The sequence below is a fragment of the Mesorhizobium sp. C089B genome (genome assembly GCF_030323125.1).
Lineage (GTDB): Bacteria > Pseudomonadota > Alphaproteobacteria > Rhizobiales > Rhizobiaceae > Mesorhizobium.
This window is the reverse complement of the sequence record NZ_CP100469.1, coordinates 3,660,954-3,718,624: the sequence shown is the minus strand read 5'-3', so window position 1 is coordinate 3,718,624 and position 57,671 is coordinate 3,660,954. Positions and strand designations below refer to the sequence as shown.

The 57,671-nt window shown below is 63.3% G+C and carries 44 protein-coding genes, 1 tRNA gene, 2 rRNA genes and 3 pseudogenes (2 of these 50 cut by a window edge); 20 read left to right on the top strand and 30 right to left on the bottom strand.

All coding sequences use genetic code 11. From position 1 onward, the window contains the following. From NLY44_RS18380 to NLY44_RS18370, 3 genes are all read left to right on the top strand, one after another. Positions 1–1,403, top strand: a 23S ribosomal RNA gene (locus NLY44_RS18380) (it extends 1,398 nt beyond the left edge of the window). Between the two features lie 200 nt (positions 1,404–1,603). Further along, positions 1,604–1,718, top strand: a 5S ribosomal RNA gene (rrf, locus tag NLY44_RS18375). 257 nt (positions 1,719–1,975) lie between these two features. Then, a tRNA-Met gene (locus NLY44_RS18370) sits at positions 1,976–2,052 on the top strand. A 319-nt stretch (positions 2,053–2,371) separates the two neighbouring features. Here the strand turns inward: NLY44_RS18370 and NLY44_RS18365 are convergent. Next, the gene (locus NLY44_RS18365; RefSeq protein WP_023685704.1) at positions 2,372–3,166 is read right to left on the bottom strand and encodes a SapC family protein; all 795 of its coding nucleotides are present in this window, start codon (positions 3,164–3,166) and stop codon (positions 2,372–2,374) included. A 238-nt stretch (positions 3,167–3,404) separates the two neighbouring features. Between NLY44_RS18365 and NLY44_RS18360 the strand changes: the two genes are divergently transcribed. Next, a complete protein-coding gene (locus NLY44_RS18360; protein WP_023672960.1) occupies positions 3,405–3,674 on the top strand; it encodes a DUF6916 family protein in 270 nt (89 codons plus the stop codon). A 71-nt stretch (positions 3,675–3,745) separates the two neighbouring features. Further along, entirely contained in the window at positions 3,746–4,324 is a 579-nt protein-coding gene (locus tag NLY44_RS18355) for a 2OG-Fe(II) oxygenase (protein ID WP_023686663.1), read from the top strand. A gap of 15 nt (positions 4,325–4,339) precedes the next feature. Here the strand turns inward: NLY44_RS18355 and NLY44_RS18350 are convergent, their stop codons facing one another. The 5 genes from NLY44_RS18350 to NLY44_RS18330 all read right to left on the bottom strand — a co-directional run bounded on the left by NLY44_RS18350 (position 4,340) and on the right by NLY44_RS18330 (position 19,525). Beyond that, positions 4,340–4,867, bottom strand: a complete 528-nt coding sequence (locus NLY44_RS18350) for a GNAT family N-acetyltransferase (RefSeq protein ID WP_023833000.1) — start codon at positions 4,865–4,867, stop codon at positions 4,340–4,342. A 10-nt stretch (positions 4,868–4,877) separates the two neighbouring features. Continuing rightward, complete coding sequence (locus NLY44_RS18345) at positions 4,878–5,405, bottom strand: phage tail protein (protein ID WP_023686661.1); 528 nt, start codon at positions 5,403–5,405, stop codon at positions 4,878–4,880. 9 nt (positions 5,406–5,414) lie between these two features. After that, a complete protein-coding gene (locus tag NLY44_RS18340) occupies positions 5,415–5,936 on the bottom strand; it encodes a phage tail protein (protein WP_023672956.1) in 522 nt (173 codons plus the stop codon). Between the two features lie 12 nt (positions 5,937–5,948). Next, the gene (locus tag NLY44_RS18335; RefSeq protein WP_023672955.1) at positions 5,949–6,455 is read right to left on the bottom strand and encodes a phage tail protein; all 507 of its coding nucleotides are present in this window, start codon (positions 6,453–6,455) and stop codon (positions 5,949–5,951) included. Positions 6,456–6,571: 116 nt separating this feature from the next. Beyond that, a complete protein-coding gene (locus NLY44_RS18330) occupies positions 6,572–19,525 on the bottom strand; it encodes a beta strand repeat-containing protein (protein WP_156940968.1) in 12,954 nt (4,317 codons plus the stop codon). 271 nt (positions 19,526–19,796) lie between these two features. Here NLY44_RS18330 and NLY44_RS18325 point away from each other — a divergent pair, with 271 nt between their 5' ends. Further along, on the top strand, positions 19,797–20,336 hold the full coding sequence (locus NLY44_RS18325; RefSeq protein ID WP_023804572.1) for an invasion associated locus B family protein: 540 nt from the start codon (positions 19,797–19,799) through the stop codon (positions 20,334–20,336). Between the two features lie 55 nt (positions 20,337–20,391). On the opposite strand, the gene NLY44_RS18320 is transcribed toward NLY44_RS18325, so the two are convergent. The 9 genes from NLY44_RS18320 to NLY44_RS18280 all read right to left on the bottom strand — a co-directional run bounded on the left by NLY44_RS18320 (position 20,392) and on the right by NLY44_RS18280 (position 28,332). After that, positions 20,392–21,900 (bottom strand): aldehyde dehydrogenase family protein, encoded by a 1,509-nt coding sequence (locus NLY44_RS18320; protein ID WP_023804573.1) that lies wholly within the window; start codon positions 21,898–21,900, stop codon positions 20,392–20,394. A 20-nt stretch (positions 21,901–21,920) separates the two neighbouring features. Beyond that, complete coding sequence (locus tag NLY44_RS18315) at positions 21,921–22,265, bottom strand: cupin domain-containing protein (protein WP_023672951.1); 345 nt, start codon at positions 22,263–22,265, stop codon at positions 21,921–21,923. Between the two features lie 23 nt (positions 22,266–22,288). After that, positions 22,289–22,630 (bottom strand): cupin domain-containing protein, encoded by a 342-nt coding sequence (locus NLY44_RS18310; protein WP_023672950.1) that lies wholly within the window; start codon positions 22,628–22,630, stop codon positions 22,289–22,291. 21 nt (positions 22,631–22,651) lie between these two features. Further along, on the bottom strand, positions 22,652–23,002 hold the full coding sequence (locus tag NLY44_RS18305) for a cupin domain-containing protein (protein WP_023672949.1): 351 nt from the start codon (positions 23,000–23,002) through the stop codon (positions 22,652–22,654). Beyond that, positions 22,999–24,273 carry a glycosyltransferase gene (locus NLY44_RS18300; RefSeq protein WP_023804574.1) on the bottom strand — a complete coding sequence of 425 codons (1,275 nt, stop codon included), beginning with the start codon at positions 24,271–24,273 and terminating at the stop codon, positions 22,999–23,001. The genes NLY44_RS18305 and NLY44_RS18300 overlap by 4 nt, the downstream gene beginning before the upstream one ends. A 9-nt stretch (positions 24,274–24,282) precedes the next feature. Further along, positions 24,283–25,356: an ABC transporter ATP-binding protein gene (locus NLY44_RS18295; RefSeq protein ID WP_023712266.1), complete on the bottom strand. Its 1,074-nt coding sequence runs from the start codon at positions 25,354–25,356 to the stop codon at positions 24,283–24,285. After that, positions 25,353–26,144 carry an ABC transporter permease gene (locus NLY44_RS18290; RefSeq protein ID WP_023672946.1) on the bottom strand — a complete coding sequence of 264 codons (792 nt, stop codon included), beginning with the start codon at positions 26,142–26,144 and terminating at the stop codon, positions 25,353–25,355. Before NLY44_RS18290 ends, NLY44_RS18295 begins: the two co-directional genes overlap by 4 nt. A 186-nt stretch (positions 26,145–26,330) precedes the next feature. Then, the gene (locus tag NLY44_RS18285) at positions 26,331–27,173 is read right to left on the bottom strand and encodes an ABC transporter permease (protein WP_023712268.1); all 843 of its coding nucleotides are present in this window, start codon (positions 27,171–27,173) and stop codon (positions 26,331–26,333) included. A gap of 94 nt (positions 27,174–27,267) precedes the next feature. Further along, complete coding sequence (locus tag NLY44_RS18280) at positions 27,268–28,332, bottom strand: polyamine ABC transporter substrate-binding protein (protein WP_023804575.1); 1,065 nt, start codon at positions 28,330–28,332, stop codon at positions 27,268–27,270. Between the two features lie 235 nt (positions 28,333–28,567). Here NLY44_RS18280 and NLY44_RS18275 point away from each other — a divergent pair, with 235 nt between their 5' ends. The 5 genes and pseudogenes from NLY44_RS18275 (at position 28,568) to ggt (ending at position 35,120) form a co-directional block, all read left to right on the top strand. After that, positions 28,568–29,506 (top strand): GntR family transcriptional regulator, encoded by a 939-nt coding sequence (locus NLY44_RS18275; RefSeq protein ID WP_023804576.1) that lies wholly within the window; start codon positions 28,568–28,570, stop codon positions 29,504–29,506. A gap of 10 nt (positions 29,507–29,516) precedes the next feature. Then, positions 29,517–30,800, top strand: coding sequence for a glycosyltransferase (locus tag NLY44_RS18270; protein WP_023698837.1), 1,284 nt, complete (start codon positions 29,517–29,519; stop codon positions 30,798–30,800). Between the two features lie 6 nt (positions 30,801–30,806). Then, a pseudogene (locus tag NLY44_RS18265) lies at positions 30,807–32,188 on the top strand (glutamine synthetase family protein). Between the two features lie 2 nt (positions 32,189–32,190). Then, positions 32,191–33,492 (top strand): NAD(P)/FAD-dependent oxidoreductase, encoded by a 1,302-nt coding sequence (locus NLY44_RS18260; protein ID WP_031201307.1) that lies wholly within the window; start codon positions 32,191–32,193, stop codon positions 33,490–33,492. A 41-nt stretch (positions 33,493–33,533) separates the two neighbouring features. Further along, positions 33,534–35,120, top strand: coding sequence for a gamma-glutamyltransferase (ggt, locus tag NLY44_RS18255; RefSeq protein WP_023704262.1), 1,587 nt, complete (start codon positions 33,534–33,536; stop codon positions 35,118–35,120). 22 nt (positions 35,121–35,142) lie between these two features. Here the strand turns inward: ggt and NLY44_RS18250 are convergent, their stop codons facing one another. The 5 genes from NLY44_RS18250 to NLY44_RS18230 all read right to left on the bottom strand — a co-directional run bounded on the left by NLY44_RS18250 (position 35,143) and on the right by NLY44_RS18230 (position 39,525). After that, positions 35,143–35,307 carry a hypothetical protein gene (locus NLY44_RS18250; RefSeq protein ID WP_023701459.1) on the bottom strand — a complete coding sequence of 55 codons (165 nt, stop codon included), beginning with the start codon at positions 35,305–35,307 and terminating at the stop codon, positions 35,143–35,145. Beyond that, positions 35,304–36,359 carry an ABC transporter ATP-binding protein gene (locus NLY44_RS18245; protein WP_023685718.1) on the bottom strand — a complete coding sequence of 352 codons (1,056 nt, stop codon included), beginning with the start codon at positions 36,357–36,359 and terminating at the stop codon, positions 35,304–35,306. The genes NLY44_RS18250 and NLY44_RS18245 overlap by 4 nt, the downstream gene beginning before the upstream one ends. Before the next feature lie 11 nt (positions 36,360–36,370). Then, a complete protein-coding gene (locus NLY44_RS18240; protein ID WP_023804577.1) occupies positions 36,371–37,204 on the bottom strand; it encodes a carbohydrate ABC transporter permease in 834 nt (277 codons plus the stop codon). Positions 37,205–37,214: 10 nt separating this feature from the next. Then, positions 37,215–38,144: a carbohydrate ABC transporter permease gene (locus tag NLY44_RS18235; protein WP_156932370.1), complete on the bottom strand. Its 930-nt coding sequence runs from the start codon at positions 38,142–38,144 to the stop codon at positions 37,215–37,217. Positions 38,145–38,211: 67 nt separating this feature from the next. Beyond that, on the bottom strand, positions 38,212–39,525 hold the full coding sequence (locus NLY44_RS18230) for an ABC transporter substrate-binding protein (protein WP_023672935.1): 1,314 nt from the start codon (positions 39,523–39,525) through the stop codon (positions 38,212–38,214). Between the two features lie 237 nt (positions 39,526–39,762). Between NLY44_RS18230 and NLY44_RS18225 the strand changes: the two genes are divergently transcribed. The 5 genes from NLY44_RS18225 to NLY44_RS18205 are packed head-to-tail and all read left to right on the top strand — an operon-like array spanning position 39,763 to position 44,800. Then, complete coding sequence (locus NLY44_RS18225) at positions 39,763–40,440, top strand: beta/alpha barrel domain-containing protein (RefSeq protein ID WP_023672934.1); 678 nt, start codon at positions 39,763–39,765, stop codon at positions 40,438–40,440. Continuing rightward, a complete protein-coding gene (locus NLY44_RS18220; protein WP_023714147.1) occupies positions 40,440–41,897 on the top strand; it encodes a xylulokinase in 1,458 nt (485 codons plus the stop codon). The genes NLY44_RS18225 and NLY44_RS18220 overlap by 1 nt, the downstream gene beginning before the upstream one ends. Before the next feature lie 14 nt (positions 41,898–41,911). Further along, on the top strand, positions 41,912–43,204 hold the full coding sequence (locus NLY44_RS18215) for an iron-containing alcohol dehydrogenase (RefSeq protein ID WP_084012945.1): 1,293 nt from the start codon (positions 41,912–41,914) through the stop codon (positions 43,202–43,204). Between the two features lie 7 nt (positions 43,205–43,211). Next, entirely contained in the window at positions 43,212–44,015 is an 804-nt protein-coding gene (locus tag NLY44_RS18210) for an HAD-IIB family hydrolase (protein WP_023692036.1), read from the top strand. 2 nt (positions 44,016–44,017) lie between these two features. Then, positions 44,018–44,800 carry a DeoR/GlpR family DNA-binding transcription regulator gene (locus NLY44_RS18205; RefSeq protein ID WP_023744050.1) on the top strand — a complete coding sequence of 261 codons (783 nt, stop codon included), beginning with the start codon at positions 44,018–44,020 and terminating at the stop codon, positions 44,798–44,800. Positions 44,801–44,810: 10 nt separating this feature from the next. On the opposite strand, the gene NLY44_RS18200 is transcribed toward NLY44_RS18205, so the two are convergent. The 7 genes and pseudogenes from NLY44_RS18200 to NLY44_RS18170 all read right to left on the bottom strand — a co-directional run bounded on the left by NLY44_RS18200 (position 44,811) and on the right by NLY44_RS18170 (position 50,781). Next, positions 44,811–45,320, bottom strand: coding sequence for an L-2-amino-thiazoline-4-carboxylic acid hydrolase (locus NLY44_RS18200; protein WP_023804579.1), 510 nt, complete (start codon positions 45,318–45,320; stop codon positions 44,811–44,813). Further along, a complete protein-coding gene (locus NLY44_RS18195; RefSeq protein WP_023686643.1) occupies positions 45,317–46,102 on the bottom strand; it encodes an ATP-binding cassette domain-containing protein in 786 nt (261 codons plus the stop codon). Before NLY44_RS18195 ends, NLY44_RS18200 begins: the two co-directional genes overlap by 4 nt. After that, positions 46,099–46,731 (bottom strand): ATP-binding cassette domain-containing protein, encoded by a 633-nt coding sequence (locus NLY44_RS18190; RefSeq protein WP_286454811.1) that lies wholly within the window; start codon positions 46,729–46,731, stop codon positions 46,099–46,101. The genes NLY44_RS18195 and NLY44_RS18190 overlap by 4 nt, the downstream gene beginning before the upstream one ends. 27 nt (positions 46,732–46,758) lie before the next feature. Then, entirely contained in the window at positions 46,759–47,097 is a 339-nt protein-coding gene (locus NLY44_RS33230; RefSeq protein WP_502882045.1) for an ATP-binding cassette domain-containing protein, read from the bottom strand. Further along, the gene (locus NLY44_RS18180; protein WP_023735154.1) at positions 47,094–47,924 is read right to left on the bottom strand and encodes an ABC transporter permease; all 831 of its coding nucleotides are present in this window, start codon (positions 47,922–47,924) and stop codon (positions 47,094–47,096) included. Before NLY44_RS18180 ends, NLY44_RS33230 begins: the two co-directional genes overlap by 4 nt. Then, positions 47,921–48,907: an ABC transporter permease gene (locus NLY44_RS18175; RefSeq protein ID WP_023804581.1), complete on the bottom strand. Its 987-nt coding sequence runs from the start codon at positions 48,905–48,907 to the stop codon at positions 47,921–47,923. Before NLY44_RS18175 ends, NLY44_RS18180 begins: the two co-directional genes overlap by 4 nt. Positions 48,908–49,177: 270 nt before the next feature. Beyond that, a pseudogene (locus NLY44_RS18170) lies at positions 49,178–50,781 on the bottom strand (ABC transporter substrate-binding protein). Positions 50,782–51,142: 361 nt separating this feature from the next. Between NLY44_RS18170 and NLY44_RS18165 the strand changes: the two are divergent. Continuing rightward, positions 51,143–52,333, top strand: a complete 1,191-nt coding sequence (locus NLY44_RS18165; protein WP_023804583.1) for a M24 family metallopeptidase — start codon at positions 51,143–51,145, stop codon at positions 52,331–52,333. Between the two features lie 170 nt (positions 52,334–52,503). Here the strand turns inward: NLY44_RS18165 and NLY44_RS18160 are convergent, their stop codons facing one another. From NLY44_RS18160 to NLY44_RS18150, 3 genes and pseudogenes are all read right to left on the bottom strand, one after another. After that, positions 52,504–52,920, bottom strand: a complete 417-nt coding sequence (locus NLY44_RS18160; protein ID WP_023737504.1) for a cupin domain-containing protein — start codon at positions 52,918–52,920, stop codon at positions 52,504–52,506. Further along, a pseudogene (locus NLY44_RS18155) lies at positions 52,917–53,779 on the bottom strand (phosphoenolpyruvate hydrolase family protein). The gene NLY44_RS18160 and the pseudogene NLY44_RS18155 overlap by 4 nt, the downstream one beginning before the upstream one ends. Before the next feature lie 10 nt (positions 53,780–53,789). Next, on the bottom strand, positions 53,790–54,986 hold the full coding sequence (locus NLY44_RS18150; protein WP_023754223.1) for a Tm-1-like ATP-binding domain-containing protein: 1,197 nt from the start codon (positions 54,984–54,986) through the stop codon (positions 53,790–53,792). 111 nt (positions 54,987–55,097) lie between these two features. Between NLY44_RS18150 and NLY44_RS18145 the strand changes: the two genes are divergently transcribed. The 3 genes from NLY44_RS18145 to NLY44_RS18135 all read left to right on the top strand — a co-directional run. Next, on the top strand, positions 55,098–55,781 hold the full coding sequence (locus tag NLY44_RS18145; RefSeq protein ID WP_023704248.1) for a TetR/AcrR family transcriptional regulator: 684 nt from the start codon (positions 55,098–55,100) through the stop codon (positions 55,779–55,781). A 358-nt stretch (positions 55,782–56,139) separates the two neighbouring features. Next, positions 56,140–57,456: an ABC transporter substrate-binding protein gene (locus NLY44_RS18140; RefSeq protein ID WP_023669849.1), complete on the top strand. Its 1,317-nt coding sequence runs from the start codon at positions 56,140–56,142 to the stop codon at positions 57,454–57,456. Between the two features lie 67 nt (positions 57,457–57,523). Continuing rightward, positions 57,524–57,671 carry the 5' portion of a carbohydrate ABC transporter permease gene (locus NLY44_RS18135; RefSeq protein ID WP_023686633.1) on the top strand. It continues 758 nt past the right edge of the window, so 148 of the gene's 906 nt are visible here — the first part of the coding sequence; it begins with the start codon at positions 57,524–57,526; its stop codon lies off the right edge, out of view.

The window sequence follows — 57,671 nt, the reverse complement described above, 5'->3', positions numbered from 1 at the left end:
AGACGAGGCGGAAACGCGTAGTCGATGGGAACCACGTTAATATTCGTGGGCTTGGAGGTAGTGACGGATCGCACAAGTTGTCCAATCTTATCGGATTGAACGGGCAGCGGAGCGGTTCCAGGAAATAGCTCCTCCTTATAAACCGTACCCGAAACCGACACTGGTGGTCAGGTAGAGTATACCAAGGCGCTTGAGAGAACTATGCTGAAGGAACTCGGCAAATTGCACGCGTAACTTCGGAAGAAGCGTGACCCTTTTCTACGCAAGTAGAGGAGGGTGGCACAGACCAGGGGGTAGCGACTGTTTATCAAAAACACAGGGCTCTGCGAAGTCGCAAGACGACGTATAGGGTCTGACGCCTGCCCGGTGCTGGAAGGTTAAGAGGAGGGGTGCAAGCTCTGAATCGAAGCCCCAGTAAACGGCGGCCGTAACTATAACGGTCCTAAGGTAGCGAAATTCCTTGTCGGGTAAGTTCCGACCTGCACGAATGGCGTAACGACTTCCCCGCTGTCTCCAGCATAGACTCAGTGAAATTGAATTCCCCGTGAAGATGCGGGGTTCCTGCGGTTAGACGGAAAGACCCCGTGCACCTTTACTATAGCTTTACATTGGCATTCGTAGTGGCATGTGTAGGATAGGTGGTAGGCTTTGAAACCTGGGCGCCAGCTCAGGTGGAGCCACCCTTGAAATACCACCCTTATTACTATGGATGTCTAACCGCGGCCCGTTATCCGGGTCCGGGACAATGTATGGTGGGTAGTTTGACTGGGGCGGTCGCCTCCTAAAGAGTAACGGAGGCGCGCGATGGTGGGCTCAGAACGGTCGGAAATCGTTCGCTGAGTGCAATGGCATAAGCCTGCCTGACTGCGAGACTGACAAGTCGAGCAGAGACGAAAGTCGGTCATAGTGATCCGGTGGTCCCGCGTGGAAGGGCCATCGCTCAACGGATAAAAGGTACGCCGGGGATAACAGGCTGATGACCCCAAGAGTCCATATCGACGGGGTTGTTTGGCACCTCGATGTCGACTCATCGCATCCTGGGGCTGGAGCAGGTCCCAAGGGTATGGCTGTTCGCCATTTAAAGCGGTACGTGAGTTGGGTTCAGAACGTCGTGAGACAGTTCGGTCCCTATCTGCCGTGGGTGTAGGAATATTGAAAGGATCTGTCCCTAGTACGAGAGGACCGGGATGGACGGATCTCTGGTGGACCTGTTGTGGCGCCAGCCGCATAGCAGGGTAGCTATATCCGGACGGGATAACCGCTGAAGGCATCTAAGCGGGAAACCCACCTTAAAACGAGTATTCCCTGAGAACCGTGGAAGACGACCACGTTGATAGGCCGGGTGTGGAAGAGCGGCAACGCTTGAAGCTTACCGGTACTAATAGTTCGATCGGCTTGATCGTTCTCATTCCTTATGCTCATCGTGAACACGATGATCTGACCAGCGCTCACGCATGAGCGGCCCTTACAGGGCCTATGCTCCGCGAGGGCGCCGGAAAACCGGCGACGCGCAGTCGCGCTTGCGGACTTTGTCCGTTAGCTAGACACAAACGTCGCCTTGGCACGAAAAAACAGCTTCTCGATATAACGTGCGTTTTGCCGACCTGGTGGTTATGGCGGAGCGGCTGCACCCGATCCCATTCCGAACTCGGCCGTGAAACGCTCCAGCGCTGATGGTACTTCGTCTCAAGACGCGGGAGAGTAGGTCGCTGCCAGGTCTGCAAAACGCACGTTGAACTCTCATCCGCAAACCGGATGAAACTGAATCTTCTCTCTACGAAAAGGCCCGCCAAGGGATCACGGGCCGCGCAAGCGGCCCTTTCATTTGGTCAGCCATATACCTATCTGTAAGCCATCCTGTTCATAGGCCCAGGCTTACGTCCAGATAAGCAAGCAAACGCTTGCTTCAGATCCGGAGCAGGCAAGAGCTTGCCCTGGAGAGTCCGGAGCAAGCAAGAGCTTGCCCTGGAGGTGACGCGGGGTGGAGCAGCCCGGTAGCTCGTCAGGCTCATAACCTGAAGGTCACAGGTTCAAATCCTGTCCCCGCAACCAACAAAAAAAGCCCGCTTCACGCGGGCTTTTTGCGTTCGGACCGTGATCGATGGCCGCGACCGGCTATTCAACGATCGAGGAGGGCAGCAAGGCTGGCGTGCTCGACTTTATTGACAGGTCCGCGAACCGGGGGGTGATGCCGCCTCGGCGCATTTCGGCGAGAGCTACACGTCGAGCATTGGGAGTTCGCCAGCCCGTCATGGCAAGCGATCTGCACGACAACAGCATGATTCGAGCGGCGGAGAGATCGTCGTACGAAGGCGCGAACCGTTGATTTAAACAACCCGCGCCTTGCCGAAGCTTTTCGTCGCGAGCCGCGTCAGCCAGCTCGCCGCAATGACGCCTGGAAGACCAGCGAGGTCCAGCTGTTGCTCGAGGCGAGATGGCAATAGAGCAGCGCAAGCGCGCCGGATTTCCTGAGATCGAGAAACGCCTCGTCGCTCAATTTGTTGAAGGCCGGCTCGTCGATCACCTGAAAGTCGGTGAGGTTGAGGGTCTCGCCGCCCTCCAGCGTCACCTTGCTCTGCCGCGGCGCGAACAGGCCGTGCGCGTCGATCTTGTCGATCATGGCGCGAGTCGCATTGAAGTCGGTCTGGAACTGGCTGCAGAAGGCGAGCGCCTGCTTCGAGGCCTCGGCCGGCTCGTTGCCGTCGAAGAAGGGCGCGATCTCGTCGCTGTCCTTGGACGAAGGCATCTGCTCGACGACGCGTTCGCTGGCACGGTCGATGCACAACGTCAGGCGGCCGGTCGTTTTCGATTCATCGGCGAGGATGAAGGGGTAACGGCGGACATAGGCGGGAATGTAATGCGGCTCCGCCCATTTGCCGTCGGCGCCTACGAACAGGTTCTGGTCCTGGCGCAGACCGGTGATGATGACAGGCGCCTTGGCGTCGCCAATGAAAACGATCGGATAGGAGCGCATCGCCGCCGGCATTTCCGATGCGACGACGGGGATGGCGTGCGCGGTGCGGGCAAAGGAGAAATCGGCCCGCGCCGTAAGGCCGAGTGAGCCGTGCCGCAGCGGATTGAGCGCCTCGGGTTTTTTGTAGAACAGCGGCAGCGCGTTGGTCGCGGTGCTTCCGGCCGGGGCCGTGTCTGTTTTCGCGTCAGTCATCCCTAGTGTTCTCCTCTTATACCATTCCGGTTTAGGCCAGTGGCTGCCGGTGCGCAACGCGTTGACGGCTGCTTCACCCTACGTGGCCAAGATAAATCTATCTGTTTGTTTGATCGTGCTCTTTTGTACTTCTGGAGATCGAGCTCTATAGACAGCACGCCATGAAGCGGCGAGATTGGCTGACGGGATAGACATCTCAAGAGAGCCGTCTGAAAGACAGACGAACCAGGGCAGGCGCATGGCATCGCTTTCGGATTTCGAGCAGGGGCAGAGCTTTTCCGTCGAAGCCGGCGGTCAGACGCTCACGATGGAACTGAGCGCGGTGCAGCCCATTGCCAACAGCCCGCGCGACGGCGGTGGCTTCACGCTGCTGTTCAGGGGGCCGCGCGACGCGGCGCTGCCGCAGGCTATCTATCGGTTCAACGGCAAAAGCGGCGCCCATGAGATCTTCATCGTGCCGATCGCTGCCGATGAGGCAGGGCGGCTTTACGAGGCGGTATTCAACTGATTTTTTCGACCGGATCGGCCACGGGGACGCTCCGGCCATCAGGGCGATTTGGCAGCGCGGCGGCTCGACATATGATCGACTATATCGAGATTGCGGACGTATTTGACGGAGCGGCGTGTAGCGCACTGTGCGCGGAAATTCGGGCGGCCTTGGGCCGTCCGGCCGGCCTGCTGGGGCGTGCCGACCAGAAGATGGCATGGCCGGAGATCCGAAAGACCGTGCGCGCCGATGTTTCGCAGGCCACTGAAGAGCGAGTGAGTGCCCTGTTGGCGCAGCAGAAGGCGGCTCTGGAGCGGCATTTCGGGCTGCTGCTCGGCCAGGTCGAGAAACCTCAGTTCCTTCGCTATCGGCAAGGCGATTTCTTTGTGCCGCACCAGGATGGCAACACGCCGCTCATTCACGACGAGTCGCGGTTCCGAAAGATCTCGGTGGTGATCTTTCTCAACCGTCAATCGGACAACCCTTCGCCAGAAAGCTATGCAGGCGGCTCGCTGGTCCTGCATGGGCCTTACAGCGGCCCGGACCTGCGCATTGCCATGCCGGCATTGCCGGGCTCTCTCGTCGCCTTTCGCTCGGAAACGACGCATGAAGTCACCCCGGTCACGTGCAACGAACGTTTCACCATCGTCTCCTGGTATCGCGGCACGTGACGACCGGCACGGCCCTTACGGCGAACGGATCATCAGGTCGTAGACGCCCTTGTCCTCGGCAACGGTGAAGCCGAGGCGCTTGTAGAGCCGCCGCGCTGGATTGTTCTTCTCGACATGGATCGAGACCGACTTGCCGACGGCGGCGGCCTCATCGATGAGATCGGCGAGCAACGCACCGCCAGACCCCTTGCCGCGATGCGCCGGCAGGAAGGCGATATCTATGATGCAATGCTCGCTCGCCGAGCGCTCGATATACAGGCGACCGATATCTTGCCTTGCCTGCTCGATCACCAGCCAGTCGGCGTTGGGATAGTATTTCTGGTAATGCGCGTGCTGCGCTTGAAACTGCATGTCGAGGAACGCCGTTTTCTGCGCGTCGCTCCACGGCGTGACGGCAAGTTCTTCGGCGCGGGTCGAGGCGTAGAGCGCCGACAGGAACGGCAGATCGGCGTCCGCCATCGGGCGGAACGTCAGATCAATCCGCGCCGCGCGCACCCAGCAAAATATAACAGGCCCGTTGTCCACAATCGGAAGCTGGATCATGGAGTGGCGCTTACGGACGCGCCGGATAAACGCCTTGCATGGCAATGATGAACGTCATCGCCAGATAGGGAGGCAGGTTGTTGTGAGGCAACGTACTGCCCGTTATGCTCAGTGCCTGGGGGTCCATCTGGACCAGATTTTGCGAAGTGTTGTTCTGATAAAGCGTTCCGCCCCCCGACTTCCCCAGAACAACCGCATCGGTAAGAGTTCCCTGGGCGCCACTCTCGGTGGATATCGCGACAAAATGATTATGTTGCGGCATTTCCGTTTGCAGAAGGGTGACGGACGTTTCGCCACCCGTCTCGCCGAGAAACCGCTCCGACAAGCCATTGCCCTGTCCTTGCCCCATGGGCGCGGAGCCAGCCATATTCGGCAACGCGAAGGTCGACTTGCCGTCGCCGCCGTAAACTGTGCCCAGCAGCGAAAACAGCGCCGTATTCTGCGAGATTGGCAGGAGCTGGCCATCGCAGGTCGCCCACCCCGTCGGGGCGAAATCTCCGGCAAAAATTCGAATTTCGGCGACGAACGGATTGGTCATGGCAAGTCTCTAGCTTTGCTGGGGGAAGATGCCAAATAGCGAGATGATGAAACTGACGGCGAGGAACGGCACCATATTGTCGTGAGGCTGGCTGCCGCCGGCCGGCGAAATGGCTCCGGCGGCCATGTTGCCATCAGGTGCGATACCCACATAGGGCGTCAGCAGGCTCGATGTCGCCAGGACACCGCCGGACGGACCCGGATTCTTGGCGATATTCGACGAACCGGTCCAGGTATGGGAATGGTTCGGCATTTGTTGGGTTGAAACAGTGACGGATTCGACCCCGCCCAGTTCTCCGATGATATAGGTCTGGCTGACCAGCGGGCCCTTGCCAGCATGGACGGGGATGCGGGATGCGAGGTTGGGCAGGGCGAATGTTTCCTCCCCGTCGCCGCCATAAGTCGTACCGATCAGATTGAACAAAGTTTCGTTCTCGGAGATCGGCATCAACTGGCCTTGGCAGAACGCCCAGCCATTCGGAGGGAAATTGCCACCGAACATCCTGATCTCGCCGACAAAAGGTTGGCTCATCGAAGCGTCCTCTTAATTTCGCGACGGGAATATGCCTTGCAGGGCAATGATGAAATTCAAGACGAGATAGGGCGATCTGTTCTCATGCGGCTGGCCGCCACCGACGAAAGTGATGTTTTCCTTCGCCATAGCCACCGCGCTGCCAGGCGGCTGATAGATCGGGCTGGCGTTCGCCCCCAACAGCGCGCCGGATGGATTGTTGACGTTGCCGGCAGTGTTCGATGCGTTGACGAAATGGTTGTGTGTCGGCATTTCGCCGAGCGTGAGCGTGTGAAACTCTTCGCCGCCCTGGCCGCCGACAATTGCACCGATAGGGCCGCCCGTATGAACCGGCGCACGTCCCCTCATATCCGGAAGGGCAAAATTTGTCTGGCCGTTGCCGCCGTACCTGGTGCCAAGAAGTGAGAACAATGGCTGGTTCTGGTTAAGCGGCAACAACTGGCCGTTACAAAATGCCCAGCCGCGCGGTGCATAGTTCCAGGAAATGATCTTGACTTCACCTAAATAAGGCTCACTCATCCCCGTCCCTCCGTTGGCCGCTTACTGTCTGAATTCTTGTATTATGCCTAAGTAAGACAACAAGTCGATATCAGATTCATAAAATATATTTCCTAGGACGAATCCAAGGTTGCTGACTACGGTGTCGCGGCAGGCAGCAGTGGCAGCGGCTGGTTGAAGAACGTCCGGGTGTCCGTCAGCGCCGTTGCCCCGCCATTGATGGTTTCGATACCGGCCTCGCTCGCCTGCGGTACGTTGATCGTGCCGTCGGCGCCGCCGAGGCCGTCCGCGAGGAAGCGGATGGCATTGGCGTTGTTGACGTTGGTGATGGTGTTGGCATGAACGTCGGCATTGATGATAGCGCCGGCAAATGTGGCGGTGACCGTGATGCCGCGGCTGTCGGCATTGTCGCGAATGGTGTTGTTGGTGACCGTCGCGTCCACGGTGCCCGGCTGCACGAGCTGCGTGATCGAGACGCTGTCGCCACCGCTTATGCCGTTGACGCCGATGCTCTGGATAATGTTGTTGTCGATCAGCACCTTGGCGACGCCGAGGCTTTCATGCCCAACCCTGATGCCGTTGCCGGTTCGCGATCCCGAGGTTGCTACGCCTTGCGTACCGATGACGTTGTTGGCGATTGTGCCGTCAAGCGTCCGTGCGAGGTCGCCGCTGCTGAACACGTTGATGGCCGTCGAGTCGCTGTTGGTGACGGTGTTGTTCCGGACGGTGAAATTCAGATTGCCGCCCGTGCCGGCGCCGGAATTGCTGCTCTGGGTGAGGTTGATGCCGTTGTTCAGATTGTTGAATAGATTTCCCGTGGTCTCGCCGATGTGAGCGTTGACGGTGCCGTCATTGGCAATGACGAACAGACCGGTTCCAGGGATGACTCCCGGTCCGGGATAGGCGTTGTTGCCGGTGAAGGTTGCGCCGTCGACGGTCAGCGTCATCGTCGGCGCGCCGGCGACACCGGCGCCGTCCGCCTCGAAGATGAAGTCGCTGCCGGCATTGTTTGAGGCGCCGTTGTTCGAGAACGTGCCGCCGCTCACCACCAGGTTCGCCAACGTGCCGCCGGAATTGATGACCTGCACGTTATGGGTGAATGAGTTGGAGACCGTGAGGTTGGTGAACGTGGTGACGTGCGAGGCGTTGCCGGTAAGTTCGTTGAACAGGATTCCGGACTCGGTGTTGGCATCGGCATTGCTGTTCAGGGTCAGACCGTTGAGCACCACACCGTTGACGCGCAGGCCCTTTATGCCGTTGCCCGCATTGTCGCTGATAATCATGTTGCTCAGGCTGACATCCTGAGTGTCGGTCAGGCTGACGCCATCGCCGGTCGAGTTCTGGATCGTGCCGCCGCTGCCCCCCGTCGCGCCGGTGCCGGTCACCACCAGATTGCCGCTGGTGCCGGTGTTGTTGAGCACGATGCCGTTGGCTGCACCATTGGACGCAATGCTCCTGAACGTCACGTCGCCGGCGCCGATCGTCGTGTTGGCGACATTAAGGGCCGTGCCCGTGCCGGACACGATGGTGTTGCCGGTGCCCTGCACCGTCATCGTGCCGCCGGTGGTGGCTGCCGGACCGGGGCCGGTGGCGCTGAAACCGGCGCCGCTGGTGGTGGCGATGACCAGCCCGCCATTGGTGAAGTTGATCGTCGCGCCGGCATTGTCGCTCAGGCTGACGCCAGCCGCCGTGGTCGAGGTGATCGATTTCGACGCGCCGGAGAAGGTGATGATGCCGGCGACATTGTCGTCCAGCAGGATGCCGATCTGGCCCGCCGCATTATGCGTGATGTTGCCCGACAGGGTGATGTTGCCGGCGGTCAGGGCGCGATCCTGGATGTTGACCGCCTGGCCGGTGCTGCCGCTGGTGATCGCGCCGGTATAGGTGAACGCCGCCGTGCCGCCGCTGTTGGCGGTGCCTAGGCCATCGCCGATGCGGATCACGGCACTGGTGCCGCCGACCAGCGCGCCGGTGCCGAGATCGATCGCTCCGGCACCGGTGACGGTGTCGAGGATGATGGCGCTGGTGCCGCCGGCGCCTTTGTTCGTGGAAGCGAAGGTCACGCCGCCCGCACCGATAGCGACGGTGTCCATGTTGACGGCGACGCCGCTGCCGGTCGAAATCGTGTTGCCCGAGCCGATAACGGTCACGGTGCCAGTACCGTTGCTCGTGGCGTTGAAGCCGGTGCCGGAGGTGGTGGTGATGGCCAGGCCGCCGCCGGTGAAGTTGACCGCCGTGTTGGTGTTCGCCGTCAGGTCGACGGCATTGTTGGCGCCGGTGGTCAGTATCTTGCTGGCGCCGGAGAAGTTGATCGTGCCGCCGGTGTTGGCGTTGACGAGGATGCCGTTGGCCACGCCGCCGGTGGCGCTGAGAGTGCCCGACAATGTCGTGGTGCCGGCGGTGCGGGTGGAGATGCTGACGACGTTTCCGGCCGTGGTCTTGGTGACCGAGCCGGCATAGCTGATGTTGGCCGAGCCGCCAGTGACCAGGAAGGCCGCGCCGGTCGCGCCGCCGAGCGCACCGGAGCCGAGGCTGACAGTGCCGGCGCCGGTGACATTGGTCAGCGACACGTTGTTGGTTCCGCCGGTCGAATTGGTCGAGGTGAAATTGATGCCGGTGGTGGCGATGCCGTTGAGGTTGACCGCCTGCGCGGAAGTGGAGCTCACCGTGCCGGTCGTGACATTGACCGTGCCGCCATTGCTGGCGCTGAATCCGGTGGTGCCGCTTGTGACGATGTCGAGGTTTGCGAAGCTGACGGTCGAGGCCGTGGCGCCGTTGTTGATTGCGACTGCGGTGCCGGTCATCGGCGTCGTGGTGCCGAGATCGACCGTACCGGTGAAGCTCACCGTATTGGCCGCCGTCGCGCCGGAAATGCTGATGCCGCTCGCAGCGCCGTTGGCGATCACCGAGCCGGCGAAGGTGAAGCTGCCGCCAGCGCGGGTCGAGATCGTGGCCGCCGCGCCCGACGTGCTGATGATGGAGCTGGCGCCGTCGAAGCTGATCACCGCGTTGCCGCCGGTCACCGAAAGGCCGCTGCCGCCCGATATATCGACATTGATACCGGCAATCGTGCCGCCAGCGCCCGACGCGCCGCCGAAGGCGATGCCGGTGCCGGTCGCTGCGGTGGTGATGTTGACGTTGGTCAGCGTCGTCGTGCCGACGGTGTTGTCGAGCCTGAAGGCAATGCCGGTGGCGCCGGTGCTGGTGACGTTGGTGATGGTGGTGTTGGACGCGTTCAGCCACACATCGCTGGCGTTGCCGGAGAAAGTAACGTTGTTGATCGTCGTGCTGTTCGACGGGGTAATCTCGATACCCTGCGTGGCGAAATTGCTGATGGTCATGTTGCTGATGACGGTATTCGCAGCACCCGCGCCATTGTCCTTGACGCCACGCGCGGCACCCGCCGGGCTGCCATTCAGGATGAAGCCGTCGATGATGTTGCCGCTGGCGCCGAGCGTGATGACATTGTTGCCGGCGCTCGTCGTCAGCGTCGCGGCGCCATTGGGCGTCTGGTCGATGATCGAGATGCTGTTGCTGGCGAGCTGGATGGTGGAGGGTACCGTCAGCGCCAGATTGATGTTGCCGTTGCCGAAGCCGCGCACCTGCTCGACGGTGGCGAGCGCCAGCGTATCGTTGCCATTGCTGCCTGCCGCGGTGATGGTGCCGCCATCGTTGACGAGGACGAGAATGTCCGTCGAGACTGCTGCCGCTTCGGCGGTGGTCAGCGTCGCCAGATTGTTCTGGTCGCGGCCGCTGCCGTCGCCGGTCGCGGAAGCGCCGACGAAATAGACCTTGCCGACACCGAAGCCCAAGCCCGGGGTCGACTGGAAGTTCACGTCCTGGAAATTGTAGGTGCCGGCAACCGGCGCACTGGATGCGTCGATGCCTACATTGGCGCCGATGGTCGAGAGCTGGTCGGTCGCCGATTCGCCGTCGCCATAGGTGAAAGCGAGGTTGGTGGCGCTGTTGAGGAACACGCCGGTGTTGACCCCGGCTATGCTCGAACTGGCGCCGCCGACCACGGCATCACCGAGGCGCACCGTCTGGCCGCCGATGGCGCCGCGCAGGTCGACGCCTATCGAGGTGCCGGCGGCGGCGGCATTGGTGACATCGAAGTCATTGGCCGTCACCGCCGCATTGATGGTGGCACCGTTGAGGTCGAAGGCCACGCCCGTGGTGCTGTTCAGGCCGATGTCGAGATCGTTGAAGGACAGCGCCGCGCCAAGCGTGCCGGAAACATCGACACCACGCGTGGTGATGCCTTGCAGGTTGACCGTGCCGAGAATGATGGCGCCGCCGCCGGACGAGGCGATATTGTTCAGCGAGATGCCGGTTGCGGCGGCAGTGGCCGAAACACTGTCGAAATTCATGCCCGCAGCGCCAATCGTAACGCCATTGAGGTTCAACGCGGTGCCGCCGGCCGTCGAGGTGATGCTGTTGTCGCTGAGGAGCGCACCGATGCTGACCGTGCCACCGCCGCTGGCGTTGAAGCCCGTGCCGGAGGTGGTGGTAATCACCAGGCCACCCGTATCGAAGTTGATCGTCGCGCCGGTGTTGGTCGTCAAGTCGACCGCCGTATTGGCGCCAGTGGTCAGCGTCTTCGTGCCACCGCCGAGAGTGATGGTCCCGCCGGAGTTGCCGTGGACATAAATACCATTGTCGAAACCGCCGGTGGCGCTGAGCGCGCCGGACAGTGTGACCGTGCCGCCGGTGACGCCGGAGATGTCGACGATCTTGCCGGCGGTGGTCTTGGTGACCGTGCCGCCATAGCTGACAATCGCAGCACCGCCATTGAGCAGGAATGCGACGCCCGAAGCGCCGCTCAATGCGCCGGATCCGAGGCTGACTGTTCCGGTGACATTGGCCAGGCCAACATTGTTGGTGCCGCCGCCCGACGAGGTCGAGTCGAGCGCAATGCTGGCGGCGACGTTGATGAGGTTGATCGCCTGGCCGCTGGTCGAATTTACCGTCTGGGCTGCAGCGGAAGCGGTGATGCCCATAACGCCACCGGTCCCGACAATGCCGGTGCCGCTGGTGGTATCGATGGTCAGGCCGTTGAGGAAGTTCACCGTGCCGGCGCTTTGCGAGAAGCCGACGCCGCTGCTCGTGTCGATGTTGGCGAGGCCGGCGATGTTGAGGTTGCCGCTGACCCAGTTGATGCCGCCGCCGGTCGTCGCGACGTTGTTCACCGTCACCGTGTTGAAGTTGAAAGTGCCGGGATTGGTGTTGATCGCACTGATGCCGAAGCCTGTGGTGCCGGTGATGGTGGTGGCGCCGCTGACTGTGACGGTGGCGTCAACGCCATTGAGGGCGATGCCGTTGACGCCACCGTAGGCGGTGATGCTGTCGAACTGAATATCGCCGGATACACCGGATAGCGTCAGGCCATAACCGCCGACGCCATTGGTGCTTGTGCCGGCGACGAAGGCGCCGCCGTCGACCTGGTCGATGCCGACAGTCGCTGGAACGGCATCGAAGGTTACACCGCTCACCCCAAAGCCGCCGGTTTCGCCATTGTTGCCCAGAAGCGTGATGTCGGAGAAGGCGCTGACCTTCATCAGCCCGGCGCCGACCGTGCCGTCAACCTTGGCAATGTCGCCGCCGGTTGCCGACAGGATCAGGTTCGACAGTGCGATCTGGCTGGCAGCGGCGCCGTCGGTAAGCGACAGGGCGCCACCGGTGCCGCCGGCGATCGTGGCGCGGCGCAGGATAAGATCGGTGATGTTGGTGCCGGAGATGCCAAGGCCCGCACCGGTGTTCTGCACGATGACGTTTTCGATGCCGGCCTTGCCGGAGAAATCGATAGTGTTGCCGCTCGCGGTCGTCAGCGTCGCCAGCACGCTGTCGACATTGGACCCTGCCGTGATGACGGTCGAGGCATTGATGCCGCTGAAGCTGAAATTGCCGCCGAGGCCGCCGCCGACGGCGCCCAGCGGCGCGGTATCGATGGAATCGCCGGCCTTGAGGCCGATCAGGATCTGGCCGTCGGCAAGGTTGAGCGTGTTGTTGCCGCCGCCATTCTGCTGAGCCTGCATCATGTCGATGAGGTTGCTGGTGCCGTTCTGCGACGTGTCGACAAGGATGACAACCGAGGCGCCCGACGCTTCCGCGCCGGCAATCGAGCCCGGATTGGCGGCGGTGCCGTCGCCGTCGCCGTCCTGGTCGACATAATAGGTGGTCGGTCCCTGGGCCTCGGAGAGGTCGCCGATGAAGCCGCCATTGGCGCCGTCGACATCCTGGAAATTATAGGTGCCGCCGACCGGGAAAACGCCGGTGGAATTGAGGATGTCGATTGCCTTGACCGTCGACAGCTTGTCGACCGCGCTTTCGCCGTCGCCATAGATCAAGTTGATCGCCGTCGTCGGGGTGAACTGGAAGCCGATGCCGGGTCCGGCGCCGGCGCCGCCGATGGTGGAGGATGCGCCGGCCGTGTTCGGATCGCCGAGCTGGATGGTGCCGGTGCCGGTGGTGTTGGACAGGTTGACGGCGGTGGTGCCGGTCGAGGAAGCACTGGTGAGCGTGAAACCGCCAGTCGTGAAGATGCTGTTGACGACTGCATCGGCGAAGGTGATGCCGGTCGAATTGTCGCCGGGCATGGCGATGGTCAGGCTGGCGAAGTTTACCGTCGAGCCGAGCGTGCCGGAAATGTCGACGCCGGTCGAGGTGATGCCTTGCAGGTTCACCGTGCCGAGATTGAGCGTGCCGCCGCTGACATTGTTGAGCGAAACGCCGGTCGCCGCTCCATTGACCGAGATGGAGCTGAAATTGATGCCGCCGGCGCCGACCGTCGCGTTGTCGAGGTTGAGCGCGGTGCCTGTCGTCGTGGTTATCGAGTTGCCCGTGCCGCTGACGCTGACCGTGCCGGCGCCGAAAGTGCTGGCGGTGAAGCCGGCGCCGCTCGAGGTGGTGATGACCAGGCCGCCATTGGTGAAGTTGAGCGTGCCCATGCCCTGGGTCGGGCTGATGCTGGGCAACTTGACGATCGCGTCGTTGGTGCCGCTGCTGGTGTTGAAGATCTTCGACGCACCGGAGAAGGTGGCCGTCCCGTTAGACGATCCGTCAAACCGCACGCCGATGCCCGTGCCGGTATGATCGATCGTGCTTGAAATACTGTAGACGCCGTTGGCGTTGCCGGTGAAGACGAAGGCCGCCGTACCAATGCCAGTTGCTGCCGTAGTCGAAACGACCGAACCGCTCATGTTGAGCTCGCTCCAGTCGGCCACGGCCTGCACGACCATGCCGGTGTCGACCTTGATCGAGCCGTTGTAGTTCAGCGTGGCGTGAATGAGGTCGTTACCGCCGCTGACGGCGATAGCCGCACCGGTGGTGCTTGTCGTCGCGCCGATGCTGGCGACGCCGCCATTGCCGCCAACGTTGATGATTCCTGCCTGCAGGCCGTTCGTGACAATGCCGGCTTCCCCACCGTCGATGGTCAGGGTGGAGCCGGCGACGTTGGCGATGTTTATGGTGCCCACTTGCGGGCCGCCGATATCGAACCCTCGGTAGCTGACGTCGAGATCGGTCGTGCCGGTGAAATTCACCGCACCGGTGCCGAGCAGGGCGTTCAGCGAGGCGCCCATGTAGCCGGTATCTTTCAGGCCGCCAATGTTGACGTCGCCCGCCAGATTGGACCCTGTCAGCAAGACGCCGGCAGCGTCCGATGTCGATACGGCCGAGACGCTGTCGAAGGTGACGCCGGCGGCGCCGACGTCGGCGAAGACAATGAACAGACCATTGCCGCCGGAGGCGATCTTGTTGCCGGTGCCGGAGACGCTGACGGTGCCGCCGAAGGCGGCGCCGAAGCCTTCTCCGGTCGTTGTCGTTATATCCAGGCCGCCATTGGTGAAGTTGATCGTGCCGTCCGTGTTGTCATACGGGACGATGGCGGAGAGGGGGCCCGTGTAGCCGATCTGTACAGCTGTCGTCGCGCCAGAGCTTATCTTCTTGCTGCTTCCCGAGAAGGTGACGGTCGCCGCCGTGCCGTTGGCGATGCCACCGATGAAGATCTGGCCGCCATCGGCTGCGTTGCCGTCGGTCAGATTGCCCGACAGCGTCACCGAGCCGCCGGTCAGTTCCTGGATCGAAACGGCGGCCCCGGTGCCGTTGCTGGCGATGGTGCCAGCATAGGAGATGATTGCATTGCCGCCGCTCTGATCGGCCGCCGAGCCGACATTGAAGGCTGTACCCGAACCGGTGTTGGTCAGCGTGCCGGTGCCGAGCGCGACCGTACCGGTCAGATGCTGCAGGTCGACACCGCTGCCGGAACTGAAGCTGGCGCTTGTCGAGGCGAAATTGATGTTGGCCGCAATGCCGTCGAGCGCCACCGCTCCCGCATTGGTGGCATTGATCGTTCCGGTCGTGACGTTGACCGAGCCGCCTCCGGTTGCAGTGAACGCCGTTGCGGCGTCCGTGGTGATGTCGACATCGGCGAAGGTGATTGTGGCGCCGGTGTTGTTGGTCAGCGATACGCCGCTGCCGCCGATCGTCGCCTTGTCCGTGAAGTTGACCAAGCCGCCGGTGCGGTTGGCGATTGCGATGCCGCCACCGGTCAGCGTGCCGGGCGTCGCGCTGTTGGGCAAGGTGCCGCGGGTGACCGTAATGTTGCCGTTGCCGCCGTCGACATCGAGCAGCGTGCCGGCAACGTTGATATTGTTGTTGATAATCGACAGGTTGCCGGTGAGGCCGTCGACGTTGAACGCCGTCTGGCCGGCAGCGACATTGCTGACGGTGACGCCTTCGATAACGATGCCGCCGGAATTGTTGAAGCCACCCACGCTCTGGTCGATGACGAACACCGAGCCGCTGCCGCCGCTGTAGTCGAAGGCGGTGTTGCGCACCTGATTGCTGCCGAGCAGATGAAGGGTGTCGCCCGTGCTCTTGACCACGCCCTCATCGCCGGTGACATTGCCGCCGGTGGCGCCGAGATTGCCCTGCACATTGACCGGCTGGAACGTACCGGAGGTGAGGATGGAATTGCCGTTGCCGAAACCGGTGATCGACTGTCCCGAATCGAGCGTGAACGGCGTCGCGCTGAGGTCGACGATGCCGACAAAGGCGAAGGTCTGCGTGCCAACCATGGCATCGGCCTGGGCGGCCGTCACGGTGGTGACATCGGCGCTCAGCCCGTTCGTGCCCGCGTGAATAGTGCCGCCTGTCTGCGAGATCATGACGACCCCGCCGACAGTTACCGCCAGTTGGGCATCGCCGGTGAAGACGACATCGTCGAAGTCGTAGTTGCCGAGCGCCGGATCCAGCCCGATCGTATTGACAGTGTAGCCGCCGGTTGCGGCGGTGATGAAGGATTCCAGCCCATCGGCGGAATTGCCGTCGCCGAAGGCGAAGTTGGCGTTGGCCGACGTGGCCGTGGTGCCGCCTGACGACAATTCGACACCGACGCCGACATTGTCGATCTTGGAGCCCTGCAGGAAGGTGATCGTCTTGTTGCCGGTCGTCGACGACAGGTCGATGCCGCGCGAGGTCAGGTCGCCGGTGCCGGTAATGCTGGTCAGCCCGAAATCGGCTGTCGTTGACGAGCCGCTGAAGTCAATGCCCGTCTGGTTCAGCCCTTCGCCGAGCAACACCGTCGTCGTACCGAAACTGACGTCGTTGTTTGTGCCGCTGAAGTTGATGCCCGCGCTGCCATAGGCAGAACCGATGACAACGATGGTGGGGCCAGAGAATGTGACTGACCCGGTATTGCCCCCAATATCGATGCCGTTGAGGCCGGCCTGGCTGATTTCCGCATAGCCGAAGCTGACTGCCCCGGTATTGCCGCTTAGCGCAATGCCATTGCCGAGCACCTGGCCGATGAAAACGTCGCCGCTGAAGCCAACCGTTGCCGTGCTGCCGCTGATCGAGATGCCGTCGCCGGTGGTGCTGCCGATCGTCGTCGGGCCGGTAACGCTGACGCTGCCGCTGACGCCCGAAAGGCTGACGCCGGTTGTGCCGCCGACGTGGCCGATGTTGGAGAGCGTGACACCGAGCCCGATATTCGACGCCGTAAAGGCGGATGTGGTGTTGTTGTTGACGGTACCGCCGTCGATCGAAAGCGAGCCGGTGCCAGTTGACGTGGCCTGGACGCCGCTGCCGCCATTGCTGGTCGCGTTGAGCGTCTGGAAGCTGGTGATGGCATTGCTGTTGATCAGCAAGCCGTCGCCGGCATTATCCGACACCGTCGTCGTGCCGGTGAAATTGTAGGTGCCGTCGCCCTGGATCGACAGCCCAGCGCCGCCATTACCGGTCGAGCTCAGATTGCTGCCGGAAACGTCGTTGGCGCCATCGAACAGCACGCCATTGAGGGCGGCCCCCGACACGGTCATGCCGGTCAGCACGACGCCGGTAACGCCGCTGCCATGGATGCCGTTGGCGGTACCGCCGGAGATGTTGAAGTCCTGGAGCGAGGTATTGTTGGCCAGCGTGACGACGTCGCCGCTGCCCGAAGCGGTCAGCGTTGCGGCACCGGCCGCATCCGAGATGGTGCTGCCGTGATCGACGTTGTCGCCGGTCACATTGATCGGCAGGCCGCCGACCGAGAAGGTGCGGCCGTTGCCGAAAGAGGCCAGGGTCTGCCCCGCTTCGAGCGTAAAGCCGTCGGTGTCGTCGATGACACCGCGATTGACCAGCACGAAAATCGCGGTGCCGTCGGTATTGTTGTCGGCGTCGGTGATCGAAGCCAGGTCCGAAAGCGAGGTACCGTCGCCTGTGCCGCCTGCGGCGACAAAGATCAACTGCGTCTGGTCGAACAGTTGCGGCCCGTTGAACGTCGCCGTGCCGAATGCGTATTGGCCCGAACCGGAATTGAGGCCGCGTGCGTCGAGCGAGGCGAGGTTGCCGCCGATCGAGCCGCCACCGAAGGTGAATTGGGCGTTGGCGGTGTCGGCCGGCGAGCCGGCAATGCCGAGCCGCACGCCGGTGCCGACATTGGCGATGATGCCGCCATTGGTAATGATGATCGTGCCGCCGTTGGTCTGGACAAGGTCGATGCCGATGGACGTCGTGCCGCCGGTGCCGTTTATGTTCAGCGACTGCGCCGTGAAATTGGTCTGGCTGCCGGAGAAATCGAGGCCAACGCCGGAGCCGAGGCCAGCAATGACGATGTTGCCGGCAATTATTGATGTGTTGGCGCCCGCAAACACCATGCCGTCGGTGCCGGGATTGGTGATGTCGATGTCGCCGAAGCGGATCGCGGCCGGCGAATCCGTGATCGCGATGCCCGGTCCGGTCGTGTTCGAGATCGTCGTCGCGCCGTTGACGGTGAAGCTGCCCGAAAGATTCTCGAGCACGACGCCCGATGCGCCGCCGGTCTGGGTGATCGAATCCAGCACGATATGGGCGGTGATCGGATCGATGAAGACACCGACGCCGCCGTCGCCGAGCGCCTTGTTGGCCGACACCTGGCCGCCGCTGATGGTGATCGAGCCGGCGACCCCGGTGCCCTTCACGGTAATGCCGGCATCGTTGTTGTCGAGCGCGTTGAGGGTGGCGAAAGTGTAGGTGCCGTGGCCGGTTATATCCAGGCCGTCGTCGCCATTGCCCTGCAGCAGCGTCGTGCCGGTGAAGTTATAGGTGCCGTCGCCTTCGATGTGCAGTCCGTCGAGGCCGTTGCCGGTCGCGGTGAAGTTCGAGCCATTGACGCCGGTCGATGTACCGGTGAAGTCGGCGCCGTGGCCGCCGGTGCCGGTGACCGTGACGTTGGTCAACGTGGCGCCGGTGATGTTGTTGCCGAAGATGCCGTCCTTGCCGCCTGTGATGATGATGCCGCTCAGCGTGTTGCCGTTGGCGAGCGTTAGGACGTTGTTGGCGGGGTTGGTGCCCTGGAGGGTGCCGTTGGATCCGCCGAAATTGTAGGTGCCGATGCTGCCGTCGACGAGCCGCGCCTGGACGCCCCCGCCACCGCCGATGACGGTCTGGCCGTTGGCGAGCGTCACACCGGCTGTCGTAATGTTGCCCTTGCCGCCGAGCGCGACGACGACGCCGTTCGCGCCGGCGCCGGCGACCGCATTGTCGAGCGTGGTCGGGTCGCCGATCGTGCCGAGGCCGAGCGCGTCGTTGTCACCATCGGCAAAGAAGAACTGGCCGAATGCCGTGTTGGTGGCGGCATTGATCGCCACCCGCGTCGACGTGCCGGTAACTTTGTCCTGGCTCTCGATGCGTACGCCGATGTCGCCGCGCACGCGCTCGTTGACGCGTTTGCGCAGGCCGGGGCTGACCGGATAGACCGGCTCGGCGCCGTCATCGGCCGAAGACGGGCCCTTGTCGAAAGCGTTGAGCGGCACCGTCAGCCGGATGCTGCCGGCGAACTGGGTGTCATCGCGGTTGTCGTTGCGCACCTCGCCGGTGAAGGTCAGCGACGTGCCTTTGCCGATGACGTCGCCGATCGAATATTCCAGGCCGGCCTTGGCGCCGGTGATGCTGCCGTCGTCGCCGTCGGGATCGCCGAAATGGTAGGCGCCGACATCGAAACGCAGTGAATGGTTCTCGGGCAGGTTGAGCGGCACCTGAACGCCGACCTCGCCCTCGATGCCCCAGGCCGCGTAATCGCGGTGGGCGATGGCCGATATCTGCTCGATCAGCTGATGACCGACCAGCGACAGGCTCGACTCTTGCCCGGCCGTGCTGCGGTCGCCGCTGATCGGCAGATAGACGTTTACGTGCGCATCGTATTTTGAGGTGATGGCCTCGAGGCCGAGCGTCGAGGCGACGAACTGGTGACTGTCGTGGTTCTGGATGTTGAGATAGGCGTAGCCGCCGATCATCAGATCCGGATTCACGATGCGGCGAACGCCGAGGCCGACGTCCTGGCCGAAGCCGTCGTCGAAATCGTATTTCGAGCGCACATCGAGAAAGAGAACGGATTCGAGGTTCTGCTTCAGCGGCAGGAAACCCTCGATCGCCGTGTTGCCGCCATTGTTGTTGGCGCCGATGATGGCGCGGACCTGCGGCTGCCACAGTCCGGTGTCGCCGGCATGGGCGGCTATGCCGGAAAGGGCAAGTGCCAGAGTGGACAGCGCAGTCGTCTTCCAGAGATGCCTGGAAAAACCTGACCGGCGATACTTGCTATTCGCCCGGAAGCTTCTTCCGTGCGTCGCCATGTCATTGATCTGCCGAGTTTTCTCGGTCGTCTCCATCCCTTGCGAACCCCGACGAGTACACGCTCCGTCGCTAATACTATCCGAATCCCAGTGTATAGCGAGCATGATTGTTTGCTTTACACGTACAAGATTTCAAAGTTGTTTATTGTGACAATTCAGCAACAGTAATTTAGCCCGAGCTCATGTACCGTATTTGGCTTCCCCGCCAGGCTCGGCTGTTGTATCAACGCGCTCGGCGAAACCCTGACACGACGAGGATCGGGTGGCTTCATTGCTGAGAACCGTTTGTGGCCGGGCCGCCTGGGTCGGCGCGCTATGGCTGGTCGTGACGGGAGGGTCGGCGCTTGCCGAAGAGCCGAAGTCAACCACATCTGCCGAGACCAAGCCTGCAGAAGGCAATCCGTGGGCGCTAAACTGCGCCAGCGGATCGGCCGGCATCGAGCTTCAATGCCAGGTCTCCCAAAACCTTACCGAGGCCAAGACGGGGCAGCGCGTTCTTACCGTTACGGTTCGCCGCGACAACGGCAATGGCAACCTCGCCATGCTGCTGGCCTTGCCGCACGGGCTGTTCCTGCCTTCCGGCGCCTCGTACCAGATCGACCAGGGGCAGAAGACGACCATTGCCATCCAGACCAGCGACCAGAACGGCGCCTATGCCGCGACCCCTTTGTCGGCGGACCTCGTCAAGGCGATGAAATCGGGAACCAACCTGAACATCGGCATGGAGTCGGTGACGCGCAAGCCGGTGACCATTCCGGTCTCGCTTGCCGGATTCACTGCCGCGATCGACAAGCTTCAAGCGTTGAAATAGCCGGCCTATCTCGGCAGATGCGTAAGCATCAGCTTACGTTATGGACTGGCCGGGCTCACACGTGCTTGCGGCCGCCTGTCTCGCGGAACCAGCTGTCGGGGTAAGGATACCACCAGTCCTGGATCGCCGGTCTGTGGTCGATGATGACCATCTTGGAGCGTCGGAAGGCGTCGAGTCCCTGGCGTCCCAGCTCGCGGCCAAGGCCTGATGCCTTCCAGCCGCCGAAGGGCAAGGCGTCATTGTCGATCAGCGGGTTGTTGACCCAGACCATGCCGGCCTCGAGCCGCTCGGCCGCCTCATGCGCCTCGGCGAGGTCGGTGGTGAACACCGAGGCGCCGAGGCCGAACGGGCTGTCATTGGCAAGCCGGATCGCCTCGTCGAAATCCTTGACGCGGCAGATCGCGGCGACCGGTCCGAAACACTCTTCGCGCACGATCGCCATATCGGGGGTGACGCCGGTCAGGATCGTTGGCTCGTAGAACCAGCCAGTGTTGTGCGCCGGCGGAATGCGCCCGCCGGCAACGGCTATAGCGCCGTTGCTGATAGCATCATCGACCAGCCGCATCACTTTCGCCCGGGCGGCTTCGCTGACCAGCGGGCCGATCTCGGTCTTGTCCATGCCATTGCCGATGCGCAGCGCCCGCGTCTTCTCGGCGAACAGCTCGACGAAGCGATCGTGAACCGAGTCGACGACAAAGAAGCGTTCGGCCGAGGTGCAGACCTGGCCGGTCAGGTGGAAGGCGGCGGTGACGCTGCCGGCTGCCGCCACGTCGAGCGGCGCGTGCTCGCTGATGATCAGCGGATCGCTGCCGCCGGCTTCGATGACGCAAGGCTTCATGCGCCCGGCGCAGGCGACTGCCACGGCTTTGCCGGCGGCGACCGAGCCGGTGAAGGCGACAGCGTGGGTGCGCTCGGAGGCGATCAGCGCCTGCGCGGTGGCGGCCGTGCCAGGCAGGCAGGCGACCAGCCCTTCCGGCAGTGAACGGAACACCGTCATGTAGTCCAGCGTCGACAGCGTCGTCGCTTCGGCCGGCTTGATGACGCAGCCGTTGCCGGCGGCAAGCGAGGCCGCAACGGTCCAGCACATCAGCAGGATCGGGAAGTTGTAAGGCATGATGTGCACGGAGACGCCATACGGCTCGTAGCGCGCATACTGGAACGACCCGGCCTGCGTCGTACCGGCGATCTTGCCGGCGTCGTCGCGCGCCATCTCGGCATAGTAGCGGAAGATCGGCGCGCAATTGGCGATCTCGCCGATCGCTTCGGGATAGGGCTTGCCCATCTCGCGCACCATCAGCTCGGCGCAGCGGGTGAAGTCCGCCGCCTCGATGGCGTTGGCGACCGCATGCAGATGCTTTGCCCGGCTCTTGGCATCGAGCTGCTTCCAGGCGGCTTGTGCCGTGGTTGCGGCACACAGCACCGCATCGACCTCACCGTCCGTTGCGGCGGAGATCGAGCCGACGGTCTCCAGCGTCGCCGGATCGATCACCGGTTTTGCCGTGCCGGTCATCGGCCGGTAGTCCGGATTGACGAAGAAAGCCGGCCGTTCAGCGGAGAATTGCATGGTCGTCCTTTCAGGTCCGCTCAGCGGATCATGTAGACCTTCTTGATGGTCTCATGGACGGTGCAGACGCCTTTCCAATTCTGAGGAAAGAACGCCGCCGTGTCCGGCTCGATCTGGATGACCTCGCCCGATTCGTGCACATAGGTGCAGCGGCCCTCGAGGAAGTGGCAGAACTCGTCGCGGGTGACATGGCAGTGCCATTTGCCGGGGGTGCAGACCCACAGGCCGCATTCCGAACGGCCCTCCGGCCCCTTGTAGAGCAGCTTGCCCGAGGTGTGGGACACGCCCTCGATCATGGTCGGGATGACGCCCCAGTCGACGAGGTCGGTGATGGCAAGCGGGGATTGCATGATGGGCGTGGTCATGGCGATTTCCTTTAAAAAAGTGCTCAGCGGCACATGAAGGCCTTGGTCAGTGTTTGCGTGATGGTGGAGGTGCCGGCCCAGCCGGCGGGGAAGAACACCAGCATGCCGGCCTCGACCGGGATCTCTTCGCCATTCTCGCGGACATAGGTCCCGCGGCCCGACAGGAAATGGCAGAACTCGTCGGCGGCAAAGGTAACCTTGCGGCTGCCTGGCGTGCACGACCACAGGCCGCATTCGCTTGAGCCGTCCGGGTTCTGCGAGAGGATCCTGCCCGAGGCGCGCGGCGAGCCGGCAAGCGTGTTGCTGCCCCCGCCCCAGTCCTCCAGTTTCACGGTCGAGGCCTTTGGCCAGTGCGGTGTCGGCATATTGGGAAGCTCCGTTGCTGTTCAAGCCAGCATGTAGACGTTGCGCATGGTCTCATGCACGGTGCATTCGCCTGTCCAGCCGGCAGGGAACATGACCACGGTCCCGGCTGCGACTTCTACCACCTCCCCGGCATCCGACCGGTACGTCGCGCGGCCGGCGACGAAATGGCACAATTCGTCGCGCGGAATCGAGAGCCGCCAGCGGCCGGGCGTGCACACCCAGATGCCGGATTCCGGCTGGTTGTTGGGTCCTTTGTGGACAAGCCTGCCGGTCGAGTGCGACGCGCCGTCCAGCGCGTCGGACTGGGCGCCCCAGTCGACGAGGTCGGTGCGGGTGGAGGCTTGGTAGAGATGCGGGGCGGAGGAGGTCACAGCAGCGCCTCCAGCAGCCCGGCTGCCTTCTCAGGCCCGTTCTGGGCCTGCATCTGCGCCGAGGTCTTCGCCAGCCTGATCTTCATCTTGGGGTCAGTCAGGCAGGCTTCGATCCTGCTGATCAGCTGGGCGTCGCTCCAGTCATAGCGCGGCATGCCGAAGCCGTGGCCGGTTTCCTGGACGCGAGTGGCGTTGTCGTGGCCGTCCCAGACATAGGGCATGATGATGGCCGGCTTGCCGAAATAGAGGCACTCTGTGAACGAGTTGTTGCCGCCATGGTGGATTACGGCATCGACCTGCGGGATGACTGAAGGCTGCGGAAACCAGCTCTCGACGACGACGTTGTCCGGCACATCCGTGTACAGGTCCTTGTAGCCGCCGACATTGACCAGCGCGCGGTAACAGGTCTTGCCCAGTGTTGCGATTATGCGCTTCAACAAATCGACATCGCCGGCGCCGAGGCTGCCGAAGGAGACATAGAGCAGCGGCCCGTCATTGTTCTCGGCGAAGGTCGGCACGGTGTATGGCTTTTCCTGCCGCACGCAGCCTTCGAGATACTGGAATTTCGTCGTATCAAGCGGATGGCGGCGTTTGAACTTTGCCGCTTCGGGATAGAGCAGCAGATTGAGATAGGGCGAGGTCTCGAAGAACTGACCGACCGGGTATGGCGCTTCATTGTTTGCGGTGAGGAAGGCGTTGAAGTCGTCGTGGATGGGCTTGATCACCGCATTGAAATGATCGCGATAGCGCTGGTGGCCCACATGGTCGTTCTCGCCGCAACCGGAGAGATGCGGCGGGATGTCCTCATCCTCGATCTCGTTTTCCGAGCAGGAGATGACGCGCACCCAAGGCTTGGCGAACTGTTTGATGGCCGGAAACAGGATGACATTGTCGACGCAAATGACATCAGGCTTGATGGCGGCCAGGACTCGCGGCAAATCCTTCTGCGCCCATTTGGCGCTGTCGACGATCGCGGTCCAGCAATCCTTCACGTAATTGTCGACCTGATCGTAGGGCGATTTGCGGAAGTTCGGGATGTGGCCGTTGATGAAGTCTTCCCAGAATTTCGCCATCTGCTCGGGCGGCATCGGCTCCGACAGGTTCACCGGATGCGCTTCGAAGCCGTAACCCTTGTAGACATCGACAAAGCCGGGGTCGGACAGGAACACTGCCTTATGGCCGCGCGCCTCGACCGCTTGCGCGATGCCGACCGAATTGAGCGCCGGGCCGTAGGCCGCTTCGGGAAAAAACGCGATCGTCTTCTGCGCCATCAAGCTCTCCTATTCCTGAAAAATTCTGACATCGGCGGCGTCCCAGCCGAGTTCGACCTGATCGCCCGACGAGACCGGCCGGCGGTCGGCGGCATCGGCGGTGACGCGCACCAGAAATGGTTTTGGCGACAGAGGCGTGCGGATATGCAACTGCAGGTCCAGCCCGTGATAGGCCAGCGCCTCGACCATGCCGGCGGTGCGGTTGGCGGTCTCGGGTGACGGGAACAGCCGGATGCGTTCGGGTCGCACCGAGGCCACGGCGGAAGCGCCGGGTGAAAGCGCGGCGGGAACCTTGCCGGCAATGCGCGCGCCGTTCGCGGCGATCACGCCATCCGCAGACACCTTGCCCGGTACGAAATTCATCACGCCGATGAAGTCGGCGACGAAACGGTCGGCGGGATGCTCGTAGATCGCATGCGGCGCGTCGCATTGCAGCAACTGGCCGTCCTTGAGCACCGCCATGCGGTCGGCCATGACGAGTGACTCTTCCTGGTCGTGGGTGACGATGACGAAGGTGATGCCGACTTCGTGCTGCAGGCGCTTCAGCTCCAACTGCATGGCGCCGCGCAGTTTCTTGTCGAGCGCCCCGAGCGGTTCGTCGAGCAGCAGCAACCGAGGCCGTTTGACCAGCGCGCGGGCGAGCGCGACGCGCTGCTTCTGGCCACCCGACAATTGCTCAGGCTTACGGTCGGCGAAGGGGACAAGCTCGGTGGTGGCCAGAATGGCCTCGACGCGGGAACGGATTTCAGCTTTCGGCAAGCGCTCCATCTCCAACCCGTAGGAGACATTGGCGCGCACGCTCATATGCGGGAACAGCGCGTAGGACTGGAACATCAGATTGACCGGCCGCTTGTTGGGCGGGGTCCGGGCGATGTCCTTGCCATCGAGCAGTATGCGGCCGCCGGTTGGCGTCTCGAAGCCGGCCAGTATGCGCAGCAGCGTGGTCTTGCCGCAGCCGGAGGGTCCAAGCAGCGCGAAGAACTCGTTTTCGCGGATGTCGAGCGAGATGCCGTCGACGGCGGTGACCCGGCCGAACTTCTTCGAAACGTTATCAATGGCCAGCAGCGTGCGCGGTTCGCTCATTGGCCGATGATCCCACGGTTGAGCCGCTGCGACAGGGTCAGCGCGGTGATGGATACCGCCATGACGATGGTCGCCAGCGCGTTGATCTCCGGCGTGATGCCGAAGCGGATCATGGCGTAGATCTGCATCGGCAGCGTCGTCGAGGCGCGGCCGGCACCGGCGGTGAAGAAGGCGATGATGAACTCGTCGACCGAGAGCGTGAAGGCAAGCAGAGCGCCGGCAATCACTGCCGGCGCGATGACCGGCAATGTCACACGCCGGAAGGTGGTCAGAGCCGAGGCGCCGAGGTCGGCGGAGGCCTCGACGATCGACCAGTCGAAACTCTTTAGCCTTGCGCGCACCACCGAGCAGACGAAGGCGAGGTTGAAGACGACATGGGCGAGGATGATGGTATGCAGGCCCATGGTCAGGTTTAGCATGGAGAAGAACGACAGCAGAGCGATCGCCAGGACGATGTCGGGGATGATCATCGGTGCGAAGATCAGCGCCTCGAGACCCCTGCCGTATTGCCGGCGCATCTCGATGCCGATGGCCAGCAGCGTGCCGAGCAGCGTGGCGATGGCCGTGGAGACCAACGCCACGATCAGCGTGTTGAGCGCAGCGGAAAGGATTGCGGAATTGCCGGCCAGCGAGGCATACCATTTCAGCGAAAAGCCCGACCATGCCGTCGGCAATCCGCCTTCGTTGAAGGACAGCGCCACCAGCACGGCGATCGGGATGTAGAGGAAGGCGAAGACGAGGGTGAGGATCGTCCGCATGCCGAGCGTACGGGTGAAGGAATGGGTCATCGCCGGCCTCCGACAATTGGAGGGCAAGCGAACGACCAGAGTCCTTCTCCCTGTTCGCGGGTAGAAGCTACCGGCAGGCAGACGGGGGGCAGCGTTGAGCGTCGCAAAGGTTGACGCCGCCCCTCATCCGCCCCTTCGGGGCACCTTCTCCCGGTGAACGGGGAGAAGGCAAGAATTGCGCGGCGCTCAGCCATAGGCGTCACCCCTTGCCTCAGCCGCACGCCCCGCGGCGCGGTCGGCGGCGAGCGCCTGCGCCATAAGCACCAGAAGCATGATGGCGATCAGCGCCATCGCCAATGCCGCGCCAAACGGCCAGTCATTGGCGGTCAGGAACTGGTCGTAGACGAGGTTGCCGATCATCTGGAAGCGGCCGCCGCCAAGCAGCGCCGGGGTGACGAAATTGCCGATCGACAGCACAAAGACGAAGACAGCACCCGCAGCGATGCCGGGCACGGTCAGCGGCAGGATGACACGTCGGAAGGTGGTGGCAGCGGAGGCGCCGAGATCGCGTGAGGCCTCGGCCAGTTCCGGGTTGAGGCGTGACAGCGGCGCGTAGCAGGCGAGGATGACGAAGGGCAGATAGTTGTAGACGAGGCCTGCGATGACCGAGCCTTCGGTATAGAGCATCGAGGGCGGTTCGCCGGTGTAGCCGAACCAGCGCAAGAGCTGGGTGATCAGGCCTTCGCGGTTGAGCAGCACGATCCAGGCATAGGTGCGGATCAGGTAGTTGGACCAGAACGGCAGCACGGCGAAAAACAGGAACACCGGCTGCCACCGGCGCGGGGCGGCCGCGATCGCATAGGCGGCGGCATAGCCGATCACCACCGCGATCAGGGTCGCGGTGCCGGCGATACGCGCCGATTTGAGTAAGATGCCGGCATAGAGCGGGTCGAAGACCAACCCGAAATTTTCCAGCGTCAAAGTGTAGTCGATGCCGCCATAGACGCCGCGCCGGAAGAAGGCGAGCGCCAGCACCAGGGCGCATGGGATAACCATCAGCGCGGTCAGCCAGACCAGCGCCGGGGCCATCAGCAGAGAGGAACGAAGTCGGGTCTGGGACAATTTCTCGGGTACCGCTCAGGGCCGGCGGCAGAAGTGCTGCCGGCCGTGAAGTCTGCGCCGCTTACTGCGCGGCCTTGATCTCGCTGACGATCTTGGAATAGTCGCGCTGCGCCTCGCCGACATCACGCAACTGCTCGAATTTGACGAGATCGGCCACCGGCATCGCCATGTTGGGGAATTTGGCCAGGAAGTCGGCCGGCAGGCTTTCCATCGCCGGCTTGTTCGGCACCTTGTAGTCGATGTTCTGCGCCGCCCAGGCGTGGTTCTTGGCGTCGAGCATGAAGTTGATGAACTTGAAGGCGTCGTCCTTGTGCTCGGACGCCTTCATCACCACCATTGTGTCGACCCACAGGTCCGAACCTTCTTTGGGGATGACGTATTTGATCTCCGGTTTGTCGGCGATGCCGTAATTGCACCAGCCGTCCCAAGCCTGCACCATCAGCGCCTCGCCGGAAACCAGCTTCGAGTAGAAGGTGGTGTCGTCATAGGCGAGCAGCGTCTTCTTGGCCGAGATCAGCAGGTCCTTGACCTCGGCCATCTTGGCCGGATCGATCTCGTTGACTGAATAGCCCTTGCCGAGCTGCCCGGCGGCCAGCAGCCAGCGGTCGGTTGCAAGCATCGTGGTCTTGCCCTTCAGCTCGTCGGAAGGGGCGAGCAGGTCGCTCCAGCTCGTGGGCGCCGTCTTGACCAGGTCAGAGCGATAGCAGAGGCCCGTCGTGCCCCAGGTGTAAGGAACGGAGAAAGCGTTGCCGACATCGTGCGGCAGCTTGGTCGCTTCGGGATAGAGGTTGGCGAGGTTGGGGATCTTGGCATGGTCGATCGGCTCGGTCAGGCCAAGCTTGTTCAATACTTCGGCGAAGGGCGAGGAGACGAAGACCACGTCATACCCCTTGCCGCCGGCGGCAATCAGCTTGCCCATGATCTCTTCATTAGTGGCGTGCACCACCACTTCGCCGGAAACGCCGGTGGCTGTCTTGAAGGCGGCCATGGCGTCGGGCGCCATGTAGCCGTCCCAGTTGGAGATGACGAGGTCGGCTGCGGCGGCCGGCACCGAGAGCGTCAGGGCGAGACCGAGAGCGATTGAGGATGTATTGAGCGCACGGCGCCCCAGGCTGGTAGCGGTCATGGCAGTCTCCCATTCGGTTTGATCGTCGAAATCATTTGCCGGACCAAAGCCGGCGACGCGCGCGCCTGCCTCGATCCTGTTCCCTCGGTCTTTTCTCGCCGATTGTGCCGACAGTACTATTGCAGAAAAAAGTACGTCAATCCATAATCTGTCAACCGACGGAGGAATTTGGCCGATTGTCCCTGTTCCGGCGATCAGCCAGACCAATGCGCCACATTCGCATTCGAGAAAAGTCATGCAAGCCGTAGCCAGACGACCTCGCACCAACCATCTCGATCTGGCGCAGCGCATCCTGGATGTGGCGCGGCAGCGTGGCTTCGGGCCTGGCGCCCGCCTGCCAGAACAGCAGATCGCCTCGCTGTGCAATGTCTCGCGCACGCCCGTACGCGCGGCACTCGGCCTGCTCGCGGAACGGGGCGTGGTGCGCTGGGAGGCCGACAGCGGTTATCATCTGACGGTCGACCTCGCCGCCCAGCCCGCCATTGCCGCCGAACTACCCAGTGCGGAGGAAGACGAGCTCGCCGAAGCCATCCTGCGCGACCGCTCGGCGCGACGGCTGGACCAGACGGTGACCATCGCGGGGCTGATGCGACGCTACGACGCTGATCGCAAGACGGTACTAAAAGCACTTAACAAACTGACCGACGAGAATCTTCTGGATCGTGCGCCTGGGCAATCCTGGTTGTTTCGCCGCGCGCCGGACGATCCGGAGGCGCAAGGCGAAAGCTACGAGTTCCGCCTGGTGCTGGAGCCGGCGGCCATCCTGACGCCAGGCTTTCGGCTGGACGGGGCGCGGGCAGCAATGTTGCGGCAAGGCATGGAAGCGCTTGCAGCGCTGCCGGACGAGACATTCGACACGCGCGAGTTCCAGCGGCTGGACATGGATTTTCATGGCATGATCGCCGAGGGCTGCGCCAACCGTTTTGTGTCGGATGCATTGGCCGATCATCTCCGCCTGCGCCGGCTGCCGGGCATCTATTCCGGCGTCAACGTGTTTCGGCTGCGGCAATCGTTGCGCGAACACTCGGGCATACTCGACTATCTTGAAAGCCGGCAGTATGAGGTGGCTGCCGATCTGCTTCGCATCCACCTGCGGCTCTCCCGCAGCCAGCGACCGCAAGCAGCCAGCCGCGGAGCTCCCGCACTGTTCAGCATGATCAGCCGGCCGGATTGAAGAGGAATAATTGACGCGTAAAGCCAGCCCGACCATCGCGCTGTTTCCCGAAGCCAGTTTCGGCGCCGCGTTGAATTGCGTCGGTATCGCACAGGCATTGCGCGCACGGGGCGCTCGCCCCGTCTTCATCTGCCATGCCGGCTTCTCCGGCGTCTTTACCGACTATGGCTTCCAGGAATACCATCTGCCGACGGATGAGCCGCTGAGCGACAGCGACCGCCAGAGCTATTGGCAGGCCTTCGTGCGCCGGCACCTGCCGCATTTCCGGCTGAGCCCGATCGACCAGCTCGAGACCTATGTCGCGCCGACCTGGCAAGCGATCGTCGACACCGCCGTCAACGCCGAGGCGCCGCTGCGCCAATTGCTGGCGCGGCTGAAGCCGGACGCGGTGGTGCTCGACAACGTCATCATGTTCCCGGCGATCGCCGCCGCCGGCTGCCCGTGGGTGCGCGTCGTCTCCTGTGCCGAGACGGAACTGCCGGATGCCGAGGTGCCGCCCTATCTCTCGGGGATGGGTGCCGACGACCCGCAACGTGCGGCGTTCGAAGCGCGCTATCTCGCGGCCTCCGCACCCGCGCATGAGCGCTTCAACCGTTTTCGTGCGGATGCCGGCCTGGCGCCGTTGCCCAAGGGCCTGTTCCTCGAGACATCACCCGACCTCAATCTGCTGCTGACGCCAGCGATCGTACGGCGTGAGCGGGCCGAGCCGCTCGACCCCAAACGCTTTGTCTATCTCGAAGGCTGCGTGCGTTCGGAAGGGCCATTCGAGGTGCCGGTGTTTCCGCGCAATGGCGGCCCGCTGGTCTATGTCAGCTTCGGCAGCCTCGGCGCGATGGATGTCGGGCTGATCGAGCGCATGCTCGCCGTCTTCGACAGGCTGCCGGCGCGCTTCATCGTCAATGCCGGCGGCCTGCGCGACGCCTATCGCGCGGTGCCGGACAATGTCTATCTCGACGCCTGGTTTCCGCAGCCTTCGGTGGTGGCGAAGTCGGACCTGTTCATCCACCATGGCGGCAACAACAGCTTTTGCGAGGCGCTGCGCTTCGGCGTGCCGTCGCTGATCATGCCCTATTGCTGGGACGGTCACGACAATGCGCAACGCGCGGGAGAGACAGGTGTCGGCGACCATATCGGCCGCGACGCCTGGACGGAAGGGGGATTGGAGAGAGCCATTCTCGGCCTGCTGGCCGACGATGCGATGCGCGCCCGCCTCAGGGACAATGCTGCCAAGATGGCGCTGACCCCTGGAACGGATGTGGCCGCGCAAGCCATACTCTCTCTCATAGGTACGTGAACCAAAATGCAGGACAAAAATACCAACACCGCTCTCTTCACCGGCAACGATCCCAAGGCCTGGCTCGCCCAGCACGGCATCACGGAGGTCGAGTGCCTGGTGCCCGACATGAATGGCGTGCTGCGCGGCAAGGCGCTGCCGACGGTGAAATTCCTCAAGGCGCTGGAAGACCGCGCACTCTACCTGCCGAGCAGCGCTTTCCTGGTCAGCATCGATGGCCGCTACTCCGGTTCCATCGACGAAGGCTTTGCCTATCAAGACCCGGATATGCGCATGGTGCCTGATATGTCGACGCTGTGCCTGGCGCCGGGCGGTGGCGTCGGCAAAGCCTATGTCTTCGCCGACGCCTTCCACATGCAAGGCAAGCCCTGGATGGCCTCGCCACGACATGTGCTGCGCGCCGTGCTCGATCTCTACCGGAAGCGCGGTTGGCGCGCGGTGGTGGCGCCGGAAATCGAATTCTATCTGACCGCGCCCAATCCGAATCCCGACCAGCCGCTGACGGCACCGGTTGGCGCCAATGGCCGCGCCGAGGGCTCGCAGCATCCCTATGACATGGTGGCGCTGGAAGAATTCGAGCCGGTGATAAGGCGCGTCTATGATTATGCCGCAGCCGCCGGCCTGCCGCTCGACACGCTGATCCATGAGTCCGGCACCGCGCAGCTGGAGATCAATCTCTTGCACGGCGACGCGGTGCCGCTCGCCGACCAGGTGCTGCTGTTCAAGCGGCTGACTCGCCAAGCGGCGCAACAGAGCGGCATGCACGCGACCTTCATGGCCAAGCCGATCGCGGCGCAGGCGGGAAGCTCGATGCATCTGCACATGTCTGTCGTCGATGAAACGACAGGCGCCGCGCTGTTTGCCGACAGAGATGATGCAGACACCGAAATGTTCGGCCATTTCATCGGCGGCCTGCAGAGATATGTGCCCGAGATCATGCCGCTGTTCGCACCCAACGTGAACTCGTTCCGCCGCATCCGGCCGAACCACAGCGCACCGGCCAACATCGAATGGTCGCATGACAACCGCTCTTGCGGCCTGCGCGTGCCGGCAGGTGGCCGCGCCGCCCGGCGGGTAGAGAACCGCTTGCCGGGAGCGGATTGCAATCCCTATCTGGCGATCGCCGGTTCGCTGCTTGCCGGCTATCTCGGCGTCGAGCAGAAGCTGGCGCGCTCGGCTGAGGCCTCGGGCAATGCCTACAAGATCAAAAGCACGCTGCCGAAAACGATGGAGGAGGCGCTTGATCGTTTCATTGCTTGCGAGCCGGTGCGGGCATTGCTCGGCGAGGATTTTTCCAGACCTATCTGCGCGTCAAGAGCGTCGAACTCGACCTGTTCCAGAGCGTGGTGACGAGCTGGGAACGCGACCATTTGCTGCTGAAGGTGTGATCATGGCCTCCGGCTCAACGGGTTTCAATTCGAGCCTCGATATCGGCAATTCCTATTATGTCGCCACCGCCAATCCGGCGCCGGACCATCCGGCGCTGGTGGGAGATGTCGGCGCCGATCTGGTGGTGGTCGGCGGCGGCTGCACCGGCCTGTCGGCCGCCCTTCATGCCGCCGAGCGCGGCCTGAAGGTGGTGCTGCTCGAAGGCGGCAAGATCGGCTGGGGCGCGTCGGGCCGCAATGGCGGCCAGATGATCCCTGGCCTGCGCAAAGGCGCCAAGGGGTTGGTCAAGCTTTACGGCCCCGAGCGGGCGAAGGCGCTGTTCGACCTCGCCTTCGAGGCGCGGGGCCTGGTGCTCGACATCATCGAGCGCCACGCCATCGATTGCGATCTACGGCTGACCGGCCATCTCGTCGGTGCCGTTAATGGCTCCGACCTCAGGGATCTCGAAGACGAGGCCAAATGCCTCGAGAGCGTGATGAAGTTCCGCGACGTCGAGATCCTGTCGGCGGCGCAGGCACGCGGCAAGGTGGACACGCCCTATCATGGCGCGATGTATGAGCCGCTTGGCGGCCATATGCATCCGCTGAACTACACGCTCGGCCTTGCCCGTGCCGCCGTGGCGGCCGGTGTCGTCATCCATGAAAATTCCGTCGCGGTAAAGCTGGAGCGCGAGCCTTCGATCCGGGTCTCGACGGCGCAGGGGTCGGTAAGGGCCAAACATGTCGTGCTGGCCGGCGACGCGTTGCTGCATGGGCTGGAGCCGCGCGTCAACAGCCGCATCATGCCGGTCGGCAACTACATCGTCGCCACCGAACCGCTGGAGGGCAAACACAATGTCATCCCGGCCAATGTCGCGGTGTCCGACACGCGCTTCGTCGTCAACTACTACCGCATGTCGGCGGACGGTCGGCTGCTGTTCGGCGGCGGCGAGCGCTACACGCCATCGCCGCCGGCCGACATCGCCGGCTTCGTGCGGCCGCACATGGAGGCCACCTTCCCGCAACTGAAGGGCTGCCGCATCGATCATGCCTGGGGCGGTCTGGTGTCGGTGACCACGTCGCGGCTGCCGCATGTCGGGCACTATGGCGAGGTCTATTTCGCGCATGGCTATTCCGGCAAGGGCGTCATCCTGTCAACGCTGTCGGGCAAGCTCTTGGCCGAAGCGATTACGGGCGACGCCTCGCGGCTGGACCTGTTCTCGACGCTGACGCCGATGCCGTTCCCGGGCGGTACGGCGCTGCGGGGCCCGCTCTATGTGCTGGGGATGTTGTGGTACGCCATGCGCGACCGCATCAAGCATTGAAGGCTGCGGCCGGCGGGCGCGAAATCATTGGAGGCGATTGCATGCGTGATTTTCAGTCCCCCGGACGCTCGCCAGTTCGCGCGACAGAAGCGATGGCGGCGACATCGCATCCGCTGGCGACGCTGGCCGCCATCGACATGCTGCGCTCCGGCGGCAATGCCATGGATGCCGCTGTGTGCGCTGCGGCGGTGCAAGGCGTCGTCGAGCCGCAATCGACCGGCATCGCCGGCGACTGTTTTGTGCTCTACAGTCCCAAAGGCGAGGGCGATGTTCTCGCTTTCAACGGCTCGGGGCGTTCGCCCGCTGCGGCAACCGCCGAATGGTATCTGGAGCGGGGGCATTGCGAACTGCCTGCGGCCGGACCGCATGCCGTCACCATACCAGGCGCCATCGATGCATGGTGCCGGCTACTCGAGGACCACGGAAAAAAGGGCATCGACGCCGCGCTGGCGCCAGCCATTCGCTATGCCGAACAAGGCTATGTCGTTCATGATCGCGTCGCCTTCGACTGGGCCGACGAGGTCGCCCTGCTCTCAGCCGATGAACATGCCGCGCGCATATTCCTGCCCGAGGGAAGGGCGCCGCAAGCCGGCGATGTGCATCGGCAGCCGCACTTGGCGGACACCTTGCGCATCATCTCCAACCGAGGCCGTGCAGGGTTTTATGAAGGTGAAGTCGCGGACGATCTGGTGGAACGTCTTCGCGCGCTGGGCGGGCTGCATGCATTGGAGGATTTCGCCGAGACCCAAGGCGACTACGTCACGTCGGTGAATACGTCCTATCGCGGCTACGATATCCATCAGATGCCACCGAACAATCAGGGCATGACGGCGCTGATCATGCTGAATGTGCTTTCGGGCTTCAGCCTTGGTTCGTTGGAGCCGAACAGTGCCCAGCGGCTGCATCTCGAGATCGAAGCCGGCCGGCTTGCCTACCAGGACCGCGATACTTTCATCGGCGACCAGGATTTCGTCCAGGTCCCCGTCGAACAACTGCTGTCGGCAGCTTATGCGGAGCGGCTGCGCGCCGCCATCGATCCGGCCCTCGCCATGACGCATCTGCCGCGGCTTGAGCTGCCGCGCAGCGACACCGTCTATATCTCCGTGGTCGACCGCGACCGCAATGCAGTCAGCTTCATCAACTCGACCTTCGGTTCCTTCGGCAGCGGCGTCGTCGGTCCCAAGACAGGCGTCGTGCTGCAGAATCGCGGCAGCAGTTTTCGCCTCACGGAAGGCCATCCAAATCGTATCGCGCCGCGAAAGCGACCGATGCACACCATCATGCCTGGCATGGCGACGCGAGGGGGTAAGGTGGTGATGCCGTTCGGGGTGATGGGCGGCGGCTACCAGCCGTTCGGCCATGTCCATCTGTTGACCAACATGATCGATTTCGGGATGGACCCGCAGCAGGCACTGGATGCGCCACGGGTGTTCTACAAGGACAATGCCGTGCTGGCCGAGCGCGGGATTCCGGCTGAGGCGATCGCCGGCCTGCGTCAGCGCGGTCATCAGGTTTCGATCGCCGAGGAGCCGCATGGCGGCGGCCAGCTGGTGCTGATCGATTGGGAAAAGGGCACGCTCACCGGTGCCTCCGATCCTCGCAAGGACGGTTGTGCGCTGGGCTACTGATCTGCGTTGCTGGAATGCGCATTCAGAACCAGATCAGCCAGACAAGCTGCAGGGTTACCAGTGCAATGGCGTCCCAGAAGATGAGTTCGCCTGTCGAGAACCAGCGCCGCGACCGGTTGAAGCTGTAGAACAGCCACCAGACCAAGGCTGCGGCGGCCAGCGGCACCAAAGCGAGCAGCGTGCTCACGGCAGCCGCGCTCCCGACACAGCATCGAATGTGTGCAGCGCTGCCGGCGGAAAGCGTAGATAAAGCGGCTGGCCGGGATCGAAAGCGCGATCGTCATTCACAGTCCTGACGATCAGCGCGTTGGCCTCGCTATTGGCGAAGATCAGCACGTCCGGCTCGACCGGTTCGACGACGTCGACGGCAAACAGGATGGCGTCGCCGGCAGTCGCGTCGACAAGCTGGATCTGCTCCGGGCGAATGCCGAGCACGATGGGACCATCAGGCTTTCCCGGAAGCGGGCAAGTGAAACCGCTGGCGTGGAAGACGCCGGCGCGGACATCGCCATCGAACGTGTTCATCGCTGGACGGCCGATGAATTCGGCGATGAAGCGATTGGCAGGCCGCCGATAGATCTCGCGCGGGTCGTCGTACTGGATCAGTGCGCCTTCGCGCAACACCGCGACCCTGGTCGCCAGCGTCATCGCCTCTTCCTGGTCGTGGGTGACGAAGACGAAGGTCTTTTTCAGCTCGCGATGCAGACGCTTCAGCTCGGTGCGCATGTGGAGCCGCAACAAGGCGTCGAGATTGGACAGCGGCTCGTCCATCAGACAGAGGCTCGGCTGCCAGACGAGTGCGCGGGCCACAGCCACGCGCTGCGCCTGGCCGCCCGACAATTGCGAAGGGCGGCGGTCGAGGTAACGGGTGATTTCGAGCAGCTCGGCCATGGCGCGGACGCAGCGGTCAAGCTCGGCGGCCGGCATCTTTCGGATGCGCAAGGGATAGGCGATGTTCTCGTAGACGCTCTTATGGCTGTAGAGCGCATAGTTCTGGAACACCATGCCCATGCCGCGCAGGCGCGGCGGCAGGTCGGTGACATCGAGGCCCTCGACCATGATGCGCCCGGCGGTCGGCCGCTCCAGCCCGGCGAGCAGCCGGCAGGCTGTCGTCTTGCCGGAACCGGACGGGCCGAGCAGAACCAGGAATTCGCCGGGCTCGAAAGCAAGATCGAGCGCCTGCAGCGCCACCGTCCCGTCCGGGAAGGCCTTGGTGACGCCGTCGAAAACAATTGCCATACAAGATCCCTTCAACCCTTGACCGCGCCGAAGGTGAGGCCGCGGACGAGCTGTTTCTGGACAAGGAACGTGAAAAGCACGATCGGCAGCGTTGCCACGATCGCGACTGCCGCGACCTGTCCCCAGAGCGTGCCATGCGGCGTCACCAGCCCCGGTATGCCGACGGTCAGCGGCCGCCCGTCGAAAGCGACGAGGATGAAGGCATAGAGGAACTCGTTCCACGACAGGATGAAGCAGAGCACCGCTGTGGCGCCGATGCCGGGTGCGGCCAGCGGCGCGACGACGAAGAAGAATGCGCCGAGCCGCGAGCGGCCGTCCATCATCGCGGCCTCGTCGATCTCCCTGGGGATTTCGGCGAAGAAGCCGCGCATCATCCAGACGACGAGCGACAGGTTGAAGGAGGTGTGGGCGATCACAACGGCGTAGATGGTGTCGATCAGGCCCAGCGAGGTGAAGAACAGGAACAGCGGCACGGCGATCGAGATCGGCGGTGCCATGCGCGTCGTCAGGAAGAAGAAGAACAGGTCTTCCTTGCCGGGGAAATTGGAACGGGCAAAGCCATAGGCCGCTGGCGCGCCGATGACGATGCAAAGTATGGTCGACGACACCGAGATCAGCACCGAATTGATCGCCAGCGGCCAGTATTCCTTGTCGATGAAGACCGCCGGATAGTTGGAGAACGTCGGCGTAAAAGCCCATTTTGGCACCGAGGACAACAGGTCGACGCGGTTCTTGAACGAGGCCAGCACCATCCAGACGTAGGGCGTCAAGGCCACCACGACAGCGACCAGCAGCACGGCCCAGGCAAAGCTTTTCCAGGCGCGGTTGGTGGATTGATCGATCATCGCCGCGCCCTCAAAACGCCGCCGCCTGCTTGCGGCTCGACCAGTAGACGGCCTTGTAGAAGACCGAGCACAGGATCAGCACGACGAGATAGATCATGAAGGCGACCGCGGCGCCGTAGCCGAGGTCCCAGTTACGGAAATTGACGCGGTAGGCGTAGATCGAGACCAGCTCGGTCAGCGTTCCCGGACCGCCGCCGGTCATCAGGAAAACCTTGTCGAACTCCTTGAAGGCGTCGATGCCGCGCAGCAGCAGCACGAGCGCGATGACCGGCCGCAGCAGCGGCAGCATGACGTCTCGGAAAATCTGGAACGGTTTGGCGCCATCCATCATTGCCGCCTCGAACGGCGCGCGCGGCAGGCTCATCATCCCGGCGAGCATGATCAGGGTGACGAAAGGCGTCCACTGCCAGACATCGATGGCGACGATGGTCGGAAACACCAGGTCGGGTGCCGAAAGCACCGCCGAATTCTGCGCCAGCAGACCGACCTTGCGCATGTAGAAGGTGAGCATGCCGAAATCGCCCTGCAACAGCAGCCGCCAGATCAGCCCGACGGCGACCGGCGCGATCATCATCGGGATGAGCAGCAGTGTGGTGAGAAGCCGCTGGCTGGCGACGAAGCGGAAGATCAGGAAGGCCAGCGCAAAGCCGAGCAGGAACTCAAGGCCGACGGCGATGACGACGAATTTCAGCGTCAACAGGAACGATGCCCAGAAGAATGGGTCGTTGCGCATCAGCTTGCGGAAATTGTCGAAACCGACGAAGGCGCCGGCATGGCTGGCGTCGGCGAAGCTGAGGTCGGTCAGCGCGGTGTAGACCATGTAGTAGAACGGGCCGACCAGGAAGACGACGACGAGCAGGGTCGCCGGCAGCATCAAGAGCGGCCCCACCCCACGGTCGAGAAGCGGCATTCCGCGCGGCGATGGAGTGCGGTTCGTCACGGGCGTTTCCTGCGGACAAGAACGGCTACCCGCTTGTGCGGGTAGCCTCTGCGCGACATCTCAAGGCCTATCGTGCCGGATAGGTCATGGGTGCGCAAGAACCGAGCAGTGTCGAGATGTCAGTGGCGGCGGTGTCAAGGGCGGCCTGCGCCTCCTTTTCGCCGGCGAGGTAGGATGACAGTTCGCGCACTAGTATGTCGGTCATCTCGGCCGATTGCGGCAGCGTCGCCTTCGGCACCGCATGCTCGTTGGCCTCCATCGACGCCTTGGCATAGGGCAGCTTCTGCACCTCGGCGGAGGCATAGACATCCGGCCGACCTGAAGCGCCGCCATTGAGATGCTGTTCGAGCTGGCGGTCATAGCCCATCATCCACTGGACGAAGAGGAAGGCGGCCTGCTGGTTCTTCGAATAGACCGGGATCAGATAGGTCCAGCCCTCGACCTGGCCGATCTTCCCGCCGTCGCCTTGCGGCACGAGATCGAAGCCAACCTTGCCGACCACGGTGGAGGCCGTGGTGTCGACCGACACGGCATAGGTTGCGTCGTTCCACATGATCAGCTCGGCGACCTTGGCTTGCTGCATCAGCGCCATGACATCATCCCAGAAATAGTTGAGGCTGTCCGGCGGCGAGAATTGCAGCAGGCTCTTGTAATATTCGAGCGAGGCGACGGCCTTGGGGCTGTTGACGATGACCGGGCCGCAGGCCGAGCCGCTCTTCACGTCGAGCACGTCGCCGCCGAAGGAATAAAGGAAATTGAGCCACTCATACCACAGTGCCTCATGGCGCTTGCCCTGCAGGGCGGTGCCGTAAAAACCCTGGTCGGGGCGATAGAACCATTCGGCGATATCGCGGTATTGCTTCCAGTCCTTGGCGGGAGCGAGGCCGTAGCCATACTTGGCCTTGAAGCCTGCCTGCTCCTTGGGATCGGCGAGCAGGTCCGAGCGATACCACATGAACATGTTGAGCACTGTGAAGGGGAAGCCGTACTCCTTGCCGTCATACCAGGAGATTTCGTGCCAGGCGGTCTGGTAGAGCTGCTTCTCCGGCTCGAAGCTCGGATCGCGCAAAGCCGGGTCGGCCATCATCTTGGCGATTTCGACCAGATGGTTGTTGGTGGCGAACTTGCCGAGTTCGCGATGCGGCTGGATGATGACGTCGTAGCGGCCGCGGTGCGAGTTGAGATCGAGCTGCACCTTGTTGACGGCTTCCGAGTGCTCGTACATCTCGACTTCGACATGGATGCCGGTCTGTTTTTCAAACTCCGGCGCCATCTTCTTCAGCGCTTCGAGCGGCGGCAGCGCCTCGCCGACCATGCGGATGGTCTGGCCGCTATAGGGTTTCGACGCCTCTTTCAGATCCCACGCGTCCGCTTGTGTCACTTGCCACGTCAGGGGCCACACAAATACGACTGCGACGAGCAGTCTGGACGCGGTACGTCTCAGCGGCTTGAGCATTCTTCCCTCTCCCTAGAAGTCGTGCCTGGCGGGCCGGCGCCCGTTTTGTCATAAAATGTGTGGTACTGCAAATCAAAATGTGGCACCTTGCAACAAATGGTTGGGAGGTGTTAACAGACCGGCAGCAAACCGGCTTTCCCGACCAGGCGAGGGACCTTTCGGATGGACTTCATCTTCATGCTGACGCGCAACGATCGCACGGTCGAGGACTGTCTCGACCTGGTCGATTTGATTGAGCCGGTCGGCCTGAAGCATGTCGGCTTCAAGGATATTGGCGTCGCGCCGGATGTGCTGCGCAAGCTCGCTGTCGCCATTGGCCGGACAGGCGCCACCACTTACATGGAAGTTGTCTCGACGACGGCTGAGGCCTGCCTTAATTCCGCGCGCATCGCCAGGGATCTCGGCATCCAGCGCCTGCTCGGTGGTACCCAGGTCGACGAGATCATGGCGTTGCTGGAGGGGAGCGGCACCGAATACTACCCTTTTCCCGGGCGGCCGGTCGGCCATCCGACCAAGCTCGGCGGTTCGGCCGAGGATGTCGAGGCCGACTGCCGGGCCTTCGCCGAGAAGGGTTGTGCGGGATGCGACATCCTCGCCTATCGCGCCACCGAGGCCGACCCGGCCGAACTGGTGCGCGCAGCCCGGCGCGGGCTTGGTCCGTCGCGGCATCTGATCGTCGCCGGCGCTGTGGCATCAGCCGATCGGATCAAGGCAATCAAGCTGGCCGGCGCCAACGCTTTTACCATTGGCACAGCGGTTTTCGATGGCTCCTATTCGCCGACGAAAGGTTCTATCCTCTCGCAACTGCGGGATGTCCTCGCGGATTGCGAGCGTGTCTAATGCCAGTCATCGGCATCGATCTCGGCACACAAAGCCTAAAGGCGATCGTTGTCGATGACGAATTGCGGCTGCGTGGCGAGGCCGCTGTGTTGTACCAGCCGGCCTTCCCGGCGCCCGGCTGGGCCGAACAGAACCCGGCGCTGTGGCTGGCGGCGCTCAAGCCGGCCATTGCCGGCGCGCTCGACAAGGCTGGGCTTGCGCCGTCCGACATCAAGGGTATTGCCATTGCCGGCCAGCTCGACGGCTGCGTCGCGGTCGATCGCAATGGTGAGGCGCTGGCTCCGTGCATCATCTGGATGGACCGGCGGGCGGCAGGAGAGATCGCCGCCATCGACCCGGACTTCATCCGTGAGCGCACCGGTCTCGTTCTGGACGCCACCCATATGGCGGCGAAAATCCGCTGGGCCGCGCGCAACCTGCCCGAAGCGCGCCGAGTGGCGCTCTGGCATCAACCGGTATCATTCGTGGTCGCAGCGTTGTGCGGTCGTGCCGTCATCGATCACGCGCTGGCCTCGACGACCATGCTCTATGGGCTGAAGGAGCACAATTATGCCGGCGATCTGCTGGCGGCCTTCGACATCGATGCACATAAATTGCCCGGCATCGACGATGCATCTGAGATCGCCGGCGCCTTGACCCACGCCGGCGCCGAGCTCACCGGTCTTCCTGTGGGCACGCCGCTGGCGGTCGGCACCGGCGATGATTTTTCGGCCGCCATAGGCGCCGGGGTTGTCGTGCCCGGTGTCGTCGCCTGCAATCTCGGCACGGCCGAAGTGGTCGGCGCGGTGTCCGGCACGCTTCGCCTCGACCCCGGCGGCCTGGTCGAGACCCATGGCTTTCTCGGCGACGGCTATTTCATCTCCAATCCCGGATGGCTCTCGGGCGGCGCGGTGACGTGGTTTCTAACAACCTTCGGCGTCGATTCGCCGGCGGCGATGTCGGAACTGGCGGCGACGGTGGTTGCCGGCAGCGACGATTTGCTGTTCTTGCCCGCGTTGTCCGGTGCCATGGCGCCGCGCTGGATCGCCGAAGCGCGTGCCGCTTTCTACGGCCTGACATCCTTCCACGGCAAAGCCGCTTGTGCCCGTGCCGTGCTGGAGGGCTGTGCCTTTGCCATGCGCGACGTGGTCGACCGGCTGGACGATCTCGATATCGCGACGGATCGCATCCGGCTCTCAGGCGGTGGCGCGCGCAGCCGGGTATGGGCGCAAATCCGTGCCGATGTCAGCGGCAGGCCGGTCGAGATCGCGGGTGCGGCCGATGCCTCGCCGATCGGTGCGGCAATCCTTGCCGCCGCAGCCATCGGCCTTACCTCCTCAGTGCAGCAGGCGGCTGAAAGGCTGGCCGGCCACATCGAGACGATCGACCCTGATCCTTCCGCCAAGGCCGCCTACGACAGAAGTTACCGCCGGTATCGCACCTTGTTCGATGCCCTGACCCCGCTTCATGCTGATTGACCGGACTGCATCCTATGTCCAGACAAATGCTCGATCGCCTTATTGCCGGCACGCTGCCTGACCCGGACAGCCAGGGAATGCTGTCGGTGCCGCTGAAGACCATCGTCATAGGGCGCGGTCTCGGCGACGAGGCCGATGCGCTGGTCAAGCCGCTGCCGCTCGGCCGCAAGCTCGCCGTGGTCATGGATCCCGACACAAGGCTGGCGCTGGGTGAGAGGGTGTCGATCGGACTGCGTGGCAGCAGCGATGTCGACAAGATCATCCTGCCGCGCCATCCGCATCCGGACATGGACGCGGTGCGATCGGTGATCGCACGCACGAAAGACGCCAGCGGCCTGGTCGCGGTCGGATCTGGCTCGATCAACGACATCACCAAATATGCTGCCCATCTCACCCAAAAACCTTATGCGGTGTTCGGCACCGCGCCATCGATGAACGGCTACACCTCGGTGTCGGCGGCAATCACCGAGGACGGCCTGAAGAAATCGCTGACGGCCAGCCTGCCGGTCGGCGTCTTCCTCGATCTCGATGTCATGGCGCGAGCGCCGCACCGGCTGATCGCTGCCGGCTTCGGCGATTCGATGGCGCGGCCGACCGCGCAGACCGATTGGCTGATGGCGCATCTGTTGCTCGGCACGCCCTACCGGGAGGCGCCGTTCATGCTTCTGGCCGAGGACGAGGAGGCGCTCATCGCCAAGGCCGGCGAACTCGGGACCGGCGACCTTGAGGCGATGGAAGTGCTGGTGCGCACGCTGGTCATGTCCGGTCTCGGCATGACACTGTGCGGCGGCTCTTATCCGGCCAGCCAGGGCGAACATCTGATCGCCCACTATATCGACATGCGGGGCCAGGGATTGCCTGAGGCGCATCACGGCGAACACATAGCGGTGACGACGTTGACGATGGCGCGGCTGCAGGAACGCGTGCTGGCGCTGCGGGAGCTGCAGCTCGCGCCGTCCGCCGATACGCCAGACCGCTTCATCGAAATCTTCGGCGAAACGCTCGGACGTTCCTGCTGGGCGGCATTCAAGCCCAAGCTGCTGGACCGCGAACGGGCAAACGCCATCAACACCATGCTGGCCAAGCAATGGCGCTCGCATCGTGAAAGGCTGGTGCGGGTGGCACGCCCGGCGCGCGAGATCGCGGCAGCACTGCGCGCCGCCGGCGCGCCGACCACGCCGCAAGAGGTCGCCATACCGGCTGGCTTCTACGACGAGGCGGTCGCCAATGCCCGGCTGATCCGCGACAGGTTCACCATGCTCGACGTCGCGGCTGCCTCGCTCGAAACGGTTGCGGCGGGAGCCTGAGCGGGTGCTGCGTCCGCTTGCCGACTTCACCGCGCTAGACCGGCGCAACATCGCCGTCGTTCTGACCGATATCGACGACACCTTGACCGACAAGGGACGGCTGCCGGCAAAAGCCTATGCGGCGCTCGAGCGGCTGAAGCAGGCCGGCTTCCTTGTCGCGCCGGTGACCGGCCGCCCTGCCGGCTGGTGCGACCTGATCGCGCGGCAATGGCCGGTCGATGGCGTGATCGGCGAGAACGGCGCTTTCTATTTCCGCTATGACGGCACTGCCAAGCGCATCGTTCGTCACTATGCCAGGAGTGCCGGGGAAAGGCAGGCTGACGCGGCGCGCCTGCGCGAGATCGAACGCGCCGTGCTCGCGGAAATTCCGGGTGCGGCGGTCGCCGCTGACCAGGCCTATCGCGAAGCCGATTTGGCGATCGATTTTCGCGAGGATGTCGCGCCGCTGCCCAAATCTGAAGTGCTGAAGATCGTCGCTATCTTTCAGCGCTATGGAGCGGCGGCGAAAATCTCGTCCATCCATGTCAATGGCTGGTTCGGCAAATACGACAAACTGTCAACAAGCCGGCTATTCTTGCGCGACTGTTTTGGTATAGACATAGACCACGACAAGGACAGCATTGTCTTCGTCGGCGATAGTCCAAACGATGCGCCAATGTTCGGATTCTTCCCCAACAGCGTCGGTGTCGCTAATGTGCTGGACTTCGCCGGCGAACTTCCGGCATCTCCTGCCTTCGTCACAAGCGGGCGCGGCGCGCAAGGGTTTGCCGAGCTTGCCGACGCACTGATTGCTGCAAAGGGAATGGAATAATCATGGATCAGGGCCGACTGACGAAGAAGGAGCGGCACGCGCTTATCCTTTCGGAAGTGCGCCGGTCGGCGTCCATCCGCATCTCCAAACTTGCACGGCGCATCGGCGTCGCCGGCGAGACCATCCGCCGCGATCTCATCGAACTCGGCGATGCCGGGCTGATCAACCGCACCTATGGCGGTGCGACGATCTCGCTGGTGACATCAGAGCCGGTGATTTCGGAGCGCGGCCTGACCCTGGTCGAGGAGCGCGCCCGCATCGGCCGCGGCGCAGCGGGCCTGGTCCAGAAGGGCCAGATCGTGATGATCGATGGCGGTTCGACCACTTATGAGGTGGCGCGCAACCTTTCGCAGCTGAAGCGCGACCTGACCATCATCACCAATTCCACCGGCGTGGCCTCGGTGGCCGGCGCCAATCCGACCTTCCGCGTGCTGCTTTGCCCTGGGACCTATGACAGCCGCGAAGGCAGCGTGCTTGGCGAAGACACCGTCGAGTTCCTGCGCCGCTACAATGCCGACGTCGCCATTATCGGGGCATCGGGGATAAGCGCCGATGGTCCGAGCGACATGATCTCGGGCGCCGCAGCCGTTAAACGCGCAATGATATCGCGTTCACTGTCGGCGGTGCTGGTGGTGACCCACGACAAGTTTGGCCGCAGCAGTCTGGAACGCATCTGCGGGCTCGATGACATTGCCGATATCGTCACCGACAGCGAACCGAAGGCCGACCTGCGCACTGCTGCCGAACAGGCGGGCACGGAGCTGCATGTGTTTGCCGCCGACTGATCAGCATTGGCTATCCGGCGGCATCCCGGTTGGTCAGCGCGATGTGGCAGCAGCCGGGGCCGTGGCCCGGCGTCCAGGTGACATTGTCGAAGCGCACGCCCGTTGCCTTGAACAGACCACGGTCGAAAGCGCCGGCGATGCGGCAGAGCGTGGCGAGTTTTTCATCACCGACACCGGCCTCGACCCAGGCGTCCTTCAGCGGACAACGCTTCACCTTGAAGGCGATGTGGTCCGGCCCGCGCTCGACATCGGTCGGATACATCAGGCCGCCATCCGGGCTGACGGCCAAAAATGCCTCGCCGATGGCCGGCGCGTCGTTAGGTCCGAAACGGGCGAAGGCGGCCGCCGCCACCTCCTTGCCGCGCTGCTCGATGGTGCGGATCATGATCGCCTCGGCCTTTTCCGCGCCGAGTTCGCCGGTCAGCTCGTCGAGAAACAGACGGTAGAGATCGGCGCGGTTACGGAAGGCGGAATCGAGTTCGCGCGAGAGTTTTTCGGCTCTGGCTTCTGGTTCGGTCATGGTACTTGCCTGCTGCTTCTGTCCAATCTTGGCGCCGCCGCAACCAGCGCCTTGCCGATTGCCGACTGCGGCGCGTCGATAACGTTGCGGGCGTCGCCGCTCTCGGCGATCCGCCCGGCGTCGAGAAGAACGACGCGGTGGGCGATGGCCCGTACGACGCCGAGATCATGCGAAATGAAGAGATAGGCGATCCGTTCCCTGGCTTGCAGGTCGAGCAGCAACGCAAGGATCTGTCCGCGGACCGAAACGTCGAGCGCCGACACCGCCTCGTCGAGCACGATCAGCGACGGTTTGGTTGCGATGGCGCGGGCGATGGCGACGCGCTGGCGCTGGCCGCCGGAGATTTCGTGAATGGCGCGCGGGGCGAGATCGGCTGCCAGCCCGACGCGATCCAGCAAGGCAGCAATGCGGGCCGGCCGCTCGGCGCGGGACGCGATGGCATGGATGCGCAAGGGATCGTCAAGCACGCGAGCCACCGTGGCGCGCGGGTTGAACGCGGCGAGCGGATCCTGGAACACCATTTGCAGGCGCGCGCGCTTGGTGCGCAGGGCCGCACCCTTCAAGAGCAGAAAGTCATCGCCTTCGAATTGGACGGTGCCGGCGTCGGGCTCGATCAACCTAAGCACCAGCCGCGCGATCGTCGACTTGCCGCTGCCGGAGGGCCCGGCCAGCGCCAGCGTCTCGCCGGGTTCGATGGCGAAGGAGACACCGTCGACGGCCGCGATGGCCTTGCCGCCACGACGGTATCGCTTGGTAAGACCGGAGACGGTGAGCAAGTTCATGCCGGCGCCCGTCGTAGCAGCGGATCGGCGTCGAGGCCGAGATGGGCGTTGAGCAGCGTTCGCGTATAGGCATGGCGCGGGGCGTTTATGATTTGCTCCGTCGGGCCGAGTTCGATCAGTTCGGCGTTCCGGAATACAGCGATACGCTCTGCGAGTTCGGCGGCCAGCGCGATGTCGTGGCTGATGAACAGCAGCGTCATGCCGTCCTCCGCCACCAGTTGCCGAATGAGGCTGACGATTTCGGCTTGCACAATGGTGTCCAGCGCGCTGGTCGCCTCATCGGCGATCAGCAGTTTCGGACCGGCTGCAATGGCCGCGGCAACAGCAACGCGCTGCTTCTGGCCGCCGGAGAGCTGGTGCGGGAAAGCACGCATGGCGGTTTGTGGGTCGGGCAGCCGGACACGTTGGAGCAGGGTTTTGGCTTTGGCGTAAGCTTGTGGCCAGTCGAGGCCGAGGTGGGTGCGGGCGACTTCGGCGATCTGTTTGCCGACGGTCATGACGGGGTCGAGGCTGGCGGAGGGGTCCTGGAAGACGAAACCAATGTCGCGACCGGGAAGGGGGAGCGTGCTGGGCTCGGTTAATTTGAGAGGTCGGCGTTCCGTCACACCCCCCTCTGTCCTGCCGGACATCTCCCCCGCAAGGGGGAGATTGCTCTCTCATCTCCGCCTTCGCCAACCACGAACGTTGCAGAAGGGAAGCCGTCGGCAAAGCTGCTGATCTCCCCCTTGCGGGGGAGATGTCCGGCAGGACAGAGGGGGGTGGAAGGATCGCGGCGCCTGAAATTGCCACTTGACATGCCCTTCAATCTTGGCGCTCGCCGGCAGCAGTCCAGCCACCGCCAGCGCCAGCGTGCTCTTGCCCGAACCGCTTTCGCCAATGATCGCCAGCCGCTCGCCGGCAATAACATCCAGGCTGACCCCCTTCAGCGCCGTCACCTCGCTGCCATCTCGCCGATAGCGCACTGACAGATCGCGTATCTCAGCCAGTGCGGTCACGACAGGCTCCTCCGCACCGCCGTCGTTTCGACCACGCCTTCGCCGGTGAGATAGACGCCAAGCACGGTCAGCACCAAGGCGATGCCCGGAACGATCGACAGAAAGGGCGCGGTGCGCAGCACAGTGCGGCCCTCGGCGATCATGCCGCCCCAAGTGACGCGATTGGGGTCGCCGAGACCGAGGAAGGACAGCGCTGCCTCGGTGAGGATCGCGGCGGCCACGATCACCGAGGACAAGGCCAGCACCGGCGGCAACGCGTTGGGCAACACCTCGCGAAAAGCGATCTCAAGCGGATGCATGCCGATGACGCGAGCGCCGGCGACGTAATCGCGCTCGCGGATCGACAGCACTTCGGCGCGCGCTACACGCGCCGGTCCGGTCCAGGCGCCAAGCGCTATTGCCGTGACGACGACGCCGAGCGACGGCCCGACGACGCTGACGAAGGCCAGCGCCAGGAGAAAACTCGGCACGGTCTGGAAGGCATCGGTGATGCGCATCAGCCCCTCGTCCACAAGGCCGCCGGCAAAGCCGGCCAGCGTGCCGACGACCGCGCCGATGAAGAGTGCCGCCGCTGCCGCCGCCAGGCCGACCGCCAGCGAGGTGCGGGCGCCGTGGAACAGTTCGGCCAGCACGTCACGGCCGAGCCGGTCGGTGCCGAGCGGCAGCGACCAGTCCTGGAAGGGCGGCAGCAGTGCTGGTCCGGCAATGGCCTGCGGGTCGCCGGGGAAGAGCAGCGACGCAAACAGCGCCATGGCGAACAGAAGCGCCAGGATGATCGCGCCGGCGACCGCTTCCGGCCGGCGCAGGAACCGCGGCAGCGCGCTCACGCGCTGGCCTCGCCGGCGCCGACGCGCGGGTCGAGGAAGGCGTAGGCGATGTCGACGGCAAGGTTGACGGCAATGACGAGGACGGCGCTGGTGAGGATGATGCCGAGCAGCAGCGGCGTGTCGCGCGAAGCGACCGCTTCCTGCGCCAGCCGGCCGAGCCCGGGCACGGCAAAGACGCTTTCGATGACGACGCTGCCGCCCAGCATCTGCGCCGATTGCAGGCCGAGCATGGTGACCAGCGGCAAGAGCGCGTTGCGGGCGACATGGGCGAGCACGATGCGGCGGCGTGACAGCCCCCTGGCGCGGGCGGCGAGCACAAAATCCTGCCGCCACGCCTCGGCCATGCCGGCGCGCATCATGCGCAGATAGAGCGCGAGATAGATGAAGCCGAGCGCGGAAACCGGCAGGACGAGGTGGACGGCGATGTCGGTGGCGCGGTCAAAACCGGTCTTGTCCGAGGCCAGGCTCTCGATGCCGCCGATCGGCAGCCAGCGCAGGTCGACGGCAAAGACGACGATCAGCACCAGGCCAAGCCAGAAACCCGGCACGGCATAAAGCGCCAGCGAGCCGATCGACAGGAAGCAGTCGCGAAAGCTGCCGGGTCTGGCGCCGGCGTAGATGCCGAGCGCCGAGCCCAAACCGAAGGAGAGCGCGGTGGCGGTCACCATCAAGAGCAGTGTCGTCGGCAGGCGTTCCAGGATGACATCGCGAATTGGCCGCGAGAAGGTAACGGACTGGCCGAGGTCGAAATGCAGCAGCGCCCAGAGATAGTTCGCGAGCCGTGTCAGCTCGGACTGGTCGAGGCCCCAGCGATGACGCAGCAATTCGATCATGCCGGCGTCGCCGCCGGTCGAGACGATGTAGGCGTCGACCGCGTCACCGGGGGCGGCTTCCAGGAGGAGGAATGTGCCGATGATGACGATCAGCAGCACGAAGATGCTGCCGACGAGGCGACGGCGCATGAGGGTGAGGGCGCGGGTCATGGGAAAGGCATAGCGCTGCGCCAGTCGGGAGAGGTGCGGTGTCTAGGCACCCCCCTCTGTCCTGCCGGACATCTCCCCCGCAAGGGGGGAGATTGGATGTCGCCTCTGCCTTCGCCAATCTTCGATGCCGAATGTACGCGACAGCGAAGCTGCTGATCTCCCCCCTTGCGGGGGAGATGTCCGGCAGGACAGAGGGGGGTGTGATGAAACGCGGCCCTACGCCATGCCTTCACACCAATTTCTTTGCGAACTTTCATCCGCGCAAATGTGTCACGATTCCAGATAGGTGTCCGCCCAGTTCGACGCCGCCCATCGCGGGTTGTTGGCGATGTTGCCCACGGTATCGCGCGCGACGCTGATGAAGCTCCATTCGGCGACGTTGATCAGCGGCAGGTCCGCCGCGACCTGTTTCTGGAATTCCTTGTAGAGGTCGGTGCGCGCTGACGTATCCAGCGTCTCCGAAGCCTTGGCGATCAGCGCGTCGAGCGCGGCGTTCTTGTAGCCGCCCTGGTTGGAGAACGGCACGCCGTCGGGAATGCCGCTCTGCACCAGGATGGTGGTCGAGATCGCCGGGTCGCCGCGGAACACCGGCGGGCCGACGGCGAGGTCGAAGGTGTGGTCGGTGTAGACGGCCTTGATGTGCGCGGCCGAGTCGTTGTTGACGATCACGGCGTCGATGCCGATTGCCGCCAGCGCCTGGCGCAGATAGTCGCCGAACTGCTTCGTCTCGTTGAAATAGGGTGCCGGCAGGAGTTTCAGCGCAAAACGCTTGCCGTCATCGGCGCGCTTGTACCCCGCGTCGTCGAGCAAGGCGTTGGCCTTGGCGACGTCGAATGGATAGATCGGCACGTCGGCAGTGTAGAATTGCGGATCGTTCTTCGGCACCGGGCCGGTGGCGGTGGCGGCATAGCCGAGGAACACCGTCTTGACGACGAAGTCCTTGTCGATGGCATGCGCGATCGCCTGGCGGACCTTCACGTCGGCCAGTTCCTTGCGGCGATGGTTGATCTCGACGACGAGCTGATAGGTCAGCCCCTCATAGCCCTGGAGATCACCTTCAGGCCCGGCACCTTGGAGATGCGGTCGAGGTCGGCCAAGGGCACGGCGGAGAAGGCGGCGAGCTGGATCTCTTCGGCCTCGAGCGCCGCTGCAGCCGACGTGCGGTCGGGTAGCACCTGGTAGATGATCTCGTCGAGATACGGCTCGTCCTTGGCCCAGTAATCCGCATTCCTGGTCAGCTTGTAATACTGGCCGGCCTTGTATTCGCCGAACTTGAACGGCCCGGTGCCGATGGGTGCATTGTTGGCCGGGTTGTCCTCGATCTTGCCGACCTCGTAGATGTGCTTCGGCACCACGCTTGACAGCGCCGGCAGCGCGTTGCGGATCAGCTGGAACGGCGTTGGCTTGGCGAATTTGAAGACGGCGGTCAGATCGTCAGGGGTGTCGACGCTGGCCAGATCCTTGAACACGGTGCGGCCGAGATTTTGCAGCGGCTTCCAGATCTGCAGCGCGGAGAAGGCGACGTCGGCCGAGGTGAACGGCTCGCCGTCATGCCACTTGACGCCGTCGCGCAGTTTGAAGGTCACCGACAGCCCATCGGCAGCACCTTCCCAGGAGAGCGCAAGGCGGGGTTCCAGTCCGTCCTTGCCTTCGAACGAGGCTTCGGCCAGCGTTTCGACGATCTTGCTGGAAATGAAGAAGACGCCGTTGGAGGCGACGATGGCCGGATTGAGGTTGCGCGGTTCGGAATCGGCGGCGAGCACGAGGCGGCCGCCCTTCTTCGGCGTCTGCGCCCAGCTGAATGTGGGCATGGCGGTGGAGGCCAGCAGCAAAACTGAGCCGCCAAGCAGCGTGCGTCTGGAAATATCCGACATGATCAACCTCCGTCCTCTCCGCGACCAGATGGGCGCACCCCTCGAAGCTGGCCGCACCCGCCAGCATCCTCGCGGCGATTATGGCCCTTGCCAAGGGTTTCGCCAGAGACGGAATTGGCGCATCCTTGCTTGGCTTTGAAATTTTCGTCCGCTGGACCAGTTTAGAGGTGGCCCTTTCATTCTGGTATTCTGTAGGACCAGATTGCCTTAGTGTGCAGCAATGACGAGTGGTGACAGCCTGCCGAAGCAATCTAACCTGTTTCTGGCTGGACCAGAGTTAACGAAATGGTGCAAATTTGATCGAAGCCAAGGGATTGGACGCAGTACGGCCGGCGATCCCACTGATATCAGGGAGAGAAAGATGAACATTGCCCCGGGCAAGAGCGCCGTCAGCAATATCCCGTTCGACCAGGCGAGGGTCGACCGGCTGATGGAAGAGGCCGGCATCGATGTTCTGCTCGCGACGTCCAAGCACAACACGCAGTATCTGCTCGGCGGCTACAAGTTCATCTTCTTTGCCGCCATGGATGCGATCGGCCATAGCCGTTACCTGCCTATCGTCCTCTATGAAAAGGGCGGGCCCGATCATGCCGCCTATATCGGCAACCGCATGGAAGGCGCCGAGCACCAGAACAACCCGTTCTGGACGCCGACGCTGCATGCCGCCTGCTGGGGCACGCTTGATGCTGCCAATCTTGCGGTCGAGCACATCAGCAAGATCGGCAAGGCCGGCGCCCGCCTCGGCATCGAGCCGGCCTTCCTGCCGTCGGACGCCTATGCGCTGATCCGCAAGGCGTTGCCGGATGCCAGGCTGATCGACGCGACCGGCATGCTGGAGCGCATGCGCGCCATCAAGACGGACGCCGAGCTGGAAAAGCTGCGTATTGCCTCCGAGCTAATCACGGATTCCATGCTGGCGACCATCCAGTGGGCGCATGAAGGCAAGACCAAGGCCGAGATCATCGAGCATCTGCGGCGCGAAGAAACCAATCGGGGCGCGCATTTCGAATATTGCCTGCTGACGTTGGGCGCCAGCCACAACCGCGCGGCGTCACCGCAGGCTTGGAAAAAGGGCGACGTGCTGTCGATCGATTCCGGCGGCAATTATCACGGCTATATTGGCGACCTCTGCCGCATGGGCATTTTGGGCGAACCGGATGCCGAACTGGAAGATCTGTTGGCCGAGGTCGAGACAGTGCAGCAGGCGGCGTTCTCGAAGGTGAGGGCAGGCACCATCGGCGGCGACATGATTTCGCACGCGGAGGGCGTGCTGAAGGCGTCGAAGGTCGCGCCCTATACGGATTTCTTCGCCCACGGCATGGGGCTGATCACGCATGAGGCTCCGTTCCTGATGACCAACCATCCGGTGACCTATGAAGGCACCTATGCCGCCAAGCCGCTGGAGACAAACATGGTGCTGTCGGTGGAGACGACCATGCTTCACCCGACGCGGGGGTTCATCAAGTTGGAGGACACGTTGGCGGTGACGGATACGGGATATGTGATGTTTGGGGATCGGGCGCGGGGGTGGAATAGAGGTGGGATAGCCTAGCTCGGCGCTACCCCCTCACCCGGATTGCCATCCGAATTCCGAAGGGCAATTCGGGGCTATCCGACCTCTCCCCGAGGGGAGAGGAGTTTGCGCCGGCGCTGGCTTCTGCCTCTTCTCCCCTCGGGGAGAAGGTGGCCGCGAAGCGGCCGGATGAAGGGGGCCTTTCGCGATTACTTCCCCGCCGGGATCAGCCTGAAATCCGGCAGCTCCCGCAGCACCAGTTCGGGTCCAGCCGGCGAATAGACAACGAAGAGCTGCATCGGCCCATCGCCCGTGTTCAGCGTCGAATGGAAACGGCTTTCCGGCACATAGATGGTGCAGCCGGGGCCGACCTTGGCGACGACCGGATTGCCCTCCTCGTCCTCGACCATCTGCTCGCCATTGCCCGACATAACGAAGATGATCTCTTCCGCGCCGGGATGGTTGTGGCGCGTGTGTCCCTTGCCTGAGGGCAGGTCGACGACACCGCCGGAAAAGCGCTCAGCGCCATTCACTTCAGGCGCCACCGTCAGCGACAGCTTGCCCCAGTCAAAGCCGAAGGCGCTCACGTCCTTCGGGTATACGAATACCTTGCTCTTGTCGGTCATGATCTCATCCCCTTCTTTTTCTTCTGGTCGTGCAGCATGACGGCCTTGAAATCCGCCGTCTGCCTGGCGATCGCGGCTTCAGCCGGCAGCCGTTCCATCGAACTCGCGCCATAAAAGCCGTGCAGGCCCTTGCAGCGGTCGAGGATGTAGCGGGCATCATCCGGCATCGAGATCGGCCCGCCATGGCAAAGCAGGATGACATCCTTGCGCACCGAGCGCGCCGCGTTGGCGATGGCGTCGATCTCGACCACGCAGTCGTCGAGCGACTTGGCCGACGTCGCGCCGATCGAGCCGCCTGTCGTCACCCCCATATGGGCGACGACAATGTCGGCGCCGGCTTTTGTCATGGCGCGCGCCTCGTCGGGGTTGAAGACATAGGGCGTGGTCAGAAGATCGAGCTTGTGCGCCTCGGCGATCATGTCGACCTCCAGCCCGAACCCCATGCCGGTTTCCTCAAACTCTGGCGCATGCTGCCATCGAACAGGCCGATGGTCGGGAAATTCTGCACGCCTGAAAAGCCCATCGTCTTCAGCTCGGCAAGCAGCAACGGCATGATGACGAAGGGATCGGTGCCGTTGACACCGGCCAGCACCGGCGTCTTTTTGACCACCGGCAGCACCTCATAGGCCATTTCCTTGACGATCTCATTGGCGTTGCCATAGGCGAGCAGGCCGGCAGCCGAGCCGCGCCCGGCCATGCGGTAGCGGCCGGAATTGTAGATGATGATGAGGTCGATGCCGCCGGCTTCCTCGGCCTTGGCCGACAGGCCGGTGCCGGCGCCGCCCCCGACGATGGGCACGCCGTCGGCGATCATCGCCTTGAACTTCTTCAATATGTCCTTGCGCGGTATTGCGGGCATTTGTTGGCTCTCACTGTCTGGCGATGTCGAGGAAGGCCGCGGTTGCGGCTTTGGCAAATTCCGGATCGTTGATGTGCAACGGCAGGCGTGTGACCCGGCGTGTGGCGCTCGGCCTGATGGTGCGCTCGATGGCACCGAACAGCACGGCGTCGGCTTCGGGGTCGAAGAAGGCGCCGCCCTCGATATCGAGTGCCGAGACACCTTTTTCGGGGATCAGGAAATGCACAGGGCCCTCGCAGCGAGCGAGCCTGGTGCCGATCCACTCGCCTATACCGCGGCATTCGTCCACCGTGGTGCGCATCAGTGTGACGTTGGGATTGTGCTCGTAGAACAGCCGGCCCCTAAACTTCTCGGGAATGGTCGGCGGCGCCCAGAAATTGACCATGTCCAGCGCGCCGACCGAGCCTACATAGGGCAGCTTGGTGCGGGCGATGGCGCCGAAGCGGTCCTCCGTCGCCGGCAGCACGCCGCCGAACAGCAGGTCGCAGACTTCCGTCGTGGTGATGTCGATGACGCCGGCGAGCAGGCCCGAGTCCGCGAGCTTCTCCATCGAGCGGCCGCCGGTGCCGGTGGCGTGGAAAACCATGCAGTCATAGTTGGCGCGCAACTGATCCGCGATGGCGGTCACGCAAGGCGTGGTGACGCCGAACATGGTGAGCCCGAGTGCCGGCTTGCCGGTGGCAGTCGGCGCCGGCCTGGCGGCCATGCCGGCGATTGCCTGCGCCGCATTGTGCAGCACGACGCGTGACAGCCGGTTCAGTCCCGCCATATCGGTGACCGATGGCATCATGATGATGTCGGAGACGTCGACATAGGGCGCGGTGTCGCCGGAGGCGAGCGTCGAGACCATGATCTTGGGCAGCCCAAGCGGCAGCGCGCGCATGCCGGCAGTGATGATCGACGTGCCGCCGCCGCCGCCAATGCCGATCACGCCTGATATGTCGTCGCGCGACTGAATGAAATTTGTGAAGGCGGCGCTCATGCCGGCCACTGCCGTGCCGCGATCATCGATGCCGAGCACGCCACTGGCTCCACCCGGATGATGCGCCGCGACCTCGCTGGCCGGGATATCGACCGGCACCGTGGCGCCGCGCGTTCCGATGTCGACGCGGGCAACCGAACTGCCGGTGGCGGCAATAGCATCGGCCAGGAAGGCAAGTTCCTCGCCCTTGGTGTCGGCTGTGCCCACCACGTAGATGCGCTTCATCGCGTTTCTCCCGTCACCGGCCGACCGGCGCCGGGCCGCCTGTCGCCCTTTGCCGGCCTTTCGGTGGGCAAAGGTCATTGCAATTTTTTGAGACGCGCGTATCGTATTGACATGGAAGTCTCACGTCAACAAGCCGCTGGGAACGACGACGCCAACGAGGCTGCAGAACGCGGCCCACGGGCCCGCACAAAACGGCTGATGCTGAAGACGGCGACGCGGCTGATGCAGGCGGGCGTCACCCCGTCGGTCAGCGAAGTCGCGGAGGCGGCGCAAGTGTCGCGCGCCACCGCCTATCGCTATTTCCCCAGCCAGGCAGCCCTGGTGCAGGCGGTGGTTGACGAGGGGCTTGGGCCGATCCTGACCTGGCAATCGACGTCCACCGATGCCGGGCGGCGCGTTGCCGAATTGTTCGATACCGCCATGCCGCGCATCGAAGCTTTCGAGGCAACTTTCAAGGCAGCGCTGAAACTGTCGCTCGACCAATGGGCGCAGCGGCAGGCGGGCACGCTGGGCGGCGAGCCGCAATTCACGCGCGGACATCGCGTCCAGCTGCTGAAGGATGCCATCGCACCGCTCAAGGGCCGGCTGCCGCCGCGCGAGTTCAAGCGCCTGGCGCAGGCGCTGTCGATGATGTTCGGCGTCGAAGTGCTGATCGTGCTGAAGGATATATGGGGGCTCGATAGCCGCGGCATGCGGTCGGTCGCGCAGTGGGCGGCGGGCGCCCTTGTGCGCGCCGCGGTGGCGGAATCAACGGCTGAAATCGATGCGGCCCCGACAGCGGCATTGGCGAAATAGCGCCAATCTGGTTCGACCAGATTTGGATGCCCACTATTGATGTTAACCGGGATGGCAGTGCCGAAACAAGGCTCTCCTATATCAACGAGTAGGAAAATTCAGGGAAAACAGTCGGATACATGAAGAATCCGGTTAAACAAGGCCCGGTGGTGGTCCAAGAAAGAGCTTGACGGCTATCTAAAATTGGTAATACCAGATCAGGACAGAAAAGCGGATCGAAAGTGAGAGCTGCGATCCAGTTTCCGGCAAAGCGAGGAGGCTTGGAACCGGAAAGGTGCGATCTCGGGAGGAACTACCAGGCCGGCTTCACCGCCGGCTAGCATGACAAGGTAGAATGCGCACAAGGGAGGAAATCATTATGCGCAAGACAATGACCAGCCTGCTTGCTGGTATCGGCTTAGTACTTGCCTGCGGAACGTCCGTCTACGCGCAGGACAAGGAGCTCACCATCTTTTGGGCGGAATGGGATCCGGCCAATTATCTGCAGGAACTCGGCAACGAGTACGAGAAGGAAACCGGCGTCAAGATCACGGTGGAAACCACGCCCTGGTCCGACTTCCAGACCAAGGCTTTCACCGAGTTCAACGCCCATGGCGACGCCTATGATATGGTCGTCGGCGACTCGCAATGGCTCGGCGCCGGCTCGACCGGCGGCCACTATGTCGACCTGACCGACTTCTTCAACAAGCACAAGCTTGGCGAAGTGATGGCGCCGGCAACGGTGAAATATTACGCCGAGTATCCGGGCGGCAGCAGCAAGTACTGGGCGATCCCGCTCGAAGGCGACGCTGTCGGCTGGTCCTATCGCAAGGACTGGTTCGAGGACCCGAAGGAAAAGGAAGCCTTCAAGGCCAAGTACGGCTACGATCTCGACGTGCCGAAGGATTTCAAGGCGCTGCGCGACATCGCGGAGTTCTTCTACCGGCCGGATCAGAAGCGATACGGCATCGCCATCTACACCGACAATTCCTATGACGCGATGGCGATGGGCTTCGAAAACGCGCTGTTCTCCTTCGGCGGCGAACTGGGTGACTACAAGACCTACAAGGTCGACGGCTTCATCAACTCCGACAAGGCAATCGCCGCACTCGACGCCTACAAGGAACTCTACACGTTCACGCCTCCGGGCTGGGCCAAGTCGTTCTTCGTGGAGGACAATCAGGCGATCACCGAAAACCTGGCCGCGATGAGCATGAACTACTTCGCGTTCTTCCCCTCGCTGATCAACGAGGCGTCGAACCCGAACGCCAAGAACACCGGCTTCTTCGCCAATCCTCCAGGCCCGAACGGCGATCAGTTCGCCGCACTCGGCGGTCAGGGCATCTCGATCGTTTCCTACTCCAAGAAGCAGGAAGAGGCGACGAAGTTCCTTGAATGGTTCATCAAGGACGAGACCCAGAAGAAGTGGGCGGCGCTCGGCGGCTACACCTGCAGCGCCGCCGTGCTCAAGTCGGAGGAGTTCCAGAACGCCACGCCGTACAACAAGGCCTTCTACGAGACCATGTTCAAGGTGAAGGACTTCTGGGCGGTGCCGGAATATGCCGAGCTGCTGCAGCAGCTCAACCAGCGCGTCTATCCCTACATGATCGGCGGCGAAGGCACCGCCAAGGAAACGCTGGACGCGCTCGCAGGCGACTGGAACGCGACGTTCAAGAAATACGGCCGCGGCCAATAAGCAGCTTTTCTCGCGGAGGAGGCATCCGTGCCTCCTCCGTTCTTTTTTCCGAAACGGGAGCAGGGTCTTGGCGACCACGATGATCACCACGCTGGACACTTCCTCGCGGGCCGCTGCACGCGGCTTGAGCGACATGTCGATCCGCAACTTCTTCATAATCCCGACGATCCTGTTCCTGATCGTCTTCAACATTTTCCCGCTGATCTATTCGCTGG

Bases quoted from the DNA above. Each gene is read 5' to 3' on its own strand.
- NLY44_RS18365 (WP_023685704.1), bottom strand. From the start codon at position 3,166: ATGACTGACGCGAAAACAGACACGGCCCCGGCCGGAAGCACCGCGACC.
- NLY44_RS18360 (WP_023672960.1), top strand. From the start codon at position 3,405: ATGGCATCGCTTTCGGATTTCGAGCAGGGGCAGAGCTTTTCCGTCGAA.
- NLY44_RS18355 (WP_023686663.1), top strand. From the start codon at position 3,746: ATGATCGACTATATCGAGATTGCGGACGTATTTGACGGAGCGGCGTGT.
- NLY44_RS18350 (WP_023833000.1), bottom strand. From the start codon at position 4,867: ATGATCCAGCTTCCGATTGTGGACAACGGGCCTGTTATATTTTGCTGG.
- NLY44_RS18345 (WP_023686661.1), bottom strand. From the start codon at position 5,405: ATGACCAATCCGTTCGTCGCCGAAATTCGAATTTTTGCCGGAGATTTC.
- NLY44_RS18340 (WP_023672956.1), bottom strand. From the start codon at position 5,936: ATGAGCCAACCTTTTGTCGGCGAGATCAGGATGTTCGGTGGCAATTTC.
- NLY44_RS18335 (WP_023672955.1), bottom strand. From the start codon at position 6,455: ATGAGTGAGCCTTATTTAGGTGAAGTCAAGATCATTTCCTGGAACTAT.
- NLY44_RS18330 (WP_156940968.1), bottom strand. From the start codon at position 19,525: ATGGCGACGCACGGAAGAAGCTTCCGGGCGAATAGCAAGTATCGCCGG.
- NLY44_RS18320 (WP_023804573.1), bottom strand. From the start codon at position 21,900: ATGCAATTCTCCGCTGAACGGCCGGCTTTCTTCGTCAATCCGGACTAC.
- NLY44_RS18315 (WP_023672951.1), bottom strand. From the start codon at position 22,265: ATGACCACGCCCATCATGCAATCCCCGCTTGCCATCACCGACCTCGTC.
- NLY44_RS18310 (WP_023672950.1), bottom strand. From the start codon at position 22,630: ATGCCGACACCGCACTGGCCAAAGGCCTCGACCGTGAAACTGGAGGAC.
- NLY44_RS18300 (WP_023804574.1), bottom strand. From the start codon at position 24,273: ATGGCGCAGAAGACGATCGCGTTTTTTCCCGAAGCGGCCTACGGCCCG.
- NLY44_RS18295 (WP_023712266.1), bottom strand. From the start codon at position 25,356: ATGAGCGAACCGCGCACGCTGCTGGCCATTGATAACGTTTCGAAGAAG.
- NLY44_RS18290 (WP_023672946.1), bottom strand. From the start codon at position 26,144: ATGACCCATTCCTTCACCCGTACGCTCGGCATGCGGACGATCCTCACC.
- NLY44_RS18285 (WP_023712268.1), bottom strand. From the start codon at position 27,173: ATGGCCCCGGCGCTGGTCTGGCTGACCGCGCTGATGGTTATCCCATGC.
- NLY44_RS18280 (WP_023804575.1), bottom strand. From the start codon at position 28,332: ATGACCGCTACCAGCCTGGGGCGCCGTGCGCTCAATACATCCTCAATC.
- NLY44_RS18275 (WP_023804576.1), top strand. From the start codon at position 28,568: ATGCAAGCCGTAGCCAGACGACCTCGCACCAACCATCTCGATCTGGCG.
- NLY44_RS18260 (WP_031201307.1), top strand. From the start codon at position 32,191: ATGGCCTCCGGCTCAACGGGTTTCAATTCGAGCCTCGATATCGGCAAT.
- ggt (WP_023704262.1), top strand. From the start codon at position 33,534: ATGCGTGATTTTCAGTCCCCCGGACGCTCGCCAGTTCGCGCGACAGAA.
- NLY44_RS18245 (WP_023685718.1), bottom strand. From the start codon at position 36,359: ATGGCAATTGTTTTCGACGGCGTCACCAAGGCCTTCCCGGACGGGACG.
- NLY44_RS18240 (WP_023804577.1), bottom strand. From the start codon at position 37,204: ATGATCGATCAATCCACCAACCGCGCCTGGAAAAGCTTTGCCTGGGCC.
- NLY44_RS18225 (WP_023672934.1), top strand. From the start codon at position 39,763: ATGGACTTCATCTTCATGCTGACGCGCAACGATCGCACGGTCGAGGAC.
- NLY44_RS18220 (WP_023714147.1), top strand. From the start codon at position 40,440: ATGCCAGTCATCGGCATCGATCTCGGCACACAAAGCCTAAAGGCGATC.
- NLY44_RS18215 (WP_084012945.1), top strand. From the start codon at position 41,912: ATGTCCAGACAAATGCTCGATCGCCTTATTGCCGGCACGCTGCCTGAC.
- NLY44_RS18205 (WP_023744050.1), top strand. From the start codon at position 44,018: ATGGATCAGGGCCGACTGACGAAGAAGGAGCGGCACGCGCTTATCCTT.
- NLY44_RS18200 (WP_023804579.1), bottom strand. From the start codon at position 45,320: ATGACCGAACCAGAAGCCAGAGCCGAAAAACTCTCGCGCGAACTCGAT.
- NLY44_RS18195 (WP_023686643.1), bottom strand. From the start codon at position 46,102: ATGAACTTGCTCACCGTCTCCGGTCTTACCAAGCGATACCGTCGTGGC.
- NLY44_RS18190 (WP_286454811.1), bottom strand. From the start codon at position 46,731: ATGTCCGGCAGGACAGAGGGGGGTGTGACGGAACGCCGACCTCTCAAA.
- NLY44_RS18175 (WP_023804581.1), bottom strand. From the start codon at position 48,907: ATGACCCGCGCCCTCACCCTCATGCGCCGTCGCCTCGTCGGCAGCATC.
- NLY44_RS18165 (WP_023804583.1), top strand. From the start codon at position 51,143: ATGAACATTGCCCCGGGCAAGAGCGCCGTCAGCAATATCCCGTTCGAC.
- NLY44_RS18160 (WP_023737504.1), bottom strand. From the start codon at position 52,920: ATGACCGACAAGAGCAAGGTATTCGTATACCCGAAGGACGTGAGCGCC.
- NLY44_RS18150 (WP_023754223.1), bottom strand. From the start codon at position 54,986: ATGAAGCGCATCTACGTGGTGGGCACAGCCGACACCAAGGGCGAGGAA.
- NLY44_RS18145 (WP_023704248.1), top strand. From the start codon at position 55,098: ATGGAAGTCTCACGTCAACAAGCCGCTGGGAACGACGACGCCAACGAG.
- NLY44_RS18140 (WP_023669849.1), top strand. From the start codon at position 56,140: ATGCGCAAGACAATGACCAGCCTGCTTGCTGGTATCGGCTTAGTACTT.